At 49.8% G+C, this 57,671-nt stretch carries 37 protein-coding genes, 1 tRNA gene and 1 pseudogene (2 of these 39 only partly in view); 20 read left to right on the top strand and 19 right to left on the bottom strand.

Annotated elements, in window-relative coordinates; genetic code table 11:
- The 6 genes and pseudogenes from hflC to IPF95_02960 form a co-directional block, all read left to right on the top strand.
- On the top strand, positions 1-18 hold the 3' end of the coding sequence (gene hflC / locus IPF95_02985; GenBank protein ID MBK6473658.1) for a protease modulator HflC. 921 nt of this gene lie to the left of the window's left edge; the window shows 18 of its 939 coding nt (coding positions 922-939); its start codon lies off the left edge, out of view; its stop codon occupies positions 16-18.
- A 46-nt stretch (positions 19-64) separates the two neighbouring features.
- Positions 65-1,549, top strand: coding sequence for a cysteine--tRNA ligase (locus tag IPF95_02980; protein MBK6473657.1), 1,485 nt, complete (start codon positions 65-67; stop codon positions 1,547-1,549).
- Between the two features lie 5 nt (positions 1,550-1,554).
- On the top strand, positions 1,555-2,574 hold the full coding sequence (locus IPF95_02975; protein ID MBK6473656.1) for a M28 family peptidase: 1,020 nt from the start codon (positions 1,555-1,557) through the stop codon (positions 2,572-2,574).
- Positions 2,575-2,773: 199 nt separating this feature from the next.
- On the top strand, positions 2,774-4,849 hold the full coding sequence (locus IPF95_02970; GenBank protein MBK6473655.1) for an Omp28-related outer membrane protein: 2,076 nt from the start codon (positions 2,774-2,776) through the stop codon (positions 4,847-4,849).
- 117 nt (positions 4,850-4,966) lie between these two features.
- Positions 4,967-6,497, top strand: a pseudogene (locus IPF95_02965) (IS1182 family transposase).
- Positions 6,498-6,730: 233 nt separating this feature from the next.
- Positions 6,731-8,533 (top strand): OmpA family protein, encoded by a 1,803-nt coding sequence (locus IPF95_02960; GenBank protein MBK6473654.1) that lies wholly within the window; start codon positions 6,731-6,733, stop codon positions 8,531-8,533.
- Positions 8,534-8,545: 12 nt separating this feature from the next.
- On the opposite strand, the gene IPF95_02955 is transcribed toward IPF95_02960, so the two are convergent.
- Positions 8,546-10,324: a hypothetical protein gene (locus IPF95_02955; protein ID MBK6473653.1), complete on the bottom strand. Its 1,779-nt coding sequence runs from the start codon at positions 10,322-10,324 to the stop codon at positions 8,546-8,548.
- 189 nt (positions 10,325-10,513) lie between these two features.
- Between IPF95_02955 and polA the strand changes: the two genes are divergently transcribed.
- From polA to IPF95_02930, 5 genes are all read left to right on the top strand, one after another.
- A complete protein-coding gene (polA, locus tag IPF95_02950; GenBank protein ID MBK6473652.1) occupies positions 10,514-13,351 on the top strand; it encodes a DNA polymerase I in 2,838 nt (945 codons plus the stop codon).
- Between the two features lie 58 nt (positions 13,352-13,409).
- Positions 13,410-14,300, top strand: a complete 891-nt coding sequence (locus IPF95_02945; GenBank protein MBK6473651.1) for a hypothetical protein — start codon at positions 13,410-13,412, stop codon at positions 14,298-14,300.
- A gap of 8 nt (positions 14,301-14,308) precedes the next feature.
- Positions 14,309-14,752: a hypothetical protein gene (locus tag IPF95_02940; GenBank protein ID MBK6473650.1), complete on the top strand. Its 444-nt coding sequence runs from the start codon at positions 14,309-14,311 to the stop codon at positions 14,750-14,752.
- 247 nt (positions 14,753-14,999) lie between these two features.
- On the top strand, positions 15,000-16,148 hold the full coding sequence (locus IPF95_02935) for an aminotransferase class I/II-fold pyridoxal phosphate-dependent enzyme (GenBank protein MBK6473649.1): 1,149 nt from the start codon (positions 15,000-15,002) through the stop codon (positions 16,146-16,148).
- Positions 16,136-16,915 carry an amidohydrolase gene (locus IPF95_02930; protein ID MBK6473648.1) on the top strand — a complete coding sequence of 260 codons (780 nt, stop codon included), beginning with the start codon at positions 16,136-16,138 and terminating at the stop codon, positions 16,913-16,915. The genes IPF95_02935 and IPF95_02930 overlap by 13 nt, the downstream gene beginning before the upstream one ends.
- A 21-nt stretch (positions 16,916-16,936) precedes the next feature.
- On the opposite strand, the gene IPF95_02925 is transcribed toward IPF95_02930, so the two are convergent.
- From IPF95_02925 to IPF95_02910, 4 genes are all read right to left on the bottom strand, one after another.
- Positions 16,937-22,786, bottom strand: a complete 5,850-nt coding sequence (locus tag IPF95_02925) for a gliding motility-associated C-terminal domain-containing protein (protein MBK6473647.1) — start codon at positions 22,784-22,786, stop codon at positions 16,937-16,939.
- Between the two features lie 98 nt (positions 22,787-22,884).
- Positions 22,885-24,492: an Ig-like domain-containing protein gene (locus IPF95_02920; GenBank protein ID MBK6473646.1), complete on the bottom strand. Its 1,608-nt coding sequence runs from the start codon at positions 24,490-24,492 to the stop codon at positions 22,885-22,887.
- A complete protein-coding gene (locus IPF95_02915; GenBank protein ID MBK6473645.1) occupies positions 24,482-24,973 on the bottom strand; it encodes a GAF domain-containing protein in 492 nt (163 codons plus the stop codon). The genes IPF95_02920 and IPF95_02915 overlap by 11 nt, the downstream gene beginning before the upstream one ends.
- Before the next feature lie 83 nt (positions 24,974-25,056).
- Complete coding sequence (locus IPF95_02910; GenBank protein MBK6473644.1) at positions 25,057-25,788, bottom strand: ComF family protein; 732 nt, start codon at positions 25,786-25,788, stop codon at positions 25,057-25,059.
- A gap of 63 nt (positions 25,789-25,851) precedes the next feature.
- Between IPF95_02910 and IPF95_02905 the strand changes: the two genes are divergently transcribed.
- Positions 25,852-26,766: a hypothetical protein gene (locus IPF95_02905; protein ID MBK6473643.1), complete on the top strand. Its 915-nt coding sequence runs from the start codon at positions 25,852-25,854 to the stop codon at positions 26,764-26,766.
- Positions 26,767-26,797: 31 nt separating this feature from the next.
- Here the strand turns inward: IPF95_02905 and IPF95_02900 are convergent, their stop codons facing one another.
- Positions 26,798-30,241 (bottom strand): hypothetical protein, encoded by a 3,444-nt coding sequence (locus tag IPF95_02900; protein MBK6473642.1) that lies wholly within the window; start codon positions 30,239-30,241, stop codon positions 26,798-26,800.
- A gap of 296 nt (positions 30,242-30,537) precedes the next feature.
- Here IPF95_02900 and IPF95_02895 point away from each other — a divergent pair, with 296 nt between their 5' ends.
- Complete coding sequence (locus IPF95_02895; protein MBK6473641.1) at positions 30,538-32,244, top strand: ABC transporter substrate-binding protein; 1,707 nt, start codon at positions 30,538-30,540, stop codon at positions 32,242-32,244.
- An 18-nt stretch (positions 32,245-32,262) separates the two neighbouring features.
- On the opposite strand, the gene IPF95_02890 is transcribed toward IPF95_02895, so the two are convergent.
- Complete coding sequence (locus IPF95_02890; protein MBK6473640.1) at positions 32,263-32,991, bottom strand: hypothetical protein; 729 nt, start codon at positions 32,989-32,991, stop codon at positions 32,263-32,265.
- A gap of 98 nt (positions 32,992-33,089) precedes the next feature.
- Between IPF95_02890 and IPF95_02885 the strand changes: the two genes are divergently transcribed.
- The 3 genes from IPF95_02885 to IPF95_02875 all read left to right on the top strand — a co-directional run bounded on the left by IPF95_02885 (position 33,090) and on the right by IPF95_02875 (position 42,208).
- On the top strand, positions 33,090-34,046 hold the full coding sequence (locus IPF95_02885; GenBank protein ID MBK6473639.1) for an OmpA family protein: 957 nt from the start codon (positions 33,090-33,092) through the stop codon (positions 34,044-34,046).
- A gap of 25 nt (positions 34,047-34,071) precedes the next feature.
- A complete protein-coding gene (locus IPF95_02880) occupies positions 34,072-35,265 on the top strand; it encodes a TIGR03862 family flavoprotein (GenBank protein ID MBK6473638.1) in 1,194 nt (397 codons plus the stop codon).
- A gap of 547 nt (positions 35,266-35,812) precedes the next feature.
- Complete coding sequence (locus tag IPF95_02875; protein MBK6473637.1) at positions 35,813-42,208, top strand: T9SS type A sorting domain-containing protein; 6,396 nt, start codon at positions 35,813-35,815, stop codon at positions 42,206-42,208.
- A 294-nt stretch (positions 42,209-42,502) separates the two neighbouring features.
- On the opposite strand, the gene IPF95_02870 is transcribed toward IPF95_02875, so the two are convergent.
- The 5 genes from IPF95_02870 to IPF95_02850 form a co-directional block, all read right to left on the bottom strand.
- Positions 42,503-43,267 carry a hypothetical protein gene (locus IPF95_02870; GenBank protein MBK6473636.1) on the bottom strand — a complete coding sequence of 255 codons (765 nt, stop codon included), beginning with the start codon at positions 43,265-43,267 and terminating at the stop codon, positions 42,503-42,505.
- 317 nt (positions 43,268-43,584) lie between these two features.
- Positions 43,585-44,979 (bottom strand): DNA repair protein RadA, encoded by a 1,395-nt coding sequence (gene radA / locus IPF95_02865; protein MBK6473635.1) that lies wholly within the window; start codon positions 44,977-44,979, stop codon positions 43,585-43,587.
- A complete protein-coding gene (gene rfaE2, locus IPF95_02860; GenBank protein MBK6473634.1) occupies positions 44,972-45,466 on the bottom strand; it encodes a D-glycero-beta-D-manno-heptose 1-phosphate adenylyltransferase in 495 nt (164 codons plus the stop codon). The genes radA and rfaE2 overlap by 8 nt, the downstream gene beginning before the upstream one ends.
- A 67-nt stretch (positions 45,467-45,533) precedes the next feature.
- Positions 45,534-46,577 carry a flippase-like domain-containing protein gene (locus tag IPF95_02855; protein ID MBK6473633.1) on the bottom strand — a complete coding sequence of 348 codons (1,044 nt, stop codon included), beginning with the start codon at positions 46,575-46,577 and terminating at the stop codon, positions 45,534-45,536.
- 31 nt (positions 46,578-46,608) lie between these two features.
- Positions 46,609-47,481 (bottom strand): pantoate--beta-alanine ligase, encoded by an 873-nt coding sequence (locus IPF95_02850; GenBank protein ID MBK6473632.1) that lies wholly within the window; start codon positions 47,479-47,481, stop codon positions 46,609-46,611.
- Between the two features lie 116 nt (positions 47,482-47,597).
- Between IPF95_02850 and IPF95_02845 the strand changes: the two genes are divergently transcribed.
- The 3 genes from IPF95_02845 to glmS are packed head-to-tail and all read left to right on the top strand — an operon-like array spanning position 47,598 to position 51,648.
- Positions 47,598-48,416: a glycogen/starch synthase gene (locus IPF95_02845; GenBank protein MBK6473631.1), complete on the top strand. Its 819-nt coding sequence runs from the start codon at positions 47,598-47,600 to the stop codon at positions 48,414-48,416.
- A gap of 27 nt (positions 48,417-48,443) precedes the next feature.
- The gene (locus IPF95_02840; GenBank protein ID MBK6473630.1) at positions 48,444-49,799 is read left to right on the top strand and encodes a DUF4270 domain-containing protein; all 1,356 of its coding nucleotides are present in this window, start codon (positions 48,444-48,446) and stop codon (positions 49,797-49,799) included.
- 7 nt (positions 49,800-49,806) lie between these two features.
- Positions 49,807-51,648, top strand: a complete 1,842-nt coding sequence (glmS, locus tag IPF95_02835; GenBank protein MBK6473629.1) for a glutamine--fructose-6-phosphate transaminase (isomerizing) — start codon at positions 49,807-49,809, stop codon at positions 51,646-51,648.
- A gap of 22 nt (positions 51,649-51,670) precedes the next feature.
- On the opposite strand, the gene IPF95_02830 is transcribed toward glmS, so the two are convergent.
- Positions 51,671-52,045, bottom strand: coding sequence for a TM2 domain-containing protein (locus IPF95_02830; GenBank protein MBK6473628.1), 375 nt, complete (start codon positions 52,043-52,045; stop codon positions 51,671-51,673).
- 66 nt (positions 52,046-52,111) lie between these two features.
- Positions 52,112-52,720: a superoxide dismutase gene (locus IPF95_02825; protein ID MBK6473627.1), complete on the bottom strand. Its 609-nt coding sequence runs from the start codon at positions 52,718-52,720 to the stop codon at positions 52,112-52,114.
- Between the two features lie 236 nt (positions 52,721-52,956).
- Here IPF95_02825 and IPF95_02820 point away from each other — a divergent pair, with 236 nt between their 5' ends.
- A complete protein-coding gene (locus IPF95_02820) occupies positions 52,957-53,238 on the top strand; it encodes a hypothetical protein (protein MBK6473626.1) in 282 nt (93 codons plus the stop codon).
- A gap of 234 nt (positions 53,239-53,472) precedes the next feature.
- Here IPF95_02820 and IPF95_02815 read toward each other — a convergent pair whose 3' ends face one another.
- The 5 genes from IPF95_02815 to IPF95_02795 form a co-directional block, all read right to left on the bottom strand.
- On the bottom strand, positions 53,473-55,089 hold the full coding sequence (locus IPF95_02815) for a S41 family peptidase (GenBank protein MBK6473625.1): 1,617 nt from the start codon (positions 55,087-55,089) through the stop codon (positions 53,473-53,475).
- A gap of 34 nt (positions 55,090-55,123) precedes the next feature.
- Positions 55,124-55,579, bottom strand: a complete 456-nt coding sequence (locus IPF95_02810) for a dCMP deaminase family protein (GenBank protein MBK6473624.1) — start codon at positions 55,577-55,579, stop codon at positions 55,124-55,126.
- Positions 55,580-55,706: 127 nt separating this feature from the next.
- A complete protein-coding gene (locus IPF95_02805; protein MBK6473623.1) occupies positions 55,707-55,955 on the bottom strand; it encodes a GIY-YIG nuclease family protein in 249 nt (82 codons plus the stop codon).
- Positions 55,956-56,030: 75 nt separating this feature from the next.
- A tRNA-Leu gene (locus tag IPF95_02800) sits at positions 56,031-56,111 on the bottom strand.
- A gap of 407 nt (positions 56,112-56,518) precedes the next feature.
- Positions 56,519-57,671, bottom strand: the 3' portion of a protein-coding gene (locus tag IPF95_02795) for a T9SS type A sorting domain-containing protein (GenBank protein MBK6473622.1). The gene runs 638 nt beyond the window's last position; 1,153 of the gene's 1,791 nt are visible here — the last part of the coding sequence; its start codon lies off the right edge, out of view — the gene reads right to left on this strand; the stop codon is at positions 56,519-56,521.

Genomic DNA, 57,671 nt, shown 5'->3' with positions numbered 1-57,671 from the left:
TTGAAGAGTATGAAGTGATCAAAGGGCTTCTTCTGATCGGATCAGTCAATACCTTCGCAGCCCGATGACCGATCTGCGCAAAGGCCCTTTGTACCTTACCAATACACTCTCTCGAAAGAAGGAGGAATTCGTACCGATACGTCCCAACCATGTTGGACTGTATGTCTGCGGACCAACAGTATACAGTGATGCACACCTCGGAAATGTACGCACCTTTCTGGCTTTTGATGTACTCTTTCGGTGGCTCATTTATATGGGCTACACTGTGCGCTACGTGCGCAATATCACCGATGTAGGCCACTTGGTGGATGATGTGGATCATGGCGAGGATAAGATCGCGAAACGTGCGCGGCTAGAGCAACTGGAGCCCATGGAGATCGTCCAGAAATACACGAATGGCTTCCATGATGTAATGCAACTGTTCAATATTCGTAGGCCGAGCATTGAGCCAACCGCGACAGGTCATTTGATAGAGCAGATCGAAATGGTGAAACGGATCTTGGCGAGTGGCAATGCGTATGAGGCGAACGGAAGTGTGTATTTCGATGTTGAGAAGTACAGCACGACCAATGCATATGGTGAGTTAAGTGGTCGAAAGACAGAGGACCTGATAGCGAACACGCGAGAAACGGAAGGACAAGACGAGAAACGCAGTCCATTGGATTTTGCCATATGGAAAAAGGCGGATGCGACCCACCTTATGAAATGGCCTAGCCCATGGAGTGAAGGCTTTCCTGGTTGGCATTTGGAATGCAGTGCCATGAGTACGAAATACTTGGGCCTGACATTCGATATTCATGGTGGCGGAATGGATCTGAAGTTCCCGCATCACGAATGTGAGATCGCACAGAGCATCGCTGCAGATGGGCAGGTGCCTGTCCGGTATTGGATGCATACCAATATGCTTACAGTGAATGGCCGCAAGATGGCCAAAAGCGAAGGCAACGGCTTTACTCCGGAGGAGTTGGTAACAGGCAACCACAAGTTGTTGGATCAAGGCTATAGCCCAATGACGGTGCGTTTCTTCATGCTGCAAAGTCACTATGCTGGCACATTGGATTTCAGTAATGCAGCATTGCAAGCCGCAGAAAAAGGGTTAGCGCGGTTAATGTCCGCCATGACCACACTAAGTAAGTTAAAGGCCGTGAACGGTGCGGGTGATGACGAAGTTGATGCCTTGGAAACCAGCTGCCACGCTGCAATGCATGATGATCTGAATACGCCGGTACTGATCGCAACGCTGTTCGAGGGTGTGCGGTTGATCAATAGCGTCAACGATGGTAAGCAGTCATTGAATTCGGATGCACTTGATCGTCTGAAACAGCTTTTCAATACCATGGTGTTCGACGTACTTGGTTTGCGAAGCGAAGGAGAAATGATCAACGACGACGCAACCTTGGATGGGCTTGTTCAAGAGTTCATTCGGATGCGCGCGACAGCAAAAGCCAATAAGGATTTTGCTACAAGTGATCGGATCCGGGATCAGTTGATCTCCCTCGGCATTGTATTAAAAGACACCAAAGAAGGAACAGTATGGGAGCGAGCATGAACCGGATGCATGAATTAGGTGGAATGCAGCGAATTGCATTAGGATCCGGTCTGGCCTTGATCATGCTTTTTAGTTCATGTACACCTGATGAGCCGGAGACAACCGTTCCACTGGTCAAAGACCAAGTTACTTCTGTACCTCCAACACCGTTGTTCGATCCCGACAGTGCATATGCATTTGTGAAGAAGCAGGTCGATTTCGGACCTCGCATACCGGGTACTGCGCCGCACACAGCATGCGGCGATTGGATGGTTGCCAAGCTGAAGAGCTACGGCGCGGCTGTTACTGAACAGACGGGTACGGTTACAATTTATACGGGCGCTAAGATCCCGTTACGTAACATAATTGGAGTCTGGCGGCCGGAAATGAAGGATCGGATCCTATTGCTCGCCCATTGGGATACCAGACCTTTTGCGGATAAGGATAGTGAACGAAAGAACGAACCGATCGATGGTGCGAATGATGCAGGAAGTGGAGTAGGGATCCTCTTGGAGGTCGCGCGTCATTTGGCTGCTTCCAATGAGCTTTTGGGGGTGGATATTCTTTTTACGGATGTGGAGGACCATGGTCAGCCGAGTGGCGCAATGGCGATGGATGAGAGTAGCATGGATACGTGGTGCCTTGGCTCGCAATACTTCGTTAAGAACCCTCACGTAGCAGGCTATAAGGCTCGCTTTGGGATCCTTTTGGATATGGCGGGTGGCCGCGATGCATTGTTCTACCAAGAAGCATTAAGCATGCAATACGCAGGTCAGGTAGTGCATAAAGTATGGAAGACAGCAGCGACTTTGGGGTACGGAGATCGATTCATCCGCGAAACGAAGTATTTCGTAGGGATCGATGATCATATTCCGATCAACAAAGTTCTACGGATACCGACCATCGACATCATCCAATACGATCCAGCGACACAGGCCTTCGCTCCGCATTGGCATACACACGATGACAATATGGATGTGATCGATCGCACAACATTGAAAGCCGTTGGACAGACCGTAATGGAAGTTGTGTGGAAAGAGCGTTGATCCTATGGATCAAATTATCCCTGGGTAATGAATATTTGTTGATTGATCGACTGATGATCAGCTAGTAGGATTCGTTTCATGAAATTTCTACGAATGAAATAGATACTGGCTTACGGTAGCCCTCCAAGAAAGCTGTTATCCCGTGAACTAACGGGATGAATGGTTCAATACCTTCACGGACCTTTTTAACCGAACCTCTATGAAAAAGATAACTACTCTCTTAGCATTGTTACCAACGGTCCTTATTGGGCAGTCGTTGGTAACACAAACCCCACAGAACCGATCGGCTTTGTTGGAAGACTTCACTGGGATCCTCTGTGGCTATTGCCCGGAAGGCCATGTGATCATGGCTTCATTGGAGGCCATGCATGGAACGAAGATCGCCGTTGTTGGTGTCCATGCCGGCGGTTATGCTGTACCTGGAGCAGGTCAGCCGGATTTTCGCACGCCGGAAGGAACGGCGATCGATGCGTATTTCACGATCGGCGGATATCCCTCTGGTGTTATCAATCGTCATATCTTCGGTGGCGAAGATGATCTTGGGCGTGGTGCATGGGAAGGTGCTGTTGCTGAAATGTTAGCATTGCCAAGTCCTGTGAACCTAGGCGTTGAAAGCAGCTATGACGCAGGTACCAATGAACTTACCGTGAACGTTGAGCTCTATTACACAGCCGACAGCCCTACGGGCGACGATTACATTAGCGTATTGGTAAAGGAAGATCATTTGGACGGCCCGCAAATAGATTATGGCCCGTCCGGAGATCATGATAACTATGATCACGTTCATGTGCTTAGGGGATATGCTACGGATACGTGGGGAGATATGGTGCCGAACCCGACAATGGGTAGCTCGATAACTCGCAGCTATACCATGACGATTCCAGCGGCTTGGAATATTGCGAACTGTAGGGTCGTTGCTTTCGTGAGCGAAGATCACAGCGAGGTATACCAGACCAGTGACATTGCTGCTGATGGAGGAACAACACTCGTTATTGGTGAATTTGCGGAGAGTGCCCCTGTTTATGTTGGTGTGCCAACTGGTACACCAGCCACGGTCAACACAGTGTTCACGAACCTATTAGGTGCTACTGAGGACTACATTGTTACGCTTACCAGCACGGGTGCACCTTCAGGTTGGAGCAGTGAGCTACAAGTGAACGGCTCAGCGGTGACGAGTCCTAATACTGCACAAGTTGCGGCTGGAGATGACCTTAATATGGATGTCTCGATAACTCCGGATGCTACACCTGGTGTGGGCATCTATCTACTTTCAGTAGCATCTTCGTCCAATCCGGAAGCACCAGTGTTGGAAAGGGCCTTCAATGTGATCAGCGGTATCACTGATCTTGTGGTAACACACAATGGAGCAGAACAATGGGAACCTATCTACACCGATGGACTGATGCAAGCTGGCAATACCGCCTATGCAGCAGTAGCCAAGGACAAATTCTTGAATTTTGCTAGCGAGGGTGCGCTAACTGGAGTGAATAATTTTTATATGAACATTAGTTGGACATTCCCATCACTAACGGACGATGAAGTTGCAGCGCTATCGGCGCTTATGGCTGCGGGCAGCGATGTAATGATCGCAGGCCAGGATATTGGATGGGATCAAAGTGGTGCAACCGGGTCTTATGGCACTGCTGCAACGCAGTCGTTCTATTCGGATTACATGCATGCAACCTATGTGGCAGACGGAAGTACAGCTCAGAACCTTGTGAATTTCATCGATGGTGATCTTGTTTTTGGAGACGTTCCGAACAGCAGCATTGCAGCGGTTTTCGGAACCAATACTTATCCTGACCAGATCACTCCGATCGCGCCAGCGGTCGGTATCCTTCATTATAATACGAACACCAATTTGATCGGTGGGCTGCGTTGTGAGACCACGGACTACAAGGTGGTCTATTTCGGTGTTGGTCCAGAGCAAATGTCCAATGCGGATGTAGCGCATAGCATGGTTGCTTTGAGCCACGATTGGTTCTATGGTATTGTGAGTGTTGAGGAATTCGATGCGTTGCTCGCCTCTACTTTGGGTCAAGCGTACCCGGTTCCTGCGAATGACCGGATCACTATTCCGTTCTCGGATCTACGCACCAGCGCAACCTTGGAAGTGTATGATGTAACAGGGCGCAGCGTGATGCAAAAAAACATTGCGAACGGTACCACACAAATAATTCTGGACGTTGCAGGTCTACGCGCCGGCCTTTACCGTTATGCATTGCGTACGGCTGAAGGACTAGGTGCTGCGAAAGCATTTCAGGTAGTGAAGTGATCACTGAATTACGTTAATGAAAAGGGGCTGTCTCAAAAGAGGCAGCCCTTTTCATTTTGTTGAAAAGCCGTTGGAAGTTGATCTTGACAACTCGTTTTGGGTGATCGACCTTCGGGCATGGCTTCACAAAGAAAAGTCGTGTTCAAGGACTACGACCCGAGTCAAGCGATGCTCTTGCCACCATCGTTGGAAGAACTCATCTCAAAGACACATGCCGTACGTGTAGTTGGTTCGGTTATCGACCAGATCGACATCGGTTCGCTGGCCGACACGTACAAGGGTGGCGGCACCTCTAGTTACCACCCGCGTATGTTGCTCAAGGTATTGGTCTATGCTTACCTGAACAACATCTACTCCTCGCGTAAGATCGAGGCAGCGATCCAGGAGAACATCCATTTCATGTGGCTTGCCGGGATGAAGCGTCCGGATCACCACACGGTCAATCGGTTCCGTGCCCAGCGGCTCAAGAACCACATCAAAGAAGTGTTCAGCCAAGTGGTTCTGTTGTTGATGGAAGCGGGTCATGTGGATCTCAAAGCAGTGTACACCGATGGCACCAAGATCGAGGCCAATGCCAATAAGTACACCTTCGTTTGGGCCAAGAGCATTGCCACCAACAAGAAGAAAATGAAAGCCCAGTTGGAGGAGCTCTGGAACTACACCCAAGGAGTAGCCGCTGAAGAACTACAGGGCGATGACCCCGGTGAGATGGAAGAACTCGACCCGAAGAAAGTGGCCCAGACCATTGATGCGATCAACGCCGCGCTCAAGGACAAGAAGATCGATCCGAAGACCAAGCAAAAGCTCTCTTACGCCAAGAGGAACTGGCCGGACAACGTGCGCAAGTACAAGATGCAAGAGTCCATCTTGGGCGAGCGCGGTAGCTACTCGAAGACCGATCGCGGAGCCACCTTCATGCGCATGAAGGACGACCACATGGGCAACGGACAACTCAAGGCCGGCTACAACGTGCAATGGAGCACCCAGAACCAGTTCATCATACACTACAGCCTACATCAGGACACCACCGACACCAAGACACTGATCCCCCACTACAAGGAACTACAAGCCCAGTTGGGCAAACTGCCCCAAGCGGCTGTGGTCCGCCGCATGGCGGAGCTATGGCTCGGAGCAGAATTACGAATACTTGGAAGGCGAGGGCGTGGAGGCTTTTGTGAAGTACAACTACTTCCACCGTGAACAACAAAAGAGCTACTGGGAAAAACACCCCTTTGTACAAAACAGACTCCACTACAACGCTGCAAGGAACGAGTATACCTGCCCCATAGGCCAGCCCATGCGGCATATCGGTGACCAGCGCTCAACAACAAAGGCCGGGTATGTGCAAACCGTATCGCGCTACCAAGCAAGCAACTGCGCCACATGCCCCATGAATGGTGTTTGCCACAAGGCCAAGGGTAACCGGATCATCGAAGTGAACCATCGGCTTAACGAACTTAAAGCCCAAGCCCGAGAAAAGCTCACCAGCGAAGAAGGTCTAATGCACCGAAGCGCTAGACCGGTGGAAGTGGAATCGGCCTTCGGTAACCTCAAGCAGAACAAAGGCTTCACCCGGTTCATGCTAAGGGGACTCGACAAAGTCGCCTTGGAAACCGGACTACTTGCAACTGCGATCAACCTGAAGAAGTTGGTCAGGATCCTTCAAAAAAGGGCTGAGGAACGTCTAAAAAGTGCCTTGGGTTCGGTCCTGTCCTTTACACGGGCAAGGCCGCAAATAATCCCGATCTGGTAGGTCTCTGAATCAGCACCACATCCAATCCCCATCAAAACAAGAAGGGGCCATCCCTTTCGAGACAGCCCCTTTTCGTATTGCATCATAATTGCTTTGCAGGATCTTAGAATTGCGCATTTTTGTGTTCCATGTTCAATTATCGCTGCATCGTTCCATCCATAGTTCTGTTGATCATAGCTATCCTTGGTTGTGTGCAGGATACACACGGACAGGAATTAGTTGTCAACGGTAGTTTTGAGGATCATTCTAAATGTCCGAGGTCGGTTGCACCTAACAAGCTCAAAGGCATTTCTAACGTGCGTTCGGTAGCGTCATCTCCAACGTACTTCAATAGTTGCTCGCAGGTCGTTGGCGTTCCGCAGAATTGGGCGGGCCATCAAACCGCTAAGGATGGTGAAGGGTATATGGGTATGGTGCTGACCTCTCAGAATGGTGACCGGACCGATCGGCAATATGTGCAATTGGAACTGAAGGAGCCATTGCAGAATGGTCATAGGTATGCTGTATCCTTCTGGGTGAATGCGGCGGATGGAAGCGGTTATGTTACGGATCGCATAGGAGCTTGTTTCACAACAATGGATCGATCACGCAAGGGGGTACTCCATGACCTTATCGGGAAACCGGATCTGGAGAATCCACTCGACCGGTTCCTTTCTGATACGACGGCGTGGATGAAAGTGGATGGGACATATAACGCGAAAGGCGGAGAGCGGTTTTTGATCGTTGGGAATTTTCAACGCTATGGATACAGCAGTAGAAAAGCCATGATCCCAAATTCAGGAAATTCCGTTCTGGCCAATGTCGAAAGCAACTATTTGGAAATGAACGATCCGGATCCTGATCGTGGTCGCTTCCTCCGCGCGCTGTCCAAGCAAGCCTATTGTTTATTGGATGAAGTTTCCGTTGTGCCTTTAGGGTCGAATGTTTCAGTAGACTTACTAACGCAAGAGCGCGCTTGCGCCATTGAACCCATGAACGAGCGGGGCATGCAACTCATACCGGATCCATCATTCGATCATAATACGGATGGACCACGATCATTCTGGCAGAATGCTAGCGGCGGTGCGCCTGATCTAATGGATGGCATGGCCGGGATCTATTTATTCTCCGGGGCCGATAAGGATCACCGTGAATTCATTGAAACGCCATTGAAAACAACGATCGACCCTTGCGGAATATATCACTACAGTATGCGTATTCTTCGGAACTCGACATACGGTTTTGCTGTCGATAAGATCGGGATCGCGTTAGTAGAGAATTTCAAGCGAACAATGCAGCGCGAACCGCTGGAACATTTATCGCAGTGGTCTTCACCAAGTGAGCTGATCATGGATAACCCATCTGAATGCATCACGCTATGCGGAGAGGTCCGACCCGGAAATTGCGCAACGGATCTCCTCCTAGGCAATTTCAGTGTCGATTCAGCAACGACCATTTTCACTACGGATCCCAATGGTGGACCTTATGCCTATTACTTTGTGGATGATATTTCTTTAGTGCGCACTGGTACCGACAGCAGCTGTACGTTGATCTGTGGCAGTATTTCAGAAGATATAGTTCCGGTTGAGAATACCTTCCTATTCGCGGATCAAGAAATTGTACCGATCCATTTCGAAACGTCCAGCCATTTACCGGATACATTGGATCGGCAGGTGCTCGTTGATCTGCGTAGTGCGTTGGAATTTGATCCCACTTTAATGATAATTGTTGAGGGTCACACGGATGATACAGGAACCGAGGCTGAGAATAAGGCCTTGGGGCTACGCAGAGCGAACGCCATAAAAGACCTTCTGATCCAAGCTGGTATCCCCATGATGAACATTCAAGTAGATGCGGTTGGCAGCGAAAGACCGATCGGACAGAATGTCACGGAGACAGGCCGAGCAATGAATCGTAGGGTGGAAATTAGATGGCAGAAAGCTGATCAGTGAGCTGGATCCCACTTAGAAAGAAGTGGTCTGCTCCTTACCGTTCGTGTTGCCAAATGAATGGATCTTGAGCTGTTGTTGATCAGCCCCGGAGTGGATCACTAGTACCAATACTGAAGGTGGAACATTAGGACCAGGTATGATCGCCGTATGATCGCCATTGAATCTACCATTAATAATTGACCGTCCGGTCATATCCATTAATGACCAGTCGGAAGCATCCGTTAAGCCACTTACGGTCCAACCACCGCCGTCATTCGGTACAACAGCAACATTGGGAGCCTTTAGGTAGAGAACAGGGACCACATCACTGGACATTTGAGATCCATCCATATCCACTTGCAGCAAACGGTAATAACTAACACCGATCAACGGGTCAGTATCCAAGAATTCATAATGATGTACTTGTTGCGTGGACCCTGCTCCTTCCACAGTTCCGATCTTCATGAATTCAACACCGTCCTCACTTCGTTCAACTACGAAATGACTGTTATCACTCTCAGTGGCAGTTGTCCAATTTGTCCTGACCACATACCGCTCGGATCTTGCATCAAAACCAACAAGTTCCACAGGTAGTACGGCACATTCATTCAGGAATAACGATCGGGACATCACATTCGGAATTGGGCAAGCACCATCATCTGCTTGAATGAAAACATTCACGGGTAATCCGGTCGAGTTATTGGTCCAGCATAGCGTTCCGATCGCCGGGTTCGTGCCGGTAACGACAAACGTTGCTCCCGGTAATAAACTAACTGCATTGGAAGTAACAGAGATCTCTTGGGCCGGATTGTTATCCGTGAATACGACATCGACACACCAAGAGACGCCTTGGCACGCTGCAACACTGTTCGGGCCGACCAAAAGACCGAGTGGAACATTACTTAGGCCTGTACTCTCGGGAGCATCCCCATCACAGGGCAGGACCACGAACATTAGATCGCGCATAACACTACCGATCAAGACCCCACCAGGGGTATATGTGGTAACCTGCACCACGACAACATAATTCCCCGAGATCGTGGGAAAGAAATTTATCTGTCCGGTAACAGGATGGATCGTGATCCCCGGAAATGGATTCGTTCCGCCAAAACCAGCGTTGTAGCTCACCGCTACAGGTGCAGGTGAACCATAGCGTGCAGCAATCAGCGAAAAGGCCATTGTGCTACCATCTGGATCCGTAGCACCTGGGTTATACGAAACAGGGTTAAGTACACAGAAGTGAGGCACCCCAGCATCTACGAAACGTGGCGAAATGTCACATAGCCCAAAGGCGTTATTCAATGTTGCTTGTGCATAGGTGCCCGGCGTATTCAATAGGTTCACCATTACTGATCGGCAACAGATATACCATTCCATGGTCCACTTATCGCAAGGGGATAAGTATAACGTGGTTGAATATCGATAATGTCTGTATCCAGGCAAAGAACCCCCGTTACATGTGCTGCTACCAACCTCGGAAGCACATAATGGAGAAGCTTCTTCATTGACCAACTGTGTAAGTGGGAACGCCGTGGTACCAACCGTGAAATTCAAGCCACAGTCACTACTGAAATGGAGTTGCTGATTTGTTATACCGGCCCCTGCACAATCCAGATAAAGGTCCAAATAAACATTATAAATATTCCCACTGACACACTCATAGGTAATGGAAGCTCCGGAGAAGTGTTCCGCATGTGAAACAGAGGTAGTTCCGAATACCGCAAGCAGCAGGCCAAAAAGATACATCCTTAGGCCGCTGAATGCCTCCGGGGCACACGCAAAACGGTTTACTGAGGACAGGAGATTGGCCATAATCGACGCAAGATAAGTAAATTACAACATGTGCACAAGTGGAATTCGACCAGTCATTTCAAACCGAAGTAGCCGATCCTAGCCCCGGTTAAAGGAAAGAGCCAGCCCTAAAGCGTTGGAAAGCATTGATTTCATTGGTTTTATCGCTTGGGGGAGTGGCGAAAGGAGCCTAGCAACTACCTTGGTCCCATGCCATCCACTACGCCCGACAAACGCCTTTTTTTGTTAGACGCGTTCGCCCTGATCTATAGGGCTTATTTCAGTTTTATTAAAAATCCACGGATCAACAGTGCTAAACTGAATACTAGCGCGGCCTTTGGATTCACGCTAACGTTACTTGACCTTATTAAGCGCGAGAAACCTACCCATATTGCCGTAGTATTCGATACCGCAGCACCTACGGAACGGCATGAGACCATGATCGAATACAAGGCCAATAGGGAAGAAATGCCGGATGACATCCGCAGCAACATACCCTACATCCGGCGGATCATAGAAGCGTTCAATATCCCTATACTTGAAAGCGATGGTTACGAGGCGGACGACGTGATCGGTACGCTTGCCAAAAAGGCGGAGAAAGAAGGCTTCACCACGTACATGGTCACGCCAGATAAGGATTTTGGCCAGCTGGTGACCGAACATATCAAAATGTACAAGCCCGGTCGGCAAGGATCGCCACCAGAGGTATTGGGCATAAAGGAGATCTGTGATCGTTGGGGTCTTGAGCGCACGGAACAGGTAATTGATATCCTTGGGTTGATGGGTGACGCGGTGGATAATATTCCTGGAATACCTGGTATCGGTGAAAAGACCGCCATGAAACTTGTAAAACAGTTCGGTAGTTTGGAAGGGGTACTTGCCGGAGTTGACCAGCTTAAAGGGAAGCAACAACAAAATGTCCGTGAATTCGCGGAACAAGGGCGCATGAGTAAGCAGCTTGCCACGATCTTGATCGATGCACCTGTGGATCTCGACCCTACCAGCTTGCACCTGGACCCACCAGATAAAGAAAAGATCCTGGCTGTATTCAGTGAGCTGGAATTCAGGAATTTAACTAAGACGGTGTTAGGCGAAAGCGACGAGGCGGATTCGCCGGATAACAGCAGGTCCGCTTCACCAGTAGCACGTAAACAACGAACACATCCAAGCCAAGTGGACCTGTTCGGAAGTGGCACGGATGAAGACGGTAATGTGGTTTTAACCGAAATGGCAACGATCGGGAGCGTTACACATAATTACATGTTGGTGGACCCAGAAAAGGATCTTGATGTGCTATTGGCCCAGCTTGGTAAATTGAAAAAGTTCTGTTTTGATACGGAGACCACGAGTACTGATCAGTTAAAAGCTGAATTGGTGGGACTCGCATTCAGTTGGAAAGCACATGAAGGGTATTACATCCCGGTTCCAGCGGATCGCAACGAAGCACAAAAGGTCGTGGATCGGTTCAGGTCGGTTCTTGAAGATCCTACGGTCACCAAAGTGGCCCAGAATGCCAAGTACGATGTAATGGTAATGGCCAACTACGGGATCGAGGTAAAGGGCCAGTTGTTCGATACCATGATCGCCCATTACCTGCTCCATCCGGAACTGAGGCATGGGATGGATTACCTCAGTGAAACATACCTTCAATATCGTCCGGTTTCCATCGAAACCCTTATAGGACCGAAGGGAAAGAATCAGCGCAACATGCGCGATGCAGATGTGAATGACGTAAAGGAATATAGCGCGGAAGATGCGGATATCACATGGCAGTTGCATGAGTTGTTCGCACCCGAACTGAAGTCCGATCAGGTTGAAGGTTTATTCAATGACCTGGAAATGCCATTGGTCAATGTATTAGCGGCCATGGAACGCGAAGGCATCCGGTTGGATATACCAGCGTTGAAGGCATTCAGCGAAGAGCTTGCTGTGGACCTGCAACGTTTGCAAGAAGAGATCCGCACCTCTTGTGGGGGCATTGTCTTCAATCTTGATTCACCGAAGCAACTCGGGGAGGTGCTCTTTGATCAACTGAAGATCGGGGGTGAAAGTGTCAAGAAAACACGGACTGGCCAATACCAGACCAGTGAAGATGTACTAAGCGGGTTGGTAAACGCACATCCAATTATTCCGTTGATCCTTGATTATCGGAGTCTCAGAAAGCTGAAGGGTACGTATGTTGACACATTGCCCGCAGCTGCTGATCCGAATACAGGCCGAGTTCATACCAACTATTTGCAAGCGGTTGCGGCCACGGGTCGGTTAGCCAGCAATGAACCTAATTTGCAGAACATCCCCATTCGCACGGAGAAGGGCCGTGAGATCCGAAAGGCGTTCGTTCCAAGAGGCGACGGCTACGAATTGCTTAGCGCGGATTATAGCCAGATCGAGTTAAGGGTGATCGCTCACATGAGCGGTGATGCGAATATGCAAGAGGCGTTCAAACAGGGTCTGGACATTCACGCCGCAACAGCAGCTAAGGTCTTCAATGTGGACATTGCTGCTGTGACCCGCGAACAAAGGAGCCGAGCAAAAGCCGTGAATTTCGGTATTGCGTATGGTCAAGGAGCTTTTGGTCTTAGCCAGAACTTGAATATTCCCAGAGCAGAAGCCAAGCAGATCATCGATGATTATTTTGCTCAATTCCCTGGGGTCCGTTCGTATATGGATGAACAGATCACCTACTGCAGAGAACATGGATACGTGAAAACCATGCTTGGCCGTCGTCGTTATTTGCCGGATATCACGAGTGGGAACAATACTGTCCGATCTGCTGCGGAACGGGTGGCGATCAACGCTCCAATGCAGGGTACTGCTGCCGACATTATCAAAATGGCCATGGTCAGGATCCATGATCGTTTGGCCATGGAGCGGTTAAAGAGCAAGATGCTCTTACAAGTACATGACGAATTGGTATTCGATGTGGAACTTTCTGAAGCGGATGTCGTTAAGGATATTGTTAAAGAACTTATGGAAGGCGCCTTGGTATTGGACGTTCCACTTGTTGTTGACATGCAGATGGGGAAAAACTGGTTGGAAGCCCATTGATCCCCATCACTATTTACAGGCATCTTTACCGCGCTACCTCTCTAACCCAGAAACTGCTATGAAAATCTATAAATGGTCATTGGTCATGGCTATTACTGCACTTTTCACTGCTTGTGGAAGTGAGCCACCGCCGCAGGAGGCGTTGAAAGTGGACAATGCCATTGATAGTTCAGCCCAAGCTGATCGGGTAAGGAAGACCAAGAACATCTTCTATAATATCCCTTCACCGATGGAAACGGCTAGTCTACTGAAGAAGGCTGGTGCCAAGTACAACAGCAAGATCCTGAACGATATTAAGAACGTGGATAAGTACACCGCCGCAAGTAAACAAGCACTCAACCTAGGCGTGTATGGCGCGGACCTTAGCTATACCAGTGTTTTCAATCACACTCAGGAGAGCATGTTCTATACGTCCTGCGCTAAGAAATTGGCCGATCGATTAGGCGTTAGCAATGCATTTAACGACAGTACGTTGGAAGTAATGCAAAAACATCAGAACGATAGAGATGCCTTGCTCGATATAATTAGTGAGACCTATTGGAACGTTGATGCCTATTTGAAGGAGAACGATCGGCATAACATTAGCGCGTTGATGATCGTAGGTGGCTGGGTTGAAGGCTTGTACATCTCCACGGAAGTGGCCAAAACGAATGATTCTCCCGAACTGCGCCAACGTATTGCTGAGCAGAAGCTTTCGTTAAAGGACCTGATCGCCTTGGTGGATAGTTACAATATTCAGGATGCAACGTTGGAAGGCGTAAGAGCGGACCTTGCTGCGCTTCAGGTATTGTTCGAGGAAGTGAAACAACCCGCTGGAGAAAGCACGGTCAGTGAGGAGCGAGGCGTAGCCGTCGTAGGTAGTGGTGGTGAGCCAGCAACATTGACAGATGCACAATTGGTCGCCATAAGTGAAAAAGCGACGACCATCCGTACCAACTTCATCAACTGATCGCCGCAATGTTCAACGTACGAACCATTCTTACCCAAGTCATTGTAGCAGTCCTCTTCGTGTGTTCGACCACCGATGCCTTGGCCCAATGTCGGAGTTTTGCGAAGAATAAATGCCTTCCCGAATTAGCTCCATACCAGTTCAATGAGACGTTCAACGGAGCGCAATTGAGTCCCGGCGATGAGGCCGAGGTGAACCTCACCTTCTATAGCGGTCAGGAGTACCGTGTTATGGTCTGTGCCCATCCGATACTGGGCGAAGTGAATTGGAAGATCGTGGATGCCTACAACAAGATCGTGTTCGAGAGCCTTGCCGATGCACCTAAACGCTACTTTGATGTTAAGTCCACGAACACGGCACAAATGAAAGTCGTGGTCTGGGTACCGGAGAAAGGAAATAGTTCCATGGTGCACGTAGGTTGCGTGGCCATATTGATGGGCTTCAAGGAATAAGGGCGTATAGCTTTCCTGATCCCATGAAAGGTCTTGCATTGTCGAGGCCTTTTTCTTTACACTTAACTTATACCAATTCGAACTACAGTATCCCCCGACCTACTCGCTCTTTTTCACCTGAGCTTCTCCAAAATAGTGGTCCCGTAGCTCAGGCTATGCAACAACTATTCTGTATCGCTCAGGTAAAAAATAGCTTCGCATTTTCGGGCTATTCTGTAGTTCGAAACGGTATTACTTTCACCACCCGATGGCGATCACAGTTCCTGATAAGTTACCTAGGGTGGGTACCACGATCTTCACGGTCATGAGCCAGTTGGCGCAAAAGACCGGTGCGATCAATTTGAGCCAAGGTTTTCCGGATTTTCCGATCGATCCATCATTGACCGAACTGGTGGTTTCGGCAATGAAGGCGGGGCACAATCAATACGCTCCTATGGCAGGTCTGCCTGCATTGCGTGAAGCGATCGTGAATAAGGTGGCTCATCTCTATGGTACGGGCTATGATCCGGATACGGAGGTTACCATAACAGCAGGCGCTACCCAAGCCATTTTCACTGCTATTGGCGCAGTTGTTTCGGTGGGCGATGAGGTCATCATCATCGATCCGGCGTATGACTGTTATGCGCCAGCCGTGGCGTTGTTCGGTGGCGTCCCTGTACATGTTGCGTTAAGCAAGGAAATGGTTTTCAGTATTACTGATGTAGCCAAGGCCATTACTCCAAGAACCCGCTTACTGATCATCAATACACCGCACAACCCTGCTGGGGCCATCCTACGGGAAGCGGATATGCGTATGATCGCTGAGCTCCTGAAGGGCACGAATATCCTACTTCTTAGCGATGAGGTGTATGAGCACATCGTTTTCGATCCGGCTGACCATGCATCGGCAATGCGTTATCCTGAATTACGAGAACGAGCATTCGTGGTATTCAGTTTCGGGAAGGTGTTTCATGCCACGGGTTGGAAAGGTGGTTATGTGCTTGCTCCGGCAGCGTTGATGAATGGTTTTCGCAAAGTGCATCAATTCAACGTGTTCAGCGTGAATACACCGATACAACATGCGTTAGCTGCGTACATGCAGAACTCATCCGTTTACGAGAACGTTTCGGAGATGTATCAAAAGAAACGCGACCGTTTCGTTGACGGATTGAAAGGATCTCGCTGGCGGCTATTACCGTGCGAAGGGTCTTATTTTCAGGTCGCCGATTATTCTGCGATCAGCGATTCGCTTGATCTGGATTTCGCTGTGACCCTTGCAGAAGAACATCGCGTGGCGGCCATTCCTCTTTCGCCTTTCTATGCTACGAAGCCAGAAGGGCAACGATTGATACGTTTCTGTTTTGCAAAAGAGGATAGTACATTGGACAAAGCGATCGAACGGCTATGCAGGATCTAAGAGTAACGTTGGTACAGAGCATGTTGCATTGGGAGGATGCGGAAGCGAATTGTGCTATGTTCTCCGAGAAGCTGGCTCCTCTTCAAGGCGTTACGGATCTGATCATTTTGCCGGAGATGTTCAGTACCGGATTCAGTATGCGCAGCCATGATCTAAGTGAGACCATGGATGGGGCGACCATCGCTTGGATGCGAGGTCAAGCAAAGCGATGTAATGCGGCTATCTATGGTAGCGTGATCATTGAGGACAATGGTGAACGATACAACCGCGGGCTCTTCGTACATCCGGACGGATCGATCGACCATTATGATAAGCGTCATCTGTTCCGTATGGCAGATGAACAGAACTATTTTACTGCCGGTAACGAACGGGTCGTTGTGGCTTGGAAGAACTGGCGCATCCTCTTACAGGTCTGTTATGACCTGCGCTTCCCGGTCTTCAGCAGGAATCGTGGTGATGTTGATGCTATGCTATATGTCGCGAATTGGCCGGAAGTTCGTCGTTATCCATGGAGCCAACTATTGATCGCTCGCGCTATTGAGAATCAAGCATACGTCGTTGGCCTTAATCGTGTTGGAATGGATGGTAAGGGTCACCATTATAGCGGAGATTCGATCGTTATCGATCCACGCGGTGCGCAAATAGGTGGCGTTGCACCAAGTGAAGAAGGCATTGCAACGGTACTGCTTGATCACACCGCGTTGCAGGACTTTCGGGATAAATTCCCGGCAGGTCAAGATTCTGATGTATTCCGCTTGGAACTTTGAGGTGTGGAGAACTCTACTGGTTCATCGAAGTACCTGCACGTGTCCGATCTCTTTCTGAAGTAGACTTTCAACACCGTTCTTGTCAATGAATCGGTATTCAAGTTTCCATGCGTAGATGTCGTTCTTGACGAGTTGACCTTGGTAGGTGCCATCCCAGCCAACATTCGGATCATTGCTTTCGAAAAGTATACCTCCCCATCGATCGAAGATCATCAAGTGCACCGATGAGATATTCTTACCGACCGGAATGAAAATATCATTCAGGCCGTCTCCATTCGGAGTGAACGTATTCGGCATATACAGCGTGGAAGGGCAATACTCGGCCACCTCAATGGAGTCACGCATGGAGCAATCGTACCTGTTGGTCACTTCAATGAGATACGTTCCATACGTGTCAGCATGGATCACCTGAGTTGCCTCACCTGTGCTCCAGTTGAATTGGGCCCCTGCATTACCCGCATCGATGATGACGTAACCGGGTTTTTCATCCAAGCAAGTGATGAATTGGTGAGCGGCTATGTTCACAGGCGAGGGATTGAAGCCTATGTCGATGGAGTCGCTTTGTACGCAATAGCCATTGTTAACGGTCACGGAGTAAGTGCCGGAGGTTCTAACTTCCAATGTCCGGGTCGTTTCCCCAGTGTTCCATTGGTACGTGGATCCCAGATTCTTCGCATCCAGGACTATGAGCTCGCCATCGCAAAGGATCGTATCGTTGCCCAGTTCAATGTTCGGCATCGGCACCAGAACAACCTCAGCATTGAATGTGCGCACACAACCGTTCGGGTTGGTCACGATCACCGAGTAGGTTCCATTTGAATTTGGACTAATGGTCTGATCCGTACTGCCCGTGCTCCAGAGGAATATACTTCCAGGATTTCCTGCATCCAGGATCACGCTCTCTTCGATGCACACAGTTACATCCGTTAGCTGGTCCGTTGGCGCATCCACATAATCCACAGTGATGTTATCAGTTGCTTGGCACCCCGCATTCTGTACGGTAACGGAATAGTTGCCTGGTTGGGTAACGGAGAGCGTAGGTGAGTTTGCACCGGTACTCCATACATATGTCGCTGCCGGAGAAGTTGCGTTCAGGATCATAGTAGTTCCTTGACAGAGAACCGTATCGTTACCTAGCTCAATGTTGATCAATGGAGAGATGGTCACTTGCGAATCGAATGTGCTGGTGCAATTGTTAGCCGTTGTAACTGTTACGGAATAGAGGCCACTGATCATCGGTGTAATTATCTGTGTTGATTGCCCACTGGCCCATTGGTAAGTACTACCGTTGTTCGCTGCATCCAATGTCAGATCCTGATCTTCGCAGATAACGACATCGGATAGCGCATCCACAGGCATCGGGGCAACGGTTAGTTGTATTGCATCACTCGCTGTACATCCGCCATTGCTAACAACCACACTATACGTTCCGCTGTTCGTAACGGTCAGTGTCTGTGTTGTTTCCGAGGTATTCCACGTATGTGAATCGCCTGGGCTACCTGCGTCAAGAATGAGCGATGAACCTTGGCAGATCGTCGTGTCGTTACCTAACGCAACATTAAGCTCCGGTGTAAGCGTAACGATCGCATCGTAAGTAGCACTGCATAACTGAGGGGATGTGATCAGTACGCTATACGTTCCGCTTATGATAGGCGAGATCGATTGTGATTGGGCATTGGTATTCCAAAGGAATGAATAACCTGAATTGCCGGCGTTCAATGTTGGTGGCGTGGTGATGCATGCGGTGACATCCTGCAGAACATCGATAGGCATTGGAGCTACGTTGATCGTAATGGCATCCGTAGCTGAGCAACCGCCGTTACTGATAGTGACATTGTATGTTCCACTGGTTGAAACGTTCAATGTTTGGGAAGTAGCAGCGGTGTTCCATAGATGCGTAGCACTCGGCGTTCCTGCATCGAGCAGAACACTTGCGCCTTGGCAGATCGTAGTGTCACTGCCTAGGTTCACGGTCAGTGTTGGAGCAAGCGTTACCACGGCGTCGAACATCGCTGTGCATTGTTGCGGAGTTGTTACCTGTACGGTGTATGTTCCGCTTGTGGTGGGTGTAATGCTCTGGGTGGTGGCGTTGTTGCTCCAGAGGTAAGTTGCACCGGGGTTTCCTGCGTTCAGTGTTGGTGGGGTGGAAATACAAGTGTTCACATTCGTTAGAACATCTACCGGGTTTGCATTGAATTGCACATTGACGTTATCCGATGCAATACAGCCATTGCTGTTCGTTACCGAAACGGAATACACACCCGAATTAGTAATGTTGATGGATTGCGATGTGGCGTTATTACTCCAGAAGAAAGTACTACCGGCATTTCCTGCGTTCAGAACATGACCTTGTGATCCGCAAAGTGAGACGTCCGGACCTAGGTTCACCACAGGCACCGTGAACAGATTCACGTTGAATGTTGTGGTACCGGTACAGCCCTGCGCGTCAGTAATGGTTACAGCGTGTGCTCCGCTTTCGGTCGCATTGATGCTTTGGAAGCCGGGTCCCGTTGGTCCGGGGCCGGTTGGTGTTGTCCAAGCGTAATTCACCCCTGCGGCCGGTGCTGTCAGCGTATTGGTAAGGTTGCTGCAACCGCTTACGTTCTGGGTTGCTGGTAGGTTTGCGAATGCACGCGTAAGTATAATGTTGTCAGATACCGTGCAACCGTTTTGATCGGTGACCACAATGGTAAATGTTTGGGTGCCGTCCGTTTGAATGATAGGAGATTGGACGTTAGCAGAGAAGAAAGATGAGGCGGGTGTCCATGCATAAGTTGCATTCGGCACGTTATGAATTACGTTGAGCTGTTGACCTAGAGTAGAGCACACGGTGTGGTCCGGACCAGCGTTGATCGTATAACCGGTGTTCACGGTAATGGTGATCGCACTGCTACGCGTGCAACCAGTTGCCGTGTGTGTTATGGTGCAGGTATAGGTGGTTGTCTGAGTAGGCGATGCGATCGGGTTTGCAATATTCGGGTTGTTGAGTCCTGCCCCTGTCCAATTATAAGTAAGGCCTGGTGCACCGGAGCCAACTGCGGTGAGCTGCGTGCTCTGTCCTTGGCAAAGTGGATCATTTGCTGTGGAAAGTACAAGGTTCAATGCCGGTGCAACGGTTATGGTAACTGCACCGTTGACAGTACATCCGATCGCGTTAGTTGCCTGTACGTTGTACGTTGCGGTCGCATTAGCATTTGCACTCGGATTGGCAACATTGGTTGCGCTCAGCGTTCCGTTCGTGGTACTCCATGAATATTGGGCACCTGCTCCAGCATTTGCGTTCAACTGAACGGGTGCTGGTGTGCATAAGGTCGAATTCGGTGTTACCGTCATGCTCATTGCAGGTGAAACATTCACATGAATGGAATCGCGATAAACACATCCTCCGGTCGGGTCCGTGACCTGTAGATAATACCAACCTGATGTTGATGGACTTGCGGAGGTACTGGATGAGGTTGGCGAGGAATTGGCCGGGGTCCAAGCATAATTGAGCCAAGAGTTGTCCACACGGGATATGATGAGATCATCAATGGACCAGTTGTCCTGTCCCGCACCACTGTGCACTGGCTGGCTGATCTTGAACATAACGTTCGGGCCTTGAGCGTTCAATGGCAGATCAATGGAAACCGGTAGGAACGTAGGATAGAGGTCCTGGTGCATTGTGCCGTTCGGAGGTGTGTTCCAGCTTAATCCGTTATTGGTGGAATATTGGAAAATGACATCCTCTCCGGGATCAGCATCTTCGCAAGGGGCCATACCGCTTCCTATTTTCAAATGGAATTCTACGCGACCGCCACTGGAAGTATTGAACCCGTTTGTTTTTGCATAGCGCTGCCCTGCTCCGTTAAAGTAAAGTGCCGTACCGGTAAGACCTCCACATTCCATTGCTATGGATCCACCTTGTATAGCGTTCCATAAGGGAGCCGGTGTCGTGTTGAAGCGATCAGTTGCGATGGTTCTCAAAGCACTACTGGAAAGCTGAACGGTTTCGCCGACACAGATCGATGGATCGTTCACGAATGTGTCAAGGTCACGTAATTGAGCAGGTTGAACAGTTACGAGTACACTGTCCCTGGCTGACCCACAACCTACGGGGCTGACAATATCAACCGTATACCAAGTGGTGCTATATGGCGTCGCGATCGGTGCACCAATGGTGGGGTCGCTAAGTGAAGAGGCTGGCGACCAGGTAATATCGAACCAAGCTGGATCGGGAGCAGGAGATACGCCTAATTGAACAGGTGCAAATTGGCAGATCGAGGTTGAATTTGCACCATTTGCTGTAGCATTTGGGAGCACGGTAACGGGTACGCCAATGTGGTAGGTGAAACTTCGTGGGCAACCCGTGATCGGGGACCCGCCGGTAACCGTGTATGAGTCAGAGGCCGTTGGTGTGAGCGAATAAGCGTTTCCGTTGGCCAATACTGTGGATGGCGCTGAGGCAGTGGTCCATTGAGCATTGGTCAGAGCTTCCGGAGAATTGAGCGTTACGGGGCCGGTTCCGCAGATCAGTGAATCTGTTTGAAGCGGTACCGCTGCGATATTCCTAACGGACCCACCATAACTTTCACCATTTCCGAGGCCGAACATGTATAATTGGAACCCGATGGTTGAAGCCAAGCGATGAACACCTGCTGATACAGGGATCTTGGCGTAGACCCGATCGGTACAATTGGGATACGGAGTGAACAACGCTGAGCTGACCGTTGTTCCGTTCATGGTCAATTGACCAAGACCGGAAGCGGGCATCACAACACTAATGCTGTGTTGATTCAATGTGCCGGATGTAAGTGTTTGGAATGATGCACTTTTGGATAGCCTATCGGCTGGTTCCATAAGGATCAACGAAGGGTCTCCGGTTCCTGCACATTGGTTGCCCTGTAATAATTGCGCAACGCTTATGGGCTTATTCGCTTGAATACAGACTGGAACCGCAGTGCCGTTCACCTCATGCACTTGCCCGGCATTCAGGATGATCGGTGCGCCACCTGCAACGGTAACTGAAGTTGCATTCTGATCGGCCATGATCCTGTACGTGAATTGTGACACACCATTCACCGGTACTGTGAAATAGCGCGTACCCCACGTGGCAATAGGTCTCATCTGTTCAAAGACCATATCGCAAGCTTGACATGTTGCCGGTACCAAAGCACATTGTGAACCACCGAAGACCGCGAACGGTTTACACGTGCTATTCACAGCAGCTCTAATAGTTGTACCTGTTAGATCAAGACCATCGGTTGCGGCCTGCAATTGATAGGTTTGGCCAGCATTCAGCGTGATGCTGAAGGGAACACCAACAGCGCCTCCAGCCAATAGGTTAACAGCAGGAACGATATCGACTTGTGTACCATCCTCAGTTCCTACGATCAATAATTCGCTTTTATAGAGGTTGCCCAGGTTCGGAAAGCCTTTGTAGGCATCAACCCGGTACGCGCTACCTAAGGAGGTCTCGGGGAGGACCTGCGTCAGGTCATGCGTTTGATTCTGATAACTACTAATAAAAACGTTGACGCTATCTGCGCTGGTGATCAAGACTCCTTTCGGTACGATCGACCCTGATCCGATATTCTCCGCGGTCAAGGAAACGTTTACGATAGCAGCTCCGTTGGCAGCTACTGTGAAGGGTGCGCTCCACCCCGTTAATGGCATGGATACTGTTCCGGATGTTGCCGTTGTGCTAAGAATATGCACGCGAAGATTGGCTGCGCCTGAGTTAGCATTGCGCATAAAGCCGGCCCAGAAGGTCTTTCCGCGCGTTGGCAAATTCGTTGATTGTCCGAATGCGGTACCGCCTAGGACGAACAGCAAAGTTGCGACCAGCGTGCATTTGCGGCTGATCGCATGCAAAAATATAATGGTCTTGAACATCGTTGGCCATTACCGCCGTATTGAGCGGTAATGGCCGTTGTACGGAATCTATGAACCAAAAGTTCCGGTCGCTGTACAGCTCGAAATGTTCGATGAATTCATGGGGTCGACCAATCCAACCCAATGTCCCAAGCTGCTCGCACATTGATCGGGTCCGGGTAATACAGAATTTGTTCCGGTTGCTTCAGTTGGTCAAGATCGCCAGTGTCCCATCGTCCATTGGCGTTCCTGTCCTCGATCAATCGCAGAGAGTGAGCTCCGGGAGCTAGTCGTTCCCACTTTATAGGCTGAGAAAGGTCACTGGTCGTTTCACGAACAAGCTTATCCTGACCTGAGAATAATTGAACGATCATCATGTACGGCAATGGAGATCCAAGTGACACCTTTAATTCGATCGATCCGGTGCTTTTTCCCGCTGCACGACCAAGTCCGGCAACTAAGGTGTCGTTATGTCCGCCATAGATGTCCGTTACGGCTTTTGGCAACAGGGTAACATTTGCCATGGCTCCTTTTTCCGATCGTACTTTGATCATGAACTTACGTTGTTCGGTACTGTTCTTTGTCAATACGAACCCGATCGGAATACTATCCTGTATCACACTTATCCGTTCCTGATCGATCTTGGTTAATGGTCGTGCTGCACTGATCGTGATCACTGCACTATCAGCAGTCTCACTGGAAACGGACCGCAGATCCGTGAAGAAGGGTAGTTTTTTCGTAGTGCGGTAGGATAGCGTGTCCAGGATCACATCAGTTCTTAATTCATAATTACCTAGGCCAAGGCCGGTGGTATCACTGGGCCAGAAGAGAACGGTATCACGCGTTCCGTTCCATTCGCTGGACCATTGAAGATTACTACCGGTCCGGGTCAGATCGCGCAGCGATGCTTGTTCGGCAGGCCTTGCAAAGACAATACGTAAAGCTCCATCTGGTATTACCGTTGACTCGCGCACTTGTTGAATGGAACTGTTCTCTCGGAATAGATGCAGATCATGGCTTGGTATAATGGTGTCGATCGTACTCCTGTATGTGGGTATTACAGATCCGTCCAAGAATGCAATTTCTTCATTTGGGAGGTCGAAGCGGTAATTCGCATTCTGATCATGCAATGCGTAGAGCAGGTACTCACCGGTCCTTAAGTAGTTCAGGTGGTATGACCCATCCTCCAGCGTTCGGGTGGCGTAGGCAGGTCTACTGGTTCGGATGGCGGCGGTATCAGCTTTATCATATACCATCACAAACACATTCGTTTCAGGTTTTCCGGAGTAGGCATTCGTAACGCGCCCTGTCAGTTCCAGACTGTCCAAATGTTCACCGGTCGAGATCACATAGGCCAGTCCTTTCGCTGTGTTGCCCTCTGTGAGGTCCTTTACGGCATCGCCGATCAGAAACGAATAAGTGGTGTTCAGTTTCAATGGAGCATTCAATTGGATCGTGATCCGTTTCGCACCGGATATCTTCACGTCAGGAGCAATGTCCAAAGGTGGGGAGATCAACAGCCGCTCACGCACGCGATCCAATTGTATGCGTTCGTTGAACTCAAGAACGATCGTATTGCCAATGAAGTTGGTTGTACCAGTTGCAGGCGTTGCCACCATCAATTCCGGAGGGTCTTCATCCTTATCTCCGCCGGTAATGATACCTACTTGCGCACATGCGACCAAGAGGAATGGCAATAGGAACACACAGAGCCACTTATGCTGCATGGATAGCTTGCTGTAGCACTTGGCATATTTGTTCAAGTCCAATGCGGTCCGCTTCGGTGAATGTGTTCGGGTCTACGCTATCGATATCCAACACTGCTTCCACAACACCTTCATTGTTCAACATGGGCACAACGATCTCAGATCGGCTCAGTGCGTTGCAAGCGATATGGCCCGGGAAGAGGTCAACATCGGGTACCACTATCGTTCGTTTTTCTTTCCAGGCTGTTCCGCAAACACCCTTCCCAAGACCGATGCGCATGCACGCTACAGGACCTTGGAAAGGTCCCAGCACAAGTTCAGGACCTTGCACACGGTAAAAACCGACCCAGAACCACCCGAAAGTCTGATGGATCGCGGCGGCCACATTCGCCATGGCAGCAATGCTATCACGCTCACCGTTGATCAACGCACGAATTTGCGGAATGAGCTCATCATAGATCAATGCACGGTCTGGCGTCTTCGTTACGGTTATGGTCTCCATTGGAAATATGATGGAAAAGTGCAGCGGTGCAAGAAGGGCAAAAGTAACATCACTACATAAAAGCGCATGATCGTTGAAGGGGGTCACGCACACGCTGCGGTGAACAAGCTGACCTTGATCCGAGGAACGACTGCCAACGCTTTCACACATCCTTCGATCGTTGCTCCCGTGGTAACAACGTCGTCCACCAGAAGCACATGTAAACCTTGCAATGCAACCGGATCCGGAATATGGAATGCCTCCTTCACGTTTGTCCATCGGTCCAAGCGACCGCGGCGTGTCTGTGTAGTTGTCTGAACAACCCGTAATAGCTGGTCATTGAGCATGGGTTTAGGCCATACTTTATTCATGCCTTCCACCAAAAGTTTGCTCTGGTTGAATCCCCTTATACGCTCTTTTTTAGGGTGAAGCGGAACAGGTATGAATGCATCCACGGACCCGAAACGAGGGCTATCACGCAGCTCTGTCGCCATAAGACCTCCCAGCATGGACCCAACATCGTGGTCCTTCTTGTATTTCAATCGATGCAGCATCCGTTGGGTAACACCGCTTCGAGCGAAATGGAGAAATGCAGAAGCCGCATGGATCGGGACCTTTCCCCAAAAAAGTTGTTCAACCGGATTTGAGGGATCTTCATGGTAGCGCGTTCTTGGGAGGTCTTCCAGGCATGCAAGACAAAGGCATTCTTCATTGCGATTAAGGCCGGTATCGCACCCCGCGCAATGTCTTGGTAGGAACAATGCGGCCAGGTCAGCACCCCATATTGTGGCGTTGGCAACAACTTCATTCAATACACGTTTGTTGATAATGCGCATAAGTTTGGGTATGAACGTACATACAGGATGGTAATTTAGCACTCTATTTCCCAACATCGATACATGGAACAACAATCAAATTTGAAGGAACCAAAGAAGAACCGCTCGAATACCGGGCTGTTATTGTTGGTGGTATTGCTACTAGTGAGCAATGTGGTCATGCTCTGGATGTTGATGCAACGCAACAAGGACGTTGAGCAAGGGGAGCAGCAAGTGGCGGCTATAACTAGTGAAAAGGAGAATGTGAGCATGCTTTTGGAGAACATGTTGGCGTCTTACGATACACTTAAGACGGACAACAACCAGCTAACAACGGAGATGGAAGCGCAAAAAGCGCAGATCGAACAGTTGTTGACCCAGGTGAAGAATGGTAATTACAGTTTGTCGAAAGCAAAGAAGGAAGCAGAGACCTTGCGTCGTATAATGAAAGGATATGTGGCCACGATCGATTCGCTTAATCAGGCCAATCAATTGCTTACCGCAGAGAACATCAATGTGAAGCAGGAACTCGGAGAAACCCAAGGCCAAAGGGATGCGTTGGCTCAGGAGAAGGATGAGCTGGCCGGTGTTGTTGCCAAAGGCAGTGTTCTTCACACCACATCGATCACTGCAGGTGCATTATTCATGCGTAACAATGGTAAACAAGTGGATACTGAACGCGCAAGCAAGGCCGAAATGGTAAAATGCTGTTTTACTTTGGGAGAGAACAGTATTACCAGGCCTGGTGATAAGGAGATCTACATGCGTGTGATCAGTCCGGACGGGAAGGTGCTGCCGGCAAGCGAAGGCAACAACAGGTTCCAATTCAACGGAGTGGAGGGCGAATTCAGTGCGCGACGCGAAGTGAATTACCAGAACAAACCGGTGGATGTATGCGTGTTCTGGACCGGTTCCGAAGAGATGCGCACGGGACAATACGTTGTTGAGATCTACGAGAACGGAGCCCAAGTGAGCAAGGCCACCTTCAATTTGAAGTAGGCTCTTCAGTCCATTTTACTGATCAGGACGTTCAGAAGAACGCTCTTACCTGAGCGCCCCCAACGTGTATGATGGGCACCCCTTCCGATCGGCGACCGTTGTAGGTAATATCCACTTGTAGGTTATTGCTCAAATTCCGTTGAATGCTAAGGCTCCACGTAACGTTGGTGCCAGGTTTCAACCCGCTCAACATCTCATTGGCCAACGAGGTATTGGTCTCACCGTTGTACGTAATATCCACCAAATTGGCATTGGCCTGAATGCTTCCTTTTCCCGCTGTGTTGTAGCGCATTTCCAGGCCAAGGTCATTCAATGTTGCACTCTCTGCTCCCAATTCCTGTTGGTTGTTCTTTTCCGTGTATTTATATGAAAGAATTGTGCGGAACGTCGTGCCCGGCTGCCAAGTAATACGAGGCTTCAATCCTAGTTGGTCAATGGAGAAATTCCGCCCGGTGAGCAGGTCCGATGAGTTCGCGACCCGGCCCAACTCGCCCTCGAGGTCACTGGTCCATTGCCGCGTGGTGTTCCAGCGGATCCGAATGGTGTTGAATTCCCTGGAGCGTGATTCGAAACCGTTCAGTAGCAATGAGCGGCTTCGGTCATTCTGGTAGGTATGATCAATGCTCCAATGTCTGCTTGTCCGATCATAATAGAATGTGTTCCGGTTACTCGCAATATAAGATCGCAATGAGGTGTCCGCGGCGGCTGTGCCGATCGGGTTCAAGGCGGTGAGAATATCATCAATGCCAGTCTTGCGGTCCACTCGCAATGAGGCAAGGTCGGAGAATTTTGCGATGAATTTCTTTGCGCCCTTGGCATCTGCCCAACGAGCTGCTGGCCTTAGGTCCAACGAGGTGCTGAATTGATTGCTGAACGTTCGGATATACGTGTTGCTTGGTACGAATACACGCAGATGATCCGCTTCATACCCAAAGGATGCCAGCTCGAATTCGTTGAGGTCCTTTACACCATCCTCATTGTAATCATTCCAGATGTAGAGACCTTGCCCGGCAGGCACTTCGAGATAAATGTACTCGCGCCGTTGCTCTAGCCCGGAACCCAGTTCGTAGAACATGTCCAGCACGGCGAATCCTTTGAAAAGTGTTGCGTCGTAATCGATACGTGCCAAATAGGTGTTCTCGGGTTTTTGTGCGGTAAGCGTGCTGTCACTGATCTCCAATTTCCTGTAGGTGAAAGAAGTGCCTAGCCGATTACGTGGATCACGTGCAAGATCCAAACTTGCGCTGTATGATGTGGCTAGTGAGCTGCGCACGAGCGACCCTAGTTGCAATGCTTGGTCGGTGCGTTGACCACCGGCAAAGCGCCATTTGTTCCGCGCGCTATCGGGGCTTTGCACAAATGCTTCCCATTCATAGAATCGATAGCTACCAGCGATCAGGGAATCAACACCTTGTGTGTTGAACAAGTTGCGCTCGTGTTCGTCATTATACCCGATCGTCAACTTATTGAACCGATGCCTTATCAATGCTTTATGCCTAAGAAAATCGGTTTCTCTCGGTTGCGTTGTCTGCAACCAACTTGCCCCGCCAATAATATCAGTGCGACCTAAGTGCACATTGCTGTTGAGGTCCTGTTTCCATCCTTTATAGCGTTCAGTGACCTGGAGTGTATTCAATCCATAACCGAACTGACCGAATTTTCTCCCTCTGAGGCCCAGAGTTGAACCAGCGATGACCTGATCGTTATCCAACAAGAGTCCGGATGCATTCCAATTGCGTTCAAATTCAACAGCTCGATAACGTTCTATGTAGCGGAAGTTCTTGGATATCGTTTCCACATCCATTCCCACCACCAATTGTAGTGTTGAGTCCTTCTTGCCGAGCCGAATGGCATGTTCCCCGTTGGCCATGAATCCGTAGCCGCCATTATCTGCTTTATCCATGTCACTGAATGTGTTCTTGTCCAAAGAGCTATAGGCCAGTTCCACCGATCCTTTTGTGAGTTTGGAGAAACGATGATCATATCCCAATGTATAAAGCTGTTGACTGCGTGGCGCAATAAGTACCCGGACAGGGGCATGGTCACCTCTGCGAATGATGTTCCCCGAAACGGTATCGGGTGGTACCCAGCGGAACACCCTCCCGTTGGGCGTGAACTCTTGCTGCACATAATCCCCATTTCCGGAGTTCACTTGCGTGAAGGTGATCCGATAGAACGCGCTATCCGGATCCGTACTGTACACGTAAACGGGGTCATAGCCCAATGAATCTTTGCGTTGATAGAGGATCTGGTCCGTGGCAAAACCGCTACTATCAACGCCGGTCACTGTTGCAGCCAAGGGGTCATCACCCGCCAAGCTGAGCGCTTCTTTTTCTTCATCGCTCAGCGATTGTTGCAGTGATTGGTTCCGGTGGTCCTGCTCCGTATAAAGGTTTGCACGCAATGTGCCCTTCTCGAATTCCGTAACACTTTCAACCCGTACGAGGGATCTTGCATAATTCTTGTCGGAATACTGGAACTCGATCGTTAGTCGACGGTCCTTGGTGATCAATCGTCGCGCAGTAAAGGTCACTTCCGCAGTATTGTAATCGATCACGTAATCATTCTCTTGACCTCGCACTAAGGGCTCGCCGTTGAAGTAGATACGTTCCGTGCCCGAGAGTACTACAATGAACGTTTCGCCATCATTTCCTCGTAAACGATACGGGCCCTGAACTCCTTCAATGCCTTGTATGATGTTCCGTGCGAATTTTCCTTTGCTTATCGCGACACTAGCTCCGGCGCTCGACTTCACTTTTTCTCCTATGCGGAATTTTTGGTCATAGCTCAACCCCTTAGTTTTCTTCAAATAGGTCAAAAAGTGACTTTTGGGGCGTTGTAGAACGAAGTCCCCCGCGATCAATGACCATCCAGCATCGGGTCCGGTCTCCTCAAAAAGTTTGATGAATACTTGGTCGAAGTCCTGCAATTCCAACGTATTGCCTCCGGCCTGTATGGGAATGTTATTGTCCGTAATGGAAGCCAGTACATTTATACGGTCCGTAACCCGACCACTAAGTTCCAGGTTCAACGTTGAGTTCACGGATAGGTCCTGGTTATTCCCGAAAAGAACTCCGCGGGAAATGCTCCCGCTACGTTCAAGGCTCTGAAGGCCCATAAGGTCTCCCTGTTGTTTTGGAGGCACATATTTGAACGGGTCCACGTTATCACCACTTTCGGTCGTTAGCCTATCGGGATCCTTGTGCTGGTGCACTTCGCCGAAGAGCAAAGGCATTGCCCGATAACGCACAAAGATCGAATCTGCCTCAGGTTTGATCTTCCATACCAATTGTGCTTTGTAGGGATCCAATTCATAGTACATCGGACCCAATGGAAGTCCATTTGCGTAAACATGTAATGAACCTGGTACAACGCTGAGCGTGTCCAATCGTAACGTGTCATTCGTTATAATGCTCCAATGTTGCCTAAGGGTTGAAGTTGATTGTGCAAATAAGGTTCCGGCGCTATTAAGCACGAGCAATCCTACCGCGAGCAGGCAAATGAACCTTCTGCCCCGGTACCGAGCATTCGGCGGGTTGCGCGCTATTAAGCGGCTATACTGCACTATTGACATACGGTATTGGGTCCCGAAAAGTATCCCAAACAGGGAGGATGGCCTACTGCGAGGTTTGAAAAGGGCGATTTGCTTCGTTTTTCCCAGAGTCGAATTGGTTCTTCTCACCAATTCATTGTTGATTCGTTATCGGTTACCGGTTCGTTGGAAAGAACCTCCCGAATAGCTTTGGCGCTACCGTTCCACGAGTTCACCCTATGCGGATATCTATTGCTTTACTTATTTCGTTGTTTGTGCTAGGATGCAATTCGTCGCCACGATCCAATGAAAGGACGGGGCGAAGTGGTAAGCACTACGGTGGGGTGTTCAATGCTAATGAGACAGAGGATCTGAGCGGGTTATTCCCGTTGAGTGTGACACAGGCCTCTTCGCACCGAATTGCTTCACAGATCTATGAAGGACTGGTCAGATTCGACCAGCGTGATCTATCAATACTCCCATGTCTTGCAGAATCATGGACCATGGATCCAAGTGGTACCATTTATACGTTCACTATAAGGGAAGGGGTGGTGTTCCATAATGACCCCGCATTCCCTGATGGAAAGGGGCGTTCGCTAACAGCGAGAGATGTGGAATATTGTCTCAAGGCGATATGTACGTACAGTACTGAGAATGAGATGTTCTGGCTGTTCCAGGACCGGGTGCTAGGTGCCAACGCCCATTACGCAGCAAGTGCAAAAGGATCAATTGATCAAGAAGTTGAAGGGATCGAACTGATAGATGAGCGTACGGTGCGTGTCACGCTCGTTAGTCCTTGGCAGAGCTTTTTACAAGTACTGGCACACCAAGGGTGTTGGATATGGCCAAAGGAGATCATTGAGCATTATGGGGACGACCTGATATGGCATCCTATCGGAACCGGACCTTTTCAGATGAAGAGCTTGCGTCTAGGGGAAGCCTTGATAATGGAGCGGAATCCATCTTATTGGCGCACGGACAGTGTAGGAGACCAATTGCCTTTCCTGGATGCCATACGATATACCTTCTTACAGGATAAGGAGAAGGAGTTGGAGGAGTTCGAAAAGGGTCACTTAAGTACTATTTTTGAGATACCGGTCGGGCGTACGGATATTTTGTCCAGATCCTCCGAAAAGGGTTATCAAGTGCAAAGTGTTCCTGGGCTAAGCGTGCAGTTCTATGGATTCAATGAACGCATGGCTCCGTTCCGTGATGTGAGGGTACGCAAAGCATTCTCCATGGCAATTGATCGACGTTGGATCGTGGATAGCGTGTTACAAGGGTTGGCCGAACAAGCCCTGCACGGTATTGTTCCACCGGGGTTCGCATCCTACCCCTATGATAGTGTGCCTGTGCAGGAATTCGACCCTGAAGGTGCACGTGCATTGCTGGTGGAGGCTGGTTTTCCTGAAGGCAAAGGACTTCCAGGTGTATATCTACAGGTCAACAATAATGGTTTCGGATACGTGAAGGTCGCTGGTGAAGTACAGACCATGTTGGAAAAGAACCTTGGAGCCCGCGTGATCACTTCAGTGCTTCCATCGGAACAGCATTTTGACCGGGTGGAACGCGGCGATGCTGCCATGTGGCGTGAAGGATGGGTAGCGGATCATCCGGATCCGGAGAATTTCTTGGCGCTATTCTATGGAAAGAACGCGCCGTTGGATAGCACGTTGCCAGCTACCTTGAATACGACACGTTATGTCAATGCGCGTTTCGATTCCTTGTACATGCATGCACAGCGCACTAGTGATCCGGCGGATCGAATGCTATCATTGGCACTTGCCGAAAGACAGTTGATGAAGGATGCCGTAGTCGTTCCGCTATATCATGAAATGTCCATTCGCGTTCTCCAGCCCTGGGTCATGGACCTTCCGATAAACGGAATGGAATACCGCGACTTGGCTACCGTATGGATGGATGATACGAAGCGGCCGAAGCATTGACACGCATCGCGTAAGTTCTTATTTCGCGAATAATAGATGGTCGAGGACGGAGCACTTCGCCAGTGGTAATAGTGTCTCCACGTAGGGTAATGGAAGTTCCGTCTCCACCGCGAAAGTGGCCGGGTTCGGAAGTTGCGCGTAACGCTGGGCAAGGTCCGCTTTCGCGTGGTGATAATCGAACCCGATGCCCATTGTATAACTGGTCACGTAATTTGTTCGGATGTTGGTGTGTGCTGCGTTTGACTTCGTATTCTGGACCAAGGGAATGGAGTAGCTGTATGCCCTTGCTAGTTTGCCAGTGCGTAATAGTAGCCAACCTTCGGTGGCATACAATGGCTGGATGCCCACGGTGATCAAATGAACTTTTTCAATGAAAGCCCCATGCTTCTCCTCTCCCATGGCCTTTATACGTTCCAGGCCAGGTATAGCAAAATCGACCACCTCATCGATAACAGTCATTAGATCGGGTTCCGGTAAAGAGTTATGCAAAGGAAAGCCTGTCCTTGGATCGAAGCCGATCAAATCACCATTCAACATTTTTGCCAACGTGATCTTGCTTTCCCGTAGATCGACCAGGTCTGCTATGTGTGAGCGCAGATCCCATATGTATGGGAATAGCTTATTCTCGTGGAAACGCCCTTCTACGCGCTGCAAATAGGCCAATAGGGTGTATAGTTTCAATTCCGCGTCAAGTGATGGAATGAGCACCCAATCCTTTGGTAGTCCGTTGTATCCATTGCTATTCATGGTGAACTATTAGAACGGTTTGTTCAAAAGAATGTTTCCCGGACTCGGGTCAATTCGCACACAAAGCCGCACCTTTGGCGAACAAAAGCAAGTTAGCAATGATGTTTCGACCACGTACTACGTTCAGTTCTGTTTTTATCATGGGGTTGTTCTTAACAGCTTGTGTTCCTGCACGCAAGTATGAAGAGCAGAAGTCCAAAGCTGCTGCGCTACAGGCTGAGGTGGATGGCGCTACATCGAAGTCTCGTGATGTTCAAGCGGCTTATGATGAATTGCGATCGACCACTTTACAGGATGCCAAACGGCTAACGGAACTCCATCGCGATACCACCGTGCTCGGCAATTCATTGCGACAAATGACAGGGCAGTATGACAAGATCAATAGCCTGAACAATGAACTCTTGGAAAAATACAACAAACTATTGGCCGGTGATCGGAGCGAGAATCGTGAATTATTGACCGATCTTGAGGCTATGCGATTGAACCTTCAGAACAAGGAGGATTCCGTAAATGCATTGTCGAAGCGCGTGAATGATAAGCAAGCTGCACTTTCTGCATTGCAGGCAGAGATCGAAGCTAAAGATGCGGCCATGAAAGCATTGAAGGATCGGGTTAGCGCTGCACTTACGGGTTTTGAAGGCAAGGGGCTTACAGTGGAACAACGCGGAGGGCGCATTTATGTGAGCATGGACAACAAGCTTCTTTTCCCAAGTGGTTCTGCAACGGTGGATGCGAAAGGCAAGGATGCGATCATGAAACTTGCCAAAGCGATCGAGAATGAAAAGGATCTCAACATTCTTGTGGAAGGACATACCGATACGGATAAGATCGGCAGTGGTTCAACATATAAGGACAATTGGGACCTGAGCGTTATACGTGCTACCAGTGTTGTGCGTATCATGCAGGAGAATAGTGTGATCGATCCCGTTCGCTTAACGGCGACAGGTCGTGGTGAATACATCCCTGTTGATCCCAACGACAAATCAAAGAATCGGCGGATAGAGGTGATCCTTGCTCCCGATCTGACCGAGCTGTATAAGCTTGTAACAGACTAATTCCTTATATCATTTTACTGCTGCCATGAAGATCGCGATCATCGGTGGTGGTCCGTCAGCTTTGATGGCAGCTGATGTTCTTGCGGGGACCTGTACTGTGGATCTTTACGAACGCGGCCGTACCATAGGGCGCAAATTTCTTGTTGCTGGAGATGGTGGTCTCAACATTACGAATTCCGTTGAAGGGGATGAGTTGCTGTCGCACTACACACATCCGGAATTCATGCGTCCAATGCTCTACGCATTCGGACCAAATGAACTACGTGCTTGGCTTGGCGAAATTGGTGTGCGAACATTCGTGGGTAGCAGTGGTCGCGTATTTCCAGAGAGGAAGATCAAACCGGCACATGTGCTGAAAGCGATTCAGGATAGGATCGTATCGAAAGGTGTGAGGATACACACCAACAGCATGTTCGTTGGGTTTGATGCAGAGGTTCGACCATTGATCAGGACGTCAGCAGGAATTGGGGCGATAAGCGCGGATCACTACGTATTCGCTTTGGGTGGTGCGTCATGGCCACGAACGGGGTCAGTAGGTGAGTGGCTTGGCGAATTCGAAAAGCTAGGCGTGCGCACGGTTCCGTTCCAACCGAGCAATTGCGGTATCGAAATTGCTTGGCCGACCGAGTTGAGCATCCATGCCGGTAAACCGTTGAAGAACATCGCGATCGGTGTCGGGAAAGAATTCATTCGCGGTGAAGCGACCATTACCGAATATGGTTTGGAAGGCAACGCGATATACCCGGTTGTTCCGATGGTACGGGAACAATTGAACAACACCGGAACGGCTACGATCCAGATCGACCTTAAACCGGACAATACGATCCAGCAAGTACTCGCCAAACTAACGGGTCATTCGCCGAAAGAGTGGCAAACGGCATTATCCATGACACGGGCACAATTCGCTTTGATCAAATCCGTCACGAGCAAAGAACAATTCCACAACGCTGAACAATTGGCACTGGTGGTCAAGTGTTGCACTTTACAGGTTGATGAATTGCGCCCCATTGAAGAAGCAATAAGCAGTGTTGGCGGGATCGCGATAAGTGAGGTTTCAAGTGAACTAGCATTGCTTGATCACCCGAATATTTCCGTCGCTGGGGAGATGTTGGATGTAGATGCGCCAACGGGCGGGTATCTTTTGCAACGGGCTTTTTCCATGGGCTATTGGGTTGCCCATTGCATCGCTGGCCGAACAGGAATACCTCAACGACAGTAAGTGTCGTTCTCCGGCTCACTAAGTTCCGTATTACGTCAAAGTATACTTCGTATCCGATCCCGATCAGGGTGTCTTCTTTTTGAATATCGTCCAAGATCCGAGCTCAGTGCCACAATTTCCATTCCATTCGTCGGGCAGAACATCCCGCTCGGCTGAAAGGTGAAAAAAACGACGAATCGATCGTTCCGCCGGGTAAGAAGGATCCAATGCCGGACGGATCCGTCCTGCGGCCCGATGAATACAACCCAAAGCCGCGTTGGACAAGGGTTTTAGGAGGGCTATGCGTTGCCTGGGCGAATAGTTTTGCGCACCGAAGATCGAACGGTAACAAGAACTGCTCACGAAACCGCATGCACAACTCAACAACGGGATCTCCTGAACGCTCCACCGATCGTGGTGTTGTTCAACGCCCTTCTGTTGAAGCTCATGATATTGAGTTATTCCGGTTTTCCCGCTTCGATCCTCAACTGGATCTTTTTTTTTCTAACTTTTCCTTTCTGCGTTTTCTCTCCTGTCGCATGATGGCCTTTTCATCCGTTACACAGTAATGACCAAGTACATCTTTGTCCTGCTCGGCCTTTTCAGTTCCACGCTATTATTTCCGCAATCCGTTTCTGAAGTTGCAGCTGTGCAATTGTCAGCCGTTGCAAGTGCTTCTCCGGTGCGGATCACGGTCAGTTGGAAGAGCCTGTCCGGTACTAACTCCATTACCATTTATCGCAAATTGAAGAGTGCAACCTCTTGGGGTTCATCCATTGCGAGTCCTTCGCCAACGACCAACTCATATATTGACAATGGAGTTTCTGTGGGTATTGCTTATGAATACAAAGTTGTTCGTGTTGCCAATGGTGTGACGGGTACGGGTTACCTATGCTCCGGGATCAATGTTCCAATGAGGGACTACCGTGGAAAGATCATCCTGTTGGTAGCGAATAACCTTTCGTCTCCTTTGAGCACTGAGTTGTTGACATTGGAGAAAGACCTTGCTGCGGATGGTTGGGCGGTATTGCGAACGGATGTTACTACGAACACTACGGTTTCAGGTGTACGGAACATCATCATTGGTCAATACCAAAGTGACCCTACGAACGTAAAGGCCGTGTATATCGTTGGACATCTTGCGGTTCCTTATTCTGGGAATATTGCTCCGGACGGGCATGATAGCCACCAAGGAGCTTGGCCATGCGATGGATATTACGGAGAAATGAACGGTAACTGGACGGACAATAGTGTATCCGTGCAAGCATCGCAGAACCCTAAGAACTTCAATGTTCCGGGCGATGGAAAGTTCGACCAAAGCGATTTCCCATCTGCGTTGGAATTACAAGTGGGTAGGGTTGATCTGTATGATATGCCCGCGTTCAGTTCAAGCGAAGTGGAGTTGACAAGGAACTATTTGAATAAAGCGCATACGTTCAAGGTAAAGGGTTACACTCCGGACCCGCGTGCCATGATGTTCGATAACCTTCAATGGGTGGGCAATCCGTTGGCAGCAAGTGGCTGGCGATCGATCGCACCAATGGTCGGGGCCGAAGAGATCAGTGCTCCTTACCAATATGGACCATCATACAATTCATTGGTGAATGGGCAGAGCTACTTATGGGCATATGCCAGTGGAGGTGGTCTTCAGGAATACATCGGCAATGAGGTCACGTTCAATGGTGCCGATAATATCGGCACGACGCAGACCTATGCCGCTGGCAATTTGGGCGGAGTATTCAATATGTCGTTCGGATCCTATTTCGGTGATTGGGATAACAAGAACAATTTTCTCCGTGCTCCTTTGGCGAAAGGTGAAGGGTTGACCAATGCATACTCATCCATACCTGGCTGGTATTTCCACCACATGGGTCTGGGAGAGAATATCGGGTACAGCACGTTGGAGACCATGAACAACACGGGGCTTTATGTACCTCTTACCGATGGTTGGCAAGGGTCCATTGGTCGCACCCACTTGGGGTTGATGGGAGATCCATCCTTACGTCAGAAAATGGTTGCCCCTCCGACATCGTTGAGCATTTCTAACTCCGGAGGCAGCGCAGTGTTCAGTTGGACGGCCTCTTCAGAACAAATAGCGGGCTACTACATCTACCAGTTCGATGCAACCACTGGAGCTATTTCAAAGGTCACGAATACACTGGTTACATCAACTAGTTATCAGAACAGCAGTGTTCCGTTCCAGAATGGAAAGCAATACATGGTGCGTGCCATGAAAATGCAGGTTGATCCAAGTGGTTCATACGAGAACCTCTCGTTAGGCACGATCGCAGTGTCATCCGGAGTTGCTCCGCCCCCTACAACCGATTGTGAAGGTGTTGTAGGCGGTACTGCCGTTGCAGGGACTACATGCAATGATGGTAATTCATGCACGACGAATGACCGATGGAATTCAAGCTGTCAGTGCATTGGTATCGACAATACCCCAACAGCATCCGTCACACCTGTAGGAAGTACCACCTTCTGCACGGGAGGTAACGTAGTATTGAATGCCTCCACGGGCTCTTCCTACCAATGGAAGAAGGATGGCAACGCCATCAGTGGTGCAACCAGCAGCAGCTACACGGCAACCACTTCGGGAACGTACACGGTAACAGTAAGCAACGGTTCATGTTCTGCGACATCCAGCGGTGTTAGCGTGAGTGCATCCAGTGGCCCAAGTGCCAACATCACCGCTCCTAACGGAACCACGTTCTGTAGTGGAGGCAGTGCTATTTTGAATGCAACAACAGGAACTGGATTCCAGTATGTATGGTATCGTGATGGAAGCGTTATTAGCGGCGCAACCAACGGCAGCTACACTGCAACGCAAGCTGGTGCATACACCGTTCGCGTGATCAGTGGAGCATGTTACACGAACTCTTCGGCGATTACGGTTTCCATTACTACATCCGGTACTGCGAGCATTACGCCAGTTGGTTCCACGTCATTCTGTACAGGTGGAAATGTTGTGTTGAATGCATCTACCGGCTCTTCCTACCAATGGAAGAAGGATGGCAACGCCATCAGTGGTGCAACCAGCAGCAGCTACACGGCAACCACTTCGGGAACGTACACGGTAACAGTAAGCAACGGTTCATGTTCTGCGACATCCAGCGGTGTTAGCGTGAGTGCATCCAGTGGCCCAAGTGCCAACATCACCGCTCCTAACGGAACCACGTTCTGTAGTGGAGGCAGTGCTATTTTGAACGCAACAACAGGAACTGGATTCCAGTATGTATGGTATCGTGATGGAAGCGTTATTAGCGGCGCAACCAACGGCAGCTACACTGCAACGCAAGCTGGTGCATACACCGTTCGCGTGATCAGTGGAGCATGTTACACGAACTCTTCGGCGATTACGGTTTCCATTACTACATCCGGTACTGCGAGCATTACGCCAGTTGGTTCCACGTCATTCTGTACAGGTGGAAATGTTGTGTTGAATGCATCTACCGGCTCTTCCTACCAATGGAAGAAGGATGGCAACGCCATCAGTGGTGCAACCAGCAGCAGCTACACGGCAACCACTTCGGGAACGTACACGGTAACAGTAAGCAACGGTTCATGTTCTGCGACATCCAGCGGTGTTAGCGTGAGTGCATCCAGTGGCCCAAGTGCCAACATCACCGCTCCTAACGGAACCACGTTCTGTAGTGGAGGCAGTGCTATTTTGAACGCAACAACAGGAACTGGATTCCAGTATGTATGGTATCGTGATGGAAGCGTTATTAGCGGCGCAACCAACGGCAGCTACACTGCAACGCAAGCTGGTGCATACACCGTTCGCGTGATCAGTGGAGCATGTTACACGAACTCTTCGGCGATTACGGTTTCCATTACTACATCCGGTACTGCGAGCATTACGCCAGTTGGTTCCACGTCATTCTGTACAGGTGGAAATGTTGTGTTGAATGCATCTACCGGCTCTTCCTACCAATGGAAGAAGGATGGCAACACCATCAGTGGTGCAACCAGCAGCAGCTATACTGCAACCACTTCGGGAACGTACACGGTAACAGTAAGCAACGGTTCATGTTCTGCGACATCCAGCGGTGTTAGCGTGAGTGCATCCAGTGGCCCAAGTGCCAACATCACCGCTCCTAACGGAACCACGTTCTGTAGTGGAGGCAGTGCTATTTTGAATGCAACAACAGGAACTGGATTCCAGTATGTATGGTATCGTAACGGCAATGCAATCAGTGGAGCAACCAATAGCAACTATACCGCAACGCAAGCAGGCGCTTACACCGTGCGCGTTATCAGCGGGACTTGTTACACGAACTCTTCTGCGATTTCAATTGAGGTATCGACTTCCATTACGGCAGTTATTACGCCAAATGGACCAACCACATTCTGTACGGGCGGAAGCGTAGTATTGAATGCCACCAGCGATGGCACCCATGTATGGCAATTCAACGGACAAGCGATCCCGGGTGCAACAAGCAGTAGCTACACGGCCACACAACAGGGAAGTTATAAAGTGATCGTTACCAATGGTTCCTGTTCGGCTACTTCTGATGCGGTTACCGTTAGTATTTCAACCAGCGCGCCAGCCGCGACCTTAAGTGCATCTGGGCCCGTGAATCTATGTGTAGGTAGCAGTGTGGTGCTGAGTGCGCCACCGGGAAGTTCGTATGTATGGGAACATAATAACGAAGCGATCAATGGAGCGACGAACAGCAACTACACCGTAACCCAAGGGGGTAGCTACAGCGTTACGGTCGGAACCGGTGCATGTGCATCTACTTCTGATCCATTGAATGTGACCGTTAATACACCACCGCCAGCGATCATTTCCGCAACAGGGCCAACAACTGTCTGTGCCGGCCAATCCGTTGCCTTAACAGCGAACACAGGAAGCGGATACCAATTTGTTTGGAAGCGGAATGGGTCACCGATATCCGGTGCTACAAGTAGTTCATATACCGCGACACAACCAGGCAATTACGCTGTTATGGTGATCCATGGCGCATGCTATACCAACTCTGCAGAAACCGCTATCAGCATGTCCGGAACTGGCTCGGCATCCATTTCACCTGCTGGTCCCACTACATTCTGTACAGGTGGTAATGTGATATTGAATGCCAATGCCGGTAGTATCTATCAATGGATGCGCAACGGTGAAACGATCGATGGTGCGACCAGCAGCAACTACACTGCAACACAAGAGGGTAGTTACACTGTAACAGTTGGCTCAGGTTCTTGCGCCGGCACATCCAGTCCATTAATGGTATCGGTTTCATCTGTAATCTCAGCATCCATTACACCTGCTGGTCCTACTACGTTCTGCACTGGAGGCAACGTGGTGTTGAATGCCAATGCCGGTAGTATCTATCAATGGATGCGCAATGGTGAAACGATCGATGGTGCGACGAGCAGCAACTACTCTGCAACACAAGAGGGTAGTTACACTGTAACAGTTGGCTCAGGTTCTTGCACTGGTACATCAAGTGCGGTTACTGTATCGGTCACATCCATAGGATCAGCTACTATTGCCCCAGGAGGTTCAACTTCATTCTGCACAGGAGGCAGCGTAATACTATACGCGAATACTGGTGCGGGTTACAGTTATGTGTGGAGAAAGAATGGAACGGTGATCAACGGTGCCACAGCGAGCAACTACACGGCAACGGAAGTTGGAAGCTATACCGTAGCGGTGAATGCAGGTACATGTTCTGCTACTTCATCGGCCATCATTGTAACCGTTACGAACAACATTTCGGCAACGTTGTTTGCAACGGGTCCCGTTGGGTTCTGCTACGGAGGAAGCGTTGTTCTTGCGGTGGATGGTGATGCGGGTTACACCTATGTTTGGAAGCTGAATGGGTCTACGATCCAAGGCGCGACTTCAAATAGTTTTACTGGAACTCAGGCGGGTATTTATACGGTCGTAGTATCAAACGGTAATTGTTCGGCCACATCGAACAGCGTTCAATTGCATGTCGGAGACCAGATCAATACGAACATTACTGCCACCCAACAGACCGATCTTTGTTCCAACGGTGGCGTTACGCTCAGTGTACCAGCTGCATCCGGGAATACCTACATATGGAGGAACTATGGGGCCGCCATCAACGGGGCTACTTCAAATACGTATACCGCTGCGTCCTCCGGTGGTTATGAAGTATCGATCTACAATGGATCCTGCGTAGCAAATTCAAATGTTGTGTTCGTGAACGCAGGTTCCGGTGTGAACACATGGATCATGGCATTGGGCAACACACATGTATGTAGTGGCGATGAGGTCGTGTTTTCAACTTACACTTTAGCTGGTCTTAGCCATACATGGAGACGCAATGGCGCAACCATCAATGGTGCAACGGGGTCCACCTATACGGCAACCCAGAATGGAAGCTATTCGGTCACTACTAGTAACGGCTCATGCACTGTGACCACGAATGCGATCCAGGCATACATTTCTGCACCGTTAGCTGTTACGTGTTCACCGAACGTCGGAAACGGAACTATTGCGGCCAATGTAACTGGAGGCGAAGCTCCATACAACTACTTGTGGAACACGGCCCCGGCGCAGATCACACAAATGGCAGCCATCGATGTATCCGGAATGTATAACGTTATTGTAACGGACGTGAATGGTTGTACAGTGAACGCAAACGCAAGCATTGAGATCGGTAGCGGAATGGCCGTTGAAGAGACAGAGGACGTGTTGGCCGAGACCATTGTAAAGGACGAGGCATCGGAGAACATCGAAATTCTGGTGTATCCGAATCCATTCCGTGGGAATACTACATTCTCCATCACCGGCCTGAATGCAGAAGAACGCACGACCTTGGATGTATACACCATTGATGGTGTGTTGGTCGCAAATGTCTTCACAGGAGCAGTTGATCAACAAGGTTCATATCGTCTCACTTGGGATGCCAGCAACCTGAAGACGGGAATGTACTTCTATCGCCTGATCTCAGGAGGTCGGGTAACTTCCGGTAAGTTGAAATCGGAGTAAGACCAACCACTATTGGATCTACCGGAACGGGCCATGAGCGAGTGATCGTTCATGGCCCGTTCTTGCTTTCGTGCAATAAATTTTAGGTGTAATAGACAAAACGAATGGCTTTTGGGAGACGTTTGTCTCTAATGGACAAAACGAATGGCGAGTTATCAACCGTTGTTGGAGAACCTAATTGCGATTCTGATCTTTGGGTGTCTGGCGAAACGGAAGTAGGCTCTGCTGGAGAGCAACCTGCCAGGGATAAACCTGATGACTGAGCGATGATCGGATGGGAACGGAACCTTCGGATCAACCGTTCCCATCGCGAGGTCCGCATGCCTTCAAAAACTCATCGATAAATTTTTGTTTCCGAGTCAAGGAGAGGCCATTGTGATTGCGAAGCTTGTTCTTCAGGTCTGCGAAGTAGCCATCTATTGCATTGGTGGTGTTGGGAATATCCAGTTCAGGATAGTCGTACCAAGTGAACAACCAAGGCAGATTGCACGATAGGCTCCGGTGTGCGCTCCGCAGGCGACCGTGCGTATAACGTGACTTGCCGGTGGTTGATTCCACAGTTCGTTCAGCGAGGAAGGCCTTCCATTTGGTATGCCATAGTTGTAGACCCCCAGTGAAGCTTTCCTTATCGGTCTTCTTCAGCATCTGTGTCAATTGGCGCAGCTCAATGGCTGCTGGCAACTTGGGCTTTCTAGTGAGATAGCGGGTAATGATCGCTACTTGATGAAATTGGCACATTTGCACCGGGATTCCTCTGCAGAGTTGCAACAGGCCTCGTCGGCCATCACAAACAACGGCGCTTATCTCCACGCCTTGTCCACGAAGGAATTTCAGACCATCCGCATAAAGCTGGTTGGTCTCATGTTTTACGTATTTCCTATACAGGACTGTGCCTGTAGTTGCATCCCTGAACACCATTACACCGAAGGTTCTCCCGAAGTAGGTCGTATCCATTAAAACCACGGCTGAAGATGGCAGAACAGCCTTGGCTTCAGTGCCTGTGTATTTGTCCAACGTCCGCTGTATGGTCCGAATAGAACAACCATACTTGAGAGCCAACTGCCTGTAAGTCTGTTTGCCAGCTTGATACTCAAACCATAGTTCTTCGGGCTGCTTTGTTTGGCCGCCTAAAAATTGCTTACCACAAGTGCGGCAACGGTACCGTTGCTTACCCCGAACCTTGCCGTATTTGTTAATAACTGGACCACCACACAAACAGCACTTTTTTGGTTCATGACCTTTGAAAGGCCTCTAACCTAAGCCAGGCAGGACTTTCAGAAGGTTTTACCATTCGTTTTGTCCATTAACCCAATTTTTATGAATTTGATCCTCGGGATCGAGCCTAACGAGAAGATGTTGTCGTTCAGGTTCTCGTCTCACCCGAACAAATGCCCGAACACCTCATCGACCCGGCCTACTTGTACCACACTAATGCCCTTGACCGGTGAAACGCCTTTGGTTCCTTTGGGAACGAAGATGGTCGCAAAGCCGAGTTTAGCGGCTTCAGCTACACGTTGCTCTGTACGGGTAACAGGGCGTATTTCTCCGGTCAGGCCGACTTCGCCCGAAAAGCATACGTCCATGGGTACGGCAATGTCGGCGTTACTGCTGAGCACAGCACATACCACGGCAAGATCTATCGCAGGTTCTTCCACACGGAATCCACCGGCGAGGTTCAGGAAAACATCCTTCTGGCCCAATCGGAATCCACATCGTTTTTCCATTACCGCGAGCAACATGTTCAATCGCCGAAGATCGAAACCGGTGGAACTTCGCTGCGGCGTACCATAGACCGCTGAACTCACAAGCGCTTGCACTTCGATCAACAAGGGACGCATGCCTTCCAATGTTGCAGCCACAACTACACCGCTGGGTCGTTCTTCTCGGCGACCCAATAACACCTGGCTCGGGTCTTCAACTTCGACCAGCCCACTGCCTTGCATTTCGTAGATCCCCAATTCGTTCGTGCTCCCGAAGCGATTCTTCAACGGTCGCAATAAGCGGTACGCGTGATCGCGATCACCTTCAAACTGCAACACGCAATCCACCATGTGCTCGAGGACCTTGGGACCGGCAATGAAACCATCTTTTGTTATGTGTCCGATCAATACCATCGGGATACCGGTCGTCTTCGCGAAACGCATGAGCTCGGCCGTGCATTCACGCACCTGACCTACGCTACCTGGGCTGGCATCGAGAACGGCGGTGTGCAAGGTCTGCACACTATCGATCACCACCAATCCAGGTTGAAGCGCTTCAATGTGTTTGAAGATGTTCTGTGTATTGGTCTCGGTTAGTACGTAACAATCATTCGCCGAACCTGGCTGTGCGCCAATCTTGGTTGCCTTGTCGCCCATCACACGTTCAGCGCGCATCTTCACTTGATGTTCACTCTCTTCACCGCTTACATAGAGCGTTCGCAAATGCGGATTGCGCAATGCGGTCTGTAAGAGCAAGGTACTTTTTCCGATACCGGGTTCACCACCCAACAAGGTGATGCTCCCTGGGACCAGACCACCACCAAGGACACGTGAGAATTCACGATCGTTCAATGGAATGCGTGGTCCATCCTGCGCCGGGATATCATTGATCGCGATCGGTTTCGGAGAACGGATTTTCAGGCTTTGAGGCAAACCGCGTTTTTCGGTAACACGGTCCATGACCTCTTCCACAAGCGTGTTCCATTCTTTGCACTGTGTGCATTGTCCAAGCCATTGCGGATATTTGCTACCGCAGGCTTGGCACACGAAATTCGATCTGAGCTTAGCCACGGATCTTCGCTACTAATCCAGTTGTCGAAAAACCATCTACAAGCTTTAAGCTTCGCACATCACCGCCGAGTGACCGCACATGCTCGCTACCCACGATCTTATCCTCGGTCCAATCACCACCTTTTACAAGCACATCAGGTCCAATGGTCTTGATCAGGTCAAGTGGAGTATCCTGATCGAATACAACCACGGCATCGATGAATCTTAAGGCCGCAAGCACCTTTGCTCTGCTGTACTGGTCATTCAATGGGCGCTCCGGCCCTTTGTTCTGGTGCTTTACACTCGCATCACTGTTGACGCCAATGATCAAGCGATCTCCGAGCGCTGCAGCTTCCTGCAAATATTCCACATGACCGCGATGGAGGATGTCGAAACACCCGTTGGTGAATACAATGCGATCGCCTTTCATGCGCCAGATGTTCACAAGGCGTTGCACTTGCACACTATCCACTACACGTTTATCTACTGTTGCTACTACTTCGGCCATTGGTTCAAATTTCAGATCTAGATGCGTCGACCCACTTGACCGACGTTGCAAAAGCGGCAAATGGAGATCAATTCACTTGTGACCTCTTCACTCCCTCTCCGTTGCCTTTAGGAGAGATCAAAAATAGCGATATGCCGCCAAGAATGATCACCAACAGTGTTTGTGAGAGCCATAACAGCCAGCCCATCGCTAAAGCATCTGGTCGAATTAGTCCTCCTCCTTCTGGCATTGGCATATAGATGCTCACGATAAGACCCACGAATGCAGGGTACACACCTACACCCCCCTGAACAAGTATGATCCCGATGGATCCCGCAATGAAACTCGCGAATACACCTGCGGCAGGCACTGTTGCCGTTGTCGAAAGTGCGAAGAACCCGACCCAGAACATGGCGACGTAAAGGCTCCAGATCAAGATCGTATGTAAAATGAAAGCTGATCGATGTTTCGTTTCAAGTACGCTACGCAGTCCGGAAATGAATCCGCGTATTCCGTCCATGAGCCGCGCACGCAACTCAGGTCGTGTGTAGATCAAATACATAACAGTGACTGCACCGATCAAGATCGCACCGATGATCACGAACCACCAATAATTAGGGCCTGCATCCTCTGTAATGTTCTGCTCTGCTCTGAATGCCGTGATCCGTTCTTGGAATAGCCCCAACTTATCCCATTGCAAAGCAAGCGTTATACCCGCTATAGCCAAGAGCATGATAAGGTCTACAGTACGTTCCGCAAGGATGGTACCGAAACCTTTTTCGAAAGGTACCCCTTCGGCTCTGTAGAGCATAACAGCCCTGCTGGCTTCTCCGGCGCGAGGTATCAAGAGGTTCATGAAGTACCCCGACATGGTTGCATTGTATGCGTTCCAGAACCCCACGTTGTAGCCCATATGTTCAATCAGATAGCGCCAGCGCCACGCCCGGCTCAAATGGCTGAACCAACTCAATAGAGCTGCTAATAGGAACCACCAAAGGTTTGCTTGTTGGAATGCGGTGAAGAGCTCCTCACGTTGTTGCTTGCTGAGCTGGTCATAGAAATAGTAGATCAGCCAAATACCAAGTGTAAGTGGAATCAGAATTTTCAGAACACTGATCACAGCCCTCTTCATTCGAAGCTCATTCGTGTATTGACACCATCGGTCATACCAGCGGGTGCAGGGTAATATTGTCGATCAACCTTACCGGTCCCACTTGCGCAGCGATAAGAGCGATCGCCTCACGAGCGGGATCCCATTGTATTATAGGGTGAAGTGTTTCCGCATCTGCAAATCCAAGGTGGTCCAAGACGACCTCAGGTTCACTTTCCAGCACGGCAAGAGCGGCCTTTCTTGTATTTTCAACCGAACTGCGGAATGCTAGTGCTTCCACCGTTTTCAATGTGCGGTATAGCACAGTCGCCTGTTCTCGTTGAACGGGATCAAGGCGCTGATTCCTGGAACTGAGCGCAAGACCATCGGCGGAACGCACCGTCTGGCACGGGGTAATGGTAACTGGCCAACGTTGTTGCTTCGCCATCGCACGTAATATGGTAAGCTGCTGGCGATCCTTTTCACCAAAAAATGCTTGATCGGGCCTTACGTAAAAGAACAGGCGTTCAACCACATTCACAACGCCTTGGAAATGGCCAGGTCTTGAAGGGCCTTCCCAATGGTCGTCCAGACCCTCCAGGTCATATTTCGTTGGTGTGAAATCCGTGAATATCGACTCCTTTTCGGGTGTAAAGAGCATATCGCAACCAACTTGCTCCAGCAATTCGCTATCGCGTTCGAGTTGACGAGGGTAGTTGTTCAGGTCTTCCGAGTTGCTGAATTGCAGTGGGTTAACGAATATGCTGCACACCACTTTATCACAAACTGCTTTGGCACGGTGTACCAGATCCAAATGGCCCTCGTGTAAGGCTCCCATCGTAGGTACGAACCCTATGCTGGCACCTTCACGACGGGACCGAGCAGACCACGCCGCACCTTGAGCCGGAATGGTGATCTTTTCCAGTAATGATGGGGGTTTTAGCACGGGCAATAGGTCAGGTGAACGGACGTTGATGGGGGGCTAAGCTACCGGGCAAAGTTGATGTTCCGCGAAAAAAGCTATATTTTTGTACCCCGAATTCCCCCCCTGAACACATGAGTATAAAGAACGTAAAGGTCCTCACCATAGCCCAATCGATCCAACCTTTCATGGATGGTCCTGAGGATATGGCGAAGGTAGCCCGCCATATGCCACAAGGTATTTTGGAAAGTGGAAATGAGATCAGGGTGTTCATGCCCAAATGGGGCTGCATCAATGAGCGCCGCCACCAATTGCATGAAGTCATCCGCTTAAGCGGAATGAATTTGATCATTAACGACACGGACCATGCCTTGTTGATCAAGGTAGCGAGTGTGCCAAGTGCACGGATGCAGGTTTATTTCATTGATAACGACGAATACTTCAAGCGTAAGGCCGAAGCCCACAGCAAGGATGGTACTTTCTACAAGGACAACGACGAACGCGCGTTGTTCTTTGGTCGTGGGGTGTTGGAGACCGTGCGCAAATTGGGTTGGGTTCCGGATATCATTCACCTTCATGGTTGGATGACCGGTTTCGTGCCGTTGTATGTGCGCCATCATTTCGCCGATGATCCACATTTTGAGAACACGAAGTTGGTCATGAGTGTTTATGACCAACCTACTGAAGCGTTGGACAAGAACATGGCCAAGAAATTGGAAATGGAAGGTTTCGATAAGGGTCTACTTAAAGGTCTTGCGAAGACAACCACGGACGACCTTACCAAGTTCTCTTTGAGCATGTGCGATGCCGTTGTAAAAGGATCCGCTAAATTGAGCAAAGGAATGGAAACCGCGATAAAGGGCAGTGGTGTGCCGGTCCTTAACTTCATCAAGGACGGAGAGCACGTTGCCGCGCATTCGGAATTCTACAGCACGGTGTTGGAGGAAGCCTTGGTCTAAGTGTTCTCCAAGCATCATTTGATCACTTTGAGAACATTATTCACTATTTCAAGAACGCGGTCCACACAGTGGATCACGTTCCTTTTTGGACTTGTGGTCCTGATCGGCGCTTGCCGAAAGCCGGATGAGGATCTTGGTCTGGAATTATTACCAAGTGATGCTTTAGGACTATTGGAGGATACGGCGACGATACACGCATACACATTCCGTGATTCTGCCGTGCGCACCAGTGGCCTTACACGGAATTTGGTGGGGTCATATCTGGATCAGGAATTCGGGTTCGTGCGTACGGGCATCGTAACGCAACTCCGACTTAGCAGTAGCAACGTTGGAGTTGGTGTTGATGTTAGTGGGTTACAAGCAGATAGTATTGTTTTGAGTTTGGCCTTTGATGGGATAAACTATGCTTATGGCAATTTGGATGCACAGACGTTTGAGGTACATGAGATCACAACAGCGTTGAGTCTGGACTCTTCGTACCATACGGATGATGTACCGGAGTTCTTGCCGGACGACCTGTGCTATTCCCATGGCTCCATAGTGACTCCGGAGCCCTTCAACTATGCTCAGGTCAGTGGCGATAGTCTGTTGCCGCAAGTGCGGATCCGCTTGAGCAATGACCTTGCTGTTCGATTTCTGCAAGAATTCGGAGGCGATAACTTGGCAACGAATGAGAATTTCCAAGAATTCTTCAAAGGGCTCTACATTACGGTGAACAACGGTCCGCAATTGCCATTTCAGCAAGGACTTCTGTATTTCAGTTTGATCAACGGCGCCTCCAAGGTGGTGCTGTATTACAAGGATGCGAATGTCGAACCTGATGTACAACGCACTTTCGAATTGTTGATCAACTCGAGCGCGGCGCGCTATACCGTGGCAGAACACGATTATTCGCAAGCGGTCGACCCAGGACTTAACAACGCACTGGCCGATAGTTCGGCACCGGCTTACAAGACCTACGTACAATCCCTTGGCGGATTGCGCACGGCCTTGCGGTTCCCCTACTTAATGAACTATGCAGGCGAAGGGCGGGTACTTAGTAAGGCAGAGCTGGTCGCACCGGTTGAGGGTACTTACAACGGGTTACAACCACCCCCGAACCAACTGTTCTTGTTCCGCAAGGACAGCCTAGGAGCTGATGCGTTCTTACCGGATCAATTGGGAGGAATTATTGCGATCGACGGATCATACAACGCTACCGATCGCGTATATCGCTTCAATATTACACGGTACATCAATGATATCCTTACCGGAGAAATTTCCAATACGGGGATCGAAATGGTGAGCGGTAGTAATGGCGTTTCCGGTAATCGTGTGATCCTATCTGGTCCGGCAAAGGAGCAGAACGGCATGCGATTGCATCTTACATTTACCACATACTGAAAGCAAAATGTGTGGAATCGTAGCTTACCTGGGCGACAAGGACGCCTATCCGATCCTGATCAGTGGCTTACGTCGGTTGGAATACCGCGGGTATGATAGTGCCGGAGTTGCATTGATCGACGGTAAAGCGCTTTCGGTTCATAAATGTCAGGGGAAAGTGAGCGATCTTGAATCGCACATGAATGGAATAAGTGCAAAAGGATCCATTGGAATTGGCCATACGCGTTGGGCCACGCACGGACCACCGAGTGATGTGAATGCCCATCCACATCAAAGCAACAGTGGAGATATTGCACTGATCCACAATGGTATCATTGAGAATTATGCGTCCATCAAAGAAGAATTGAAGACGCGTGGGCATGAATTCCTAAGCGATACGGATACCGAGGTGCTAGTGCATCTGATCGATGATATTCAACGTACTGAGAAGTGTGATCTTCCTGAAGCCGTGAGATTGGCTCTTGCAAGTGTGGTAGGAGCATACGCGATAGTGGTATTGGATAGGAAACAACCGGACCTGATGGTCGCCGCACGGAAGAGTTCACCATTGGTGATCGGTATTGGCGATGGGGAGCACTTCGTAGCCAGCGATGCTACTCCGATCATAGAGCATACCAAGAACGTGGTGTATCTGGAGGATGGCGAGATCGCGGTGATCGATCGTGAGAAAGGATTGAAGATCCGCAATGTAAAGAACCAAGTAAAAACACCGTTCATCCAAGAGCTCGAAATGCACTTGGAGACGTTGGAGAAAGGTGGTTACGATCACTTCATGCTGAAGGAGATCCACGAACAGCCGCGTAGTATACGTGACAGTATGCGTGGGCGGTTGAACATTGCGAAGGGAGAAGTGGTCTTGGGCGGGATCAAGGACTACGAGAGCAAATTCGTGAATGCAAAACGGATACTGATCATTGGATGTGGTACTAGCTGGCACGCTGGAATGGTCGGTGAATATTTGTTCGAGGACCTTGCCCGCATTCCCGTAGAAGTGGAATACGCCAGCGAATTCCGTTACCGCAATCCGATCGTGAACGAGGACGATATCGTGATCGCGATCAGTCAAAGTGGTGAAACAGCGGATACAATGGCTGCAATAGAATTGGCCAAGAGCCGTGGCGCGACCATCATTGGTATTTGCAACGTGGTCGGCAGTAGTATTGCAAGGATCACCCATGCGGGATCGTATACGCACGCAGGCCCTGAGATCGGTGTTGCCAGTACAAAGGCATTCACTTCCCAGGTCACCGTGCTAACGCTTATGGCCATGATGATCGGCAATAAGAAGGGTACGATCAGCAGCAGTCATTTCCATCGGTTGATGAACGAATTGGATGCTATCCCGGAGAAGGTGCAGAAAGTGCTCGATACCGAGGATCACATTAAGTACATCGCAGATATCTATAAGGATGCGAAGAACGCGCTCTATCTCGGCCGCGGTTCAAGTTTCCCGGTCGCGTTGGAGGGTGCGTTGAAATTGAAGGAGATCAGCTACGTACATGCAGAAGGATATCCTGCTGCCGAAATGAAACATGGCCCGATCGCGCTGATCGATGACAGCATGCCGGTTTTTGTGATCGCAACAAAAGGAGCAAGCTACGAGAAAGTGGTAAGCAACATACAAGAGGTCAAAGCGCGCAAGGGTAAGGTCATTGCGATCGTTACTGAAGGTGACACTGTTGTAAAGGGTATCGCCGATCATGTGATCGAGATCCCGGAAACACCTGATGCTTTGGTTCCTTTGTTGAGCGTTATTCCGCTACAGTTGATCAGCTATCACATTGCGGTAATGTTGGACCGGAACGTGGATCAACCAAGGAATTTGGCGAAGAGCGTAACGGTGGAGTAATCTCCCGTTCAGGTACTCTTTACTACTTCACCCACATGAATACCTTATCGCTATTGCGATAGGCATCCAGGTCCTTGGTGAACAGCAAGTGGAAAAGGTCGATCGTTGCCAGAATACCAAAGCCTCCGAACGTAATTCCGTAGATGATCGCCACCTTGGTCGTCGTGCCTAAATATAGGCGATGTGCCCCGAACGGACCTAGCAATACAGCAAGTGAACTGCTGATCAATCGGGCGTTTTCTTTCTTCGGACCGTCTTCAATACTGAGGTCGTATTGCTCGGTCAAGCTATCAAGTAAATTCAGTTCCACAGCGTTCATCGCCCTGTACGGACCGCTCGCACGAACGGAACTACCAACAGTTATTAGGGAGAGAATGAGCAGTATATATCGTAACATCAGGTCGGGCAAACAGAAAGGGCGTTACAGATCACTGCAACGCCCTTTCAAGAACAAAAGCAATGATCACTTTCCAGCTGCGAATCTACGGGATACTTCATCCCAGTTCACCACGTTCCAGAAGGCGGTGATATAATCCGGACGACGGTTCTGATAGTGCAGGTAGTAAGCGTGCTCCCATACATCCATACCCAGAATAGGAGTTCCACCACAGCCTACATTGGGCATGAGCGGATTATCCTGATTTGGTGTGCTACAGACTTCGAGTTTGCCACCTTTTTGAACGCATAGCCAAGCCCAGCCACTACCAAAACGGGTTGCGCCCGCTGCTGCGAATTTTTCCTTGAACGCATCGAACGAGCCGAAGTCCTTGTCTATTGCCGCTGCAAGGTCACCAGAAGGTTTTCCGCTTCCGTTGGGTCCCATAACGGTCCAGAAAAGACTATGGTTATAGTGTCCACCACCATTGTTCCTAACTGCACCATTGTTCATGTCCAGCCCAGCAAGAATTTCTTCTAACATCTTGCCTTCCAGTGGAGTACCTTCCACTGCTTTATTCAGGTTGTTTACATAACCTTGATGGTGTTTGCCATGGTGTATTTCCATGGTGCGTGCGTCGATATGTGGTTCCAATGCCTTGAATGCATAGGTAAGAGCAGGTAGGGTAAATGCCATTTTGATCCGTATTTTGATGGTCCGATCTGGACCTTGATGTGAGTCTGGTACAAAGGTAGTCGCGCATTGTCGGGTTTGAAAATTGAACCTGTAGCATGCTGACCGGCCGCATCCGCTCATGATCTTATGGATCCGTAGGTGATTTTGCCATATTCGTCTAAAACCCAGCGATAAATCTTGCGATATCATAAAGTTCCATACATTTGCGCAACTTTTCACCCCAACCAAACACAAAAATGATCAAGAAGTTCGCACTGTTAGCCTCTATGGCAGCATTGTTCGTTGCTTGCGGAAGCAGCAACGTTGAAGAAATGGAGAAGAAAGCTGAAGATGCTGCTACAACAGCAACTGAAGCAGCCGCAACTGCTGTTGACGCAGCTGGCGATGCTGTTGATGCCGCTGGCACTGCAGTTGAGAACACTGCTGTTGAAGCAGTAGACGCTACTGGCGAAGCAGTTGACGCTGCTGGCGAAAAAGTAGAAGGTGCTGTTGAAGCAACCAAAGAAGCAGTAAAATAACTGATCTCTTTCCGAAGCATATTAAAAAGGGGCCGCGAGGCCCTTTTTTAATTCACATATCTCCGGTGTATATGGGAAGGATGGGTTAGTCCATAACACTCCGGACATTGTGGACCTTTCTGAAAAGATGGTCAAAAGCTGAATAATTGAGGCCTTTGCAGGGATCCAGCAGCGTGAAAGGGTTATCTCGCATTCCGCCCTTATGCGGAGCCTAGGGATGGTGTGAGTGAGACACTATTGGCCGCTCCTCAACATCGAATCGGCCTCCTGAAAGATCCTATCGCTTTCCAATAGCGAACCGTAGTATCCAACATTCCCCCAGACATTACGGGCTATACTCGCCTTCAGCCGGGTGCCGATGGTCTTGCGCGAGCGCACAATATCAGAAGCAGTGCTTGCTACACCTTGCTTCTTCGCGAAGTCCACTAATTCATCGAATAGAGGACTACTCACATTGTAACGAGCATCGAATGCCTTGGATGAGCCATAAGCCAGAAGCTTGTTGCGGTCCCGATCGGCCACGTCAAATGCGAATTGGTTCAACGTTCCACTAAAGAAAAGCTCACTCAAGAATGCTGATGTTTCAGAGGTATCCGCCGATACGAATAGGTCAGGCATTACGCCTCCTCCACCATATACGGTTCGTCCACCTAACGTAGTGAATGCGCGCGTAGAATCAAGGTGGATGCTATCAGCAGAAAGCAGTTCGCCGTGTTCGTAGCGTGCCGTGAAATCATCTTCATAATCAATCCCCTTACCATATGGCTTTTGAATGGATCGCCCACTTGGGGTGTAGTACCGTGCTGTCGTTAACCGCACCGCACTATGGTCGGGCAGGTCTACGTGTTCCTGCACCAATCCTTTTCCGAATGAGCGGCGACCAACAATGGCACCGCGATCATTGTCCTGTATTGCACCGGCAATGATCTCACTTGCACTTGCAGAACCTTCATCGATCAATACGGCTAAGGGTAATTTCTCATAGGAACCATCGCGGGTTGCGGTGATGTCGCGCCGAGGAGAATTGCGGCCTTGGGTATACACGATCGTGTTCCCGTCCGGCAGGAACTCATCGGCCAGAAGTATCGCTGAATTGAGGAAACCACCGCCGTTTCCCCTCAGGTCCAGCACGAGACGTTTCATTCCTTGCTTGGTAAGCTCTTCGGCCGCAGCAAGGAATTCTTCATGTGTATTCTTGGCAAATCGCACCAGTTTGATGTACCCCGTACCGTCGTCGGTCATTAAGGTTGCTGCCACGCTATGGATCGGGATCTTACCGCGTTTGATCAATACCTCGAACGGTTTTGCACGGCCGTTGCGAAGCAGCAGCACGGTAACCTCACTGCCGCTTGGTCCACGTAGGTTCTTCATGACCTGATCGTTCGTCACCTCCACACCGGCCAGAACAACACTATCCGCTTTGATGATCCGATCACCAGCACGGATACCAAGTGCCTCACTAGGTCCACCTTCCACCGGACTGATCACCACCACGGTATCGTGTTGTATGGCGAACTCCACGCCGATACCATCGAAACTGCCCTCCAGTGGTTCTTGTGCTGCGCTTAGTTCCGCCGCGCTGATGTAATAACTGTGCGGGTCAAGACGCTGTAACATGTGCTGGAGCACTTCGTCCACCAACTCATTTTTCTCCACAGTATCCACGTATTGGCGATCGATCAGGTCGATCACTTGCCCAACTTTATCAGACGGTGAAGCCTCTCTATTGAAGACTTGCAGACCACCTCCGGAACTGCTTCCCATATTCCGCCCAATGAACAATCCGGCTACTAACGCAAAAGCAAGCAGAACAGGAAAATAGGCGGAGAACGAGTTACGTGGTTTGGTCATGGATCAGGGCGTCTTGCAAAAATAGGTGATGCGATCAACCGAGCGTTATTTGTGTAATGGCCAGGCCGCCATCCTTGAGCAAGGTTAAGCCAGCCGGGTCTTTGTATGCATCCATGTAGACCAATCGACCGATCCCGGCCTGAAGGATCAGTTTGCTGCAATCCTTGCAGGGTGAATGGGTCAAATAGAGTGTTGCTCCTTTGGCGTTATTGGTGCTTTTGGCCACTTTCATGATCGCATTGGCTTCGGCATGTAGAACGTACCAATGCGTTGCACCTTGTGCGTCTTCACAATCATTGGGAAAACCGGTGGGCGTGCCGTTGTATCCATCACTGATGATCATGCCATCTTTCACCAGCAATGCACCGACCTGCTTGCGTGTGCAGTGGCTCAATTTGGCCCATTCTAAGGCCATCTTCATGTAGGCACGGTCGTAGCGTTCCTGTTTGGCAGGGCTGGCGTGGACCAATGAATCAGGTGTTGTTGACATAGTGCGCATACAATTGCGTCCGCTCGAAGCGGCCGCAATTATGAAAAAGTACCCAGAGCGGGACTCGAACCTACCTGCGGCAGGCAGGCCCGAAAGAATATTGTTGGTTTGTTCGTTCGTTCGTTGTTCAACAATTGTAACGCAGTCTTTTCAAGTATTCTTTTCCTTTTCCGGACTTCAAGTATTTCTCACGAAGTCTTGCTGAAGGTCGATCAATGTGCTCTTCTGAAAGGAGAAGATCGAATGGTCGATATGGTTTTGTGGTTTTTTCACCGCCTGCGTTGTGTCGGGCGACCCTATTGGGAACATCATAGGTCAAGCCCACATAAATGTATGGCCTTAACTGACTTGTGATCGCATATACCCAACAGGACATCCAGAAAATTGTACACAAGGCAGAACTCGAACCAGCCTTCGGTAGGCAGGCCCGCTCGACAACCATTAAGGATAGTACCCAGGGCGGGACTCGAACCCGCACGACTTGCATCACTGGTGTTTGAGACCAGCGCGTCTACCATTCCGCCACCTGGGTAGGTGTAAAAAAACAAGATGTCAAAACCAACTTTGGTGTTGGAAGGGCGCGCCTGCCTACCGCAGGTAGGTCTACCATTCCGCCACCTGGGTAGGTGTAAAAAAACAAGATGTCAAAACCAACTTTGGTGTTGGAAGGGCGCGCCTGCCTACCGCAGGCGTCTACCATTCCGCCACCTGGGTAGGTGTAAAAAAACAAGATGTCAATACAAACTTTGGTGTTGGAAGGGCGCGCCTGCCTACCGCAGGTAGGTCTACCATTCCGCCACCTGGGTAGGTATTGGGGCCGCGAAGATAGCAGTAAAGCAATAGATCCCGAATACTGATAGGGATGAAATTTCCAGGTTGGCAAAGATCAAGACGCTGCACAAGCCCTAGGTTTGCACAGCGTCTTGTCCACTCGATCGGTCATTCCTTCACGAACCGCCCGATATGTACAGCATCTTGCTGAGCACAACGCACCACATACAGCCCAGCATTCAGCTTACGGACATCCACGACCATTGTGGCACCGATCACCGACTGGGTCATGATCAATTGTCCGCGTGCATCATAGATCTCTATCACCGAGCCAGCCGCTATTCCATTCGTAACAACAGAGAGTTGGTCGGTTGCAGGAATGGGGAAGAGTGAAAGATCAGTGCGCGGTTTTGCATAATGGGTTAAACCGGTGAATGCATCAGCGCAGCCAAGTTCATCAGCCAACAGGCCTTGTGCTTCTGCGAATGCAATTACGCTATCTACGCGTTGTTGCAATGCTGGAACACTTGCGGAGGCTCCGCCAGAACCAGCACGCGCATACACGTATGCGATCAGAAAATTGTGGATAGCGCCGGGCTCTAAGGTGATCGGTCCCATGATGGCCAATCCGCGACGATCCGGGCTTGCAGGAGTAGGTACGTTCTCGCTCCAATCAACTTGTGGCACACCATTGGTCCCCACACCCAATGGATCCGTGCTATTGGGGAAACTGAATAAACTAGGCGTAACGCCGGGATCTGTGCTGTACCCATATCCATAAGACAAAGGAGTACCGTCTTTCCAAACGGAATGCAAATAGTTACGGAAATGAAAAGGCGTATTCGGGTCCGTCAGAGCCGAATTCCCTTGGCGATAAAAGTGCTGAGAACCCGAAATTCCAAAGCGTTCGTTATCAATAATGCCATCGTTGAAATTCAAGCCATTGAAAGCAGGAGTGGCGGGGTCGGAGATATTGTCCGCGCCATCAGCGTCTAGATAAGGGCCTTTTAGAATGGTCATTCCAAAGGCGGGTGGTTGCGGCCCGTAGCCTATTGACGACCCTCCTTGGCACGTTTCGTCATTGTCATCCCAGTTATATGCATATACCAAATTCCGCCCAACATCAGTTCCTATAAAGTCATCATCAGGGCAGCCGATATCGAGATCTGCGAAGTTTCCGATGCGGAAATCGGTAAGCGTTTGGCTAGCGCGATTGATAACGGTGTAGTGAACGAATACCGTTTGATCCAGCGCCGGACCGGCTGAGTTATAAGCAAAGGGCATCATATGAATTTCCACACCGATCTGCCCGCCGCCGGAC

It is taken from the genome of Flavobacteriales bacterium, assembly GCA_016704485.1.
Taxonomy (GTDB): domain Bacteria; phylum Bacteroidota; class Bacteroidia; order Flavobacteriales_F; family PHOS-HE28; genus PHOS-HE28.
Note: the sequence above shows the minus strand (reverse complement) of the source record. Positions and strands in the feature narration are given on the sequence as shown.

Bases quoted from the DNA above. Each gene is read 5' to 3' on its own strand.
- IPF95_02825 (MBK6473627.1), bottom strand. From the start codon at position 52,720: ATGGCATTTACCCTACCTGCTCTTACCTATGCATTCAAGGCATTGGAA.
- IPF95_02935 (MBK6473649.1), top strand. From the start codon at position 15,000: ATGGCGATCACAGTTCCTGATAAGTTACCTAGGGTGGGTACCACGATC.
- IPF95_02885 (MBK6473639.1), top strand. From the start codon at position 33,090: ATGATGTTTCGACCACGTACTACGTTCAGTTCTGTTTTTATCATGGGG.
- IPF95_02975 (MBK6473656.1), top strand. From the start codon at position 1,555: ATGCATGAATTAGGTGGAATGCAGCGAATTGCATTAGGATCCGGTCTG.
- IPF95_02980 (MBK6473657.1), top strand. From the start codon at position 65: ATGACCGATCTGCGCAAAGGCCCTTTGTACCTTACCAATACACTCTCT.
- IPF95_02905 (MBK6473643.1), top strand. From the start codon at position 25,852: ATGGAACAACAATCAAATTTGAAGGAACCAAAGAAGAACCGCTCGAAT.
- IPF95_02960 (MBK6473654.1), top strand. From the start codon at position 6,731: ATGTTCAATTATCGCTGCATCGTTCCATCCATAGTTCTGTTGATCATA.
- IPF95_02830 (MBK6473628.1), bottom strand. From the start codon at position 52,045: ATGTTACGATATATACTGCTCATTCTCTCCCTAATAACTGTTGGTAGT.
- IPF95_02895 (MBK6473641.1), top strand. From the start codon at position 30,538: ATGCGGATATCTATTGCTTTACTTATTTCGTTGTTTGTGCTAGGATGC.
- IPF95_02820 (MBK6473626.1), top strand. From the start codon at position 52,957: ATGATCAAGAAGTTCGCACTGTTAGCCTCTATGGCAGCATTGTTCGTT.
- IPF95_02915 (MBK6473645.1), bottom strand. From the start codon at position 24,973: ATGGAGACCATAACCGTAACGAAGACGCCAGACCGTGCATTGATCTAT.
- IPF95_02955 (MBK6473653.1), bottom strand. From the start codon at position 10,324: ATGGCCAATCTCCTGTCCTCAGTAAACCGTTTTGCGTGTGCCCCGGAG.
- polA (MBK6473652.1), top strand. From the start codon at position 10,514: ATGCCATCCACTACGCCCGACAAACGCCTTTTTTTGTTAGACGCGTTC.
- IPF95_02805 (MBK6473623.1), bottom strand. From the start codon at position 55,955: ATGTCCTGTTGGGTATATGCGATCACAAGTCAGTTAAGGCCATACATT.
- rfaE2 (MBK6473634.1), bottom strand. From the start codon at position 45,466: ATGGCCGAAGTAGTAGCAACAGTAGATAAACGTGTAGTGGATAGTGTG.
- IPF95_02890 (MBK6473640.1), bottom strand. From the start codon at position 32,991: ATGAATAGCAATGGATACAACGGACTACCAAAGGATTGGGTGCTCATT.
- IPF95_02810 (MBK6473624.1), bottom strand. From the start codon at position 55,579: ATGTCAACAACACCTGATTCATTGGTCCACGCCAGCCCTGCCAAACAG.
- glmS (MBK6473629.1), top strand. From the start codon at position 49,807: ATGTGTGGAATCGTAGCTTACCTGGGCGACAAGGACGCCTATCCGATC.
- IPF95_02920 (MBK6473646.1), bottom strand. From the start codon at position 24,492: ATGCAGCATAAGTGGCTCTGTGTGTTCCTATTGCCATTCCTCTTGGTC.
- IPF95_02930 (MBK6473648.1), top strand. From the start codon at position 16,136: ATGCAGGATCTAAGAGTAACGTTGGTACAGAGCATGTTGCATTGGGAG.
- IPF95_02880 (MBK6473638.1), top strand. From the start codon at position 34,072: ATGAAGATCGCGATCATCGGTGGTGGTCCGTCAGCTTTGATGGCAGCT.
- IPF95_02815 (MBK6473625.1), bottom strand. From the start codon at position 55,089: ATGACCAAACCACGTAACTCGTTCTCCGCCTATTTTCCTGTTCTGCTT.
- IPF95_02875 (MBK6473637.1), top strand. From the start codon at position 35,813: ATGACCAAGTACATCTTTGTCCTGCTCGGCCTTTTCAGTTCCACGCTA.
- IPF95_02925 (MBK6473647.1), bottom strand. From the start codon at position 22,786: ATGTTCAAGACCATTATATTTTTGCATGCGATCAGCCGCAAATGCACG.
- IPF95_02910 (MBK6473644.1), bottom strand. From the start codon at position 25,788: ATGCGCATTATCAACAAACGTGTATTGAATGAAGTTGTTGCCAACGCC.
- IPF95_02855 (MBK6473633.1), bottom strand. From the start codon at position 46,577: ATGAAGAGGGCTGTGATCAGTGTTCTGAAAATTCTGATTCCACTTACA.
- IPF95_02940 (MBK6473650.1), top strand. From the start codon at position 14,309: ATGTTCAACGTACGAACCATTCTTACCCAAGTCATTGTAGCAGTCCTC.
- IPF95_02945 (MBK6473651.1), top strand. From the start codon at position 13,410: ATGAAAATCTATAAATGGTCATTGGTCATGGCTATTACTGCACTTTTC.
- IPF95_02970 (MBK6473655.1), top strand. From the start codon at position 2,774: ATGAAAAAGATAACTACTCTCTTAGCATTGTTACCAACGGTCCTTATT.